A 57,671-nucleotide genomic window follows, 5' to 3' on the forward strand; every position below is an offset into this window, starting at 1 on the left:
ATGGTCCTTGTGGGAGCGGGCTTGTCCCGCGAATGGGGCGACGCGGTGAATGGCACCGGCTTCGCCGGTGTTCGCGGGACAAGCCCGCTCCCACTGAGCCAAGCTGATCAATGAGTTATGTTTTGTTCTATGAGAGCGGGCCTGCCGGTGAAGAGGCCGGTTCAGACGACCTCAACGATATAGAACACCTGCGCCCCCAGCCCCAGCTCATCATCGACCTTCTTGCCGACCAGCTGCTGCCCCAGTGGCGAGCGCGGCGTGATCACCGTCACCAGCCCATCGCCTTGGCCAATCTTCAGCCCCGCCGCCTCTGGGCCGAGGAACAGCCGCCGCCGCTCGCCCTGTTCATCTTCAAGGATCACCAGGTTGCTCACCTGCACACCCCGAGCGGGGTCGTAATCGCGTAACAGCAGTTGCTGATAGGTCAGTAGCGCCTGGCGGATCTCAGCCGTGCGCCGGGCCTGGCCGGTCGCCAGGTAGGAGGCTTCCAGGCCGAGGGTGTCGTACTTGTTCTCGGCGATGTTCTCTTCGGCGGTGGCCGCTTCGTACGCCGTCTGGGCCGCACGGCGTAGCACCTCCATATCGGCTTCGAGGGCAGTGACGATACCCTCGAGCAGGGTGACCTTGTCGATCATCGGTAGCAGAACTCCAGCACGTTGGCCTGACTCTTGTCGGTCGGCGCGGTACGGTTCTGCTGCAACCAGAACTGGCACTTGGGACTGTTCAGGTTGCGCGGGTTGCCTTGGGCGGCTTCGGCGGCTTGTTGCAGTTCCTGCTTGTGCAAGATGTCCTTGTAGCGTTCGAACATCTCGGCCTGGGCGTCGGCCGGTGCGGCGCTCGGCGTTACCGGACGGGCCAGGGAGGGCGCCACTACGGCAGCGACCGGCTGCGCCTGCTCGGGCCAGAAACGCAGGGCCAGCCATGCGCTCACGGCCACTGCCACGGCACCCAGCCACAGGCCAAGGGCCACGCAGAGGATCAGTTGCACGGGCTTGAGGGTAATCTTCAGTTCACGCGGGCGCGGCATGGCAGCCTCCTGGCAAGGCGGGTCGAGCGCTATTGTGGCATGGCCTCGGCTGGTTTTTTCAGAGGCAGTGCTTTAACCCAGGATAAATTATCCGCAGAATTCGCGGTTTACCTGAGGGGCAAGGGCGGGGCACTTGACATCCTCCCCGCACTAAAGTCCGGTATCTCGCGGAGAAAACCGATGAAAACCAGCTGGGACATCTTCTGCACGGTCGTCGATAACTATGGCGACATTGGCGTCACCTGGCGCCTGGCCCGGCAACTGGTGGCCGAGCATGACCTGGCGGTGCGCCTGTGGGTGGACGACCTGGGCGCCTTCGTGCCGCTGTGTCCAGGAGCCGATGCGAGCGCCGCGCAGCAGTGGCAGCAGGGCGTCGAAGTGCGCGCCTGGCCGGCCCCGTGGCAGCCAGCCGAGCCTGCCGACGTGGTCATCGGAGCGTTTGGTTGCCAATTGCCCGAGGCCTACATCGAGGCCCTGGCCCAGCGCCGCACGCCTGCGCTGTGGCTCAACCTCGAATACCTCAGTGCCGAGGACTGGGTCGAAGGCTGCCATGGTTTGCCATCGCCGCAGCCGGGCGGCCTGCGCAAGGTGTTCTTCTTCCCCGGTTTCACCGACAGGACTGGTGGGCTGCTGCGCGAAGGCACCTTGCTGACGCGCCGGGCCGCATTCGAAACCGAGCCGGGCCCGCGCGCCGCCTTTCTGGCCGGGCTCGGCGTGCAGCCCGAGGCCGGGGCGCGGCTGATCTCGCTGTTCGCTTACGAGAACGCGCAATTGGGCGGCTGGCTCGATGCCCTTGCCGAAGATGTCTGCCCCAGTCACCTGCTGGTGCCCCAGGGGCGTATCCTTGGTGACCTGTGTGCCTGGCTCGGCGAGGATTCACTGGCAGTGGGGGCATGCCGCGTGCGCGGTTCGTTGACCGTGCAGATCCTGCCCTTCGTCAGCCAGGACGACTACGACCGGCTGCTTTGGAGTTGCGACTTCAATGCCGTGCGCGGCGAGGATTCGTTCGTCCGCGCGCAGTGGGCAGGACGTCCGCTGCTGTGGCACATCTACGTCCAGGAAGAGAATGCCCACTGGGAAAAACTCGAAGCGTTCCTCAAGCTTTATCGCCAGGGGTTGTCGGAAACTGCCGGCGAGGCGTTGGTCGCGCTGTGGCGGGCCTGGAACATGCATCGCGACATGAACCCGGCCTGGCGCGCTGTGCTGACGCACTGGGACGAACTGCAGGCGCATGCCCGCCAATGGTGCGCCAATCAGGCCGCTCAGCCGGACCTTGCCATGAAGCTGGTACAGTTTTACCGAAATTGGCTATGATACGCGGCCTCGATTTTTATAAATCCATCCAGATTCGGATACTTCGTAATGAAAACTGGTAAAGAACTGAAACCCGGTACCGTACTGCGTATCGACAACGACCCGTGGCTGGTACAGAAAGCTGAGTTCACCAAGTCGGGCCGTAACAGCGCGATCATGAAGACCAAGCTGAAGAACCTGCTGACCGGCTACAAGACCGAAACCGTCTACGGTGCGGACGACAAGCTGGACGACGTGATCCTGGATCGCAAAGAAGCGACCCTGTCGTTCATCAACGGTGACGAATACACCTTCATGGACACCACCGACTACACCATGTACGAGCTGAACGCCGAAGACATCGAGGCCGTTCTGCCGTACATCGAAGAAGGCATGGAAGACGTCTGCGAAGCCGTGTTCTTCGAAGGCCGTCTGGTATCGGTAGAACTGCCGACCACCATCAGCCGCCAGGTCGTCTACACCGAGAACGCTGCTCGCGGCGACACCTCGGGCAAGGTGATGAAGCCTGCCAAGCTGAAGAACGGTACCGAGATCTCGGTTGCCGACTTCATCCAGATCGACGAGTGGATCGACATCGACACTCGCGACAACAGCTTCAAAGGCCGTTCCAAGAAGTAATTCTTCTTGCGACGAGCACGAAAAACCCGGCCTTGGCCGGGTTTTTTTGTGCCTGCGGTTTACACCGTCACGTGCAGTCGCACATCGACATTGCCGCGGGTGGCGTTGGAGTAAGGGCAAACCTGGTGCGCCTTTTCCACAAGTCCTTCGGCATCGGCCTGGGCCAGGCCCGGCAGGTTGATGTGCAGATCGATGTCCAGTCCGAAACCACCAGGAATCTGGCCGATACCCACCTTGGCGGTGATCGAGGCATCGGCGGGCAGGGCTTTTTTCTCCTGGCCGGCGACGAACTTCAGGGCGCCGATGAAGCAGGCCGAGTAACCGGCGGCGAACAGCTGCTCGGGGTTGGTGCCTTCACCGCCCGCGCCGCCCAGTTCCTTGGGGGTGCTGAGCTTGACTTCGAGCTTGCCGTCGCTGGCGCGGGATTTGCCGTCGCGCCCGCCAGTGGAGGTGGCTTCGGCGATGTACAGCGGAGTGACCTTTTGCATCTTGAGCCTCGTGAGTGTGCTGTGCGCCCGGGGTATCCGGACCGCTTCGGGTGAGTACGGGATTTAAATTAGCGCGCAATTAGTTAGTGCGCAAGATAAATATTCGACCGTTTGTCCGACGGCCATTTCACAGCGTAGTCGTCAGAGCTTTTTTTGCAGGTTGTCGCGCAGTTCGAGCAATTCTGCCTGCAGCTGGCGCAGGCGTTCGACGGATTTGCCGCTGGCTTCGAGGATGCACTGCGGTACGCGCTTGGCCTGCTCGCGCAGTGCCTGGCCCTTGTCGGTCAGTTGCACGAGCACCACGCGTTCATCTTCGCGGCTGCGCGTGCGCTTGAGCAGGCCTTCGCTTTCCAGGCGCTTGAGCAGCGGGGTCAGCGAGCCTGGATCGGTGAGCAGGCGCTGGCTGATCTCACCGACGGTGAGACCGTCCTGCTCCCACAGCACCAGCATCGCCAGGTATTGCGGGTAGGTCAGGCCCAAGGCCTGCAACAGCGGTTTGTAGACCTTGGTCATGAGCAACGAGGTCGAGTGCAGGGCGAAACAGACCTGGTTGTTCAGCAGCAGCTCGTCACAGGGGGCTTGTATGTCGGCGTTCATGCAGGTCCTTGAGTTCGATCAGATGAGAATCTAGCACGCTGAAGGTTGGCGCGCTCACTACCAACGTAATTCGCTGCGCAGCGCCAAGTCCCACGGCGGGACCGGGCTGAACCGGCTCTTGAGAAATTCGAGCAGCAAACGGCTGCGAGAGTTCGTTTCATGTTCCAGGCGCAGTGCATAGATGCCACTGTTCTCCGCTTCAGGCAGGCCGTTCTGGCAAAACAACGGCACCAACTCGCCGCGCAGCAAGTATTCGCTGACCAGCCAGGTGGGTAGGTGGGCGATGCCTAGGCCCCTGATCGCTCCGAACAGCAGGGTTTCGGCATTGTTGGCGGTCATGCGCATGCGCGTCGGCTTGTACAGCCGGGCTTGTCCGGCGACGTTGAAGCGCCAGGCGAACGGCGGCGCCAGGCCGGCCCAGTCGAGGCCGTCGTGGTCCGCCAGTTCGCTGGGGCAGCTCGGCATGCCGCGGCTGGCCAGGTAGGCGGGGCTGGCGCAGGCGATGCGTACCATGTAGGCCAATGGCGTGGCCACCAGGCGGGTATCGGCCAGGGGGCCGGCACGTAGCACCAGATCGACTTCGCCCAAGTGGCTGCCACGCAGGTCGACGAAGCTGTCGATCAGGCGAAGTTGCACGTCGAGACCCGGATAGGCTACCAGGAAGTCGGCGATCGCCGGAGCCAGGTGGCGGCGACCGAACGGGGCCGGCGCGTCGACCCGGATCAGGCCTTCCGGGGCGTTGCTCAGCGACACCGCCTCGGCACGGGCCAGGCGCAGCTCTTCGAGGATACGCCGAGCCCGTTCGGCGAATGCGTTGCCGGCCGGGGTAGCGCGCACGGCGTGGGTGCTGCGAGTGAACAGGCGACTGCCTACGGCCTGCTCCAGGCTGTCGATGCGCCGGGCCACGGCGGACGGCGTCAGTGGATGGCGGCGGGCCGCGGCGGAGAAGCTGCCGGTTTCCAGTACGTCGAGAAACAGACTCAACTGATCGGTGAGGGTATCGGGGTTCATGGGCTACCGTGCTTGTGCATGAAACGCAAAGCCATTGTGCGCTGCTGTGCGTTTCCCCGCCAGTTGGCAGTCGTTAGCATTGCTCGGATTGAAAGTACAGGCGGATGAGGCCCTGATGATCGAGTGGTTGATGTATATCGTGCTGGGCGCCGCCCTGGGGACCATGGGTGGCTTGTTCGGCATTGGCGGCGGGCTGATCGCCATCCCGGCGCTGGGTGTGTTGTTCGGCCTGGACCAGCAGGTCGCCCAAGGGACTGCGCTGGTGATGGTGGTGCCCAATGTGCTGCTGGCGTTGTGGCGCTATCACCAGCGCAATCGCATCGAATTGCGCCACGCCTTGCCGCTGTCGCTGTGCAGCCTGGTGTTCGCCTGGCTGGGGTCGCTCTTCGCAGTGGGGCTCGATGCCCACTCGATGCGGCTGGGGTTCGTCGGCTTCCTGGTAGCGCTGGCAGCATGGAACGTGGCGAGGATGTTCCTCAAGGTCGCCCCGGCCAGCAACGAGCTGCGCTATGCCTGGCCCTGGCTGGGGGTCTTGGGTAGCTTCGCCGGCGCCATGGGGGGCTTGTTCGGCGTGGGCGGGGCCGTGGTGGCCACGCCGATCCTGACCAGCGTATTCGGCACCACCCAGGTGGTGGCTCAAGGCTTGTCGTTGGCACTGGCCGCGCCGAGCACTTCGGTGACCCTGGTCACCTACGGCCTGCACCACAGTGTCGACTGGAGCATCGGGATCCCCTTGGCGGTCGGTGGTTTGCTGAGCATCAGCTGGGGGGTGAAGCTGGCTCATGCACTGCCGGAAAAGGTCTTGCGCGGGATGTTCTGCGTCTTCCTGGTGGTGTGCGCGGTGATGTTGGCTTACGAGCTTTGAGCGCACTGGCACGATCGCAGCCAAGCCGGCGCCGAGCGCCTTGGGTTCACTGGAATCCTTCGACGATGTAGTCGGCCATGCAATCAATGATCGGTGACTGGCTTTGCGAATTGCGCAGGAGCATCACATTGGCCATCGGTAGCTCCGGCAGCCCCTCGTTTTCCCCCAGGATGCGCACGTTGCCGCCAATCAGGCTCTGCAACTGCGCGGTCACCGCAAGCCCTGCCGTGACCACGGCGAAAATTGCCGCCAGGCTGGGGCTGGTGTAGGCAACGCGGTAATCGATACCTTGGGTTTCCAGCGCATTGCAGGTCCAGGCTCGGCAGAAGCAATCGGTGTTGAACAGCGCCAAGGGCATGGGCCGCTGCTCGTGGGGGCAGAAGCCTTCGGCGGCGGCCCAAACCAGTCGCTCCTGGCGCAACAACTGGCCGACCTCGTTGCCGGGTTCGCGGGTGACGATAGTCAGGTCCAGATCCTGGCGCAGCATCAATTGCTTCGACGAGTCGCAGTGCACCTCGACCTGCACCAGCGGGTAGGACTGGGCGAAGCTGGAAAGAATGGTCGGCAGGAAGCGCATGGCATAGTCGTCAGGCGTGCCGATGCGCACCAGTCCGACCATGTGCGGCATGCGCAGGGTATTGAACACCTCGCCGTGCAGCTTGAGGATGCGCCGGGCATAGCCCAACAACACTTGCCCTTCGGCGGTCAGGCGCACCTGGCGGCCGTCACGCAGGAACAGCTGGCGCTGCAGGATGTCCTCCTCCAGGCGCTTCATCTGCATACTCACCGCCGACTGGGTGCGGTTGACCACTTCCCCGGCGCGGGTGAAGCCGCCTTGCTCGGCGATGGCGACGAAGGTGCGCAGCACATCCGCGTCGAGGCTCTGGTACTGAGACATTGCATCAATCTCCGAGATGGATCGCATCAGAAACATTCGTTGGATTGATCTTAAGCCCAGGATGAAACTGAAGCCATCGAACACGGAGGGCTTCACGATGAAAGGTCATGTCAGCAGCATCCAACAACCTGCCTTCTCTTTTTCCCATCTGTGGCACAGGCTGCTTCAGCGCGTGACACGTTGGCAGCAGCTGTATCGCCAGCGGCGCGAACTGGCCAGCCTCGGCGATGAGACCTTGAAGGATCTGGGATTGAGTCGGGCGGACATCATGCAGGAAGCCGAGCGGCCGTTCTGGGATGATCCGCTGCGTAAATGAAGAGTTCGTCGATAGATTGTGGGTGTCTAGAAGATCGAGCGCCGCCCGCGCGGCGCTCGATATATGCGCCCCCACAACCCTCCAGCGCACACCCTCAAAACACCCGTCCCCCTAATCCCCCAAACCTCAGCGCCGAACTTGTTTCAAGGTCTCGGCAATCAGAAACGCCAGTTCCAGCGACTGATCGGCGTTCATGCGCGGGTCGCAGTGGGTGTGATAGCGATCGGACAAGGCATCTTCGGTGATCGGTCGCGCACCACCAATGCATTCGGTGACGTTCTGCCCGGTCATCTCGATGTGAATGCCACCGGCATGGCTGCCCTCGGCCTGGTGCACCTGGAAGAACTGCTTCACCTCGTCGAGGATCTGCGCGAAATCGCGAGTCTTGTAGCCGCTGCTGGCCTTGATGGTGTTGCCGTGCATCGGGTCGGAGCTCCACAGCACCTTGCGCCCCTCGCGCTCGACGGTGCGAATCAACCCGGGTAGATGGTCGCCGACCTTGCCGGCGCCCATGCGCACGATCAGGTTCAGGCGGCCAGGATCGTTGAGCGGGTTGAGGATGTCGATCAGGCGGATCAGCTCCTCGGGGTTCATGCTCGGGCCGACCTTGACGCCGATCGGGTTGTGCACGCCGCGCAGAAACTCGACATGGGCGCCGTCGAGCTGGCGGGTGCGGTCGCCGATCCACAGCATGTGCGCCGAGCAGTCGTAGTAGTCCCCGGTCAGGCTGTCACTGCGCACGAACGCTTCTTCATAGTTGAGCAGCAAGGCTTCGTGGGCGGTGAAGAAACTGGTTTCACGCAGTTGCGGGGCGCTGTCCAGGCCACAGGCGCGCATGAAGGCCAGGGTCTCGTCGATGCGGTTGGCCAATTGATGGTATTTGTCGGCCAGCGCCGAGTTGGCGATGAAGTCCAGGTTCCACTTGTGCACCTGGTGCAGGTCGGCAAAGCCACCCTGGGCGAAGGCGCGCAGCAGGTTGAGACTGGCAGTGGCCTGGTGGTAGGCCTGCAGCAGGCGATCCGGGTCGGGTACGCGGCTCTTGGCGTCGAAACCGATGCCGTTGACGATGTCGCCACGGTAGGCGGGCAGGGTGATGTCACCGATGGTCTCGTCGTTCGCCGAGCGCGGCTTGGCGAACTGGCCGGCCATGCGTCCGACCTTCACCACCGGGCAGCCGGCGGCGAAGGTCATGACGATGGCCATCTGCAACAGCACCTTGAAGGTGTCACGGATCTTTGCCGCAGAGAACTCGGCGAAGCTTTCCGCACAGTCGCCGCCCTGCAGCAGGAAGGCGCGGCCTTCGGTGACCTCGGCGAACTGTCGGCGCAACTCTCGCGCCTCGCCGGCGAACACCAGCGGCGGGTAACTGGCCAGGGTCTGCTCGACCCGCGCCAGGTGGGCGGCGTCGGGGTAGGTCGGTTGCTGCTGGATCGGCAGGGCGCGCCAGCTGTCGGGGCTCCACGGGTGGTTCATCACGGGCTCGATCAGGTAGAGGATAGGCTGACTGCCATGGTAACAGCCGGCGCTGTGCTTGTTGCATCCGGGGCGTTGACGGACAATGCGCGTTTTGCGCGGGCAGGTGGCGGGTCACATGGCGACGGAGCGGGAAGAGCGGCTGTTGGCGCGGGTCGAGGATGCCTTCGGCGTCATCAGCGTCTACGAGGTGGAGGACTATCGCTTTCTCGAATTCGGCGATGCCATCGAGCAGAGCTGTGTGTTCACCGCCGATCCCAGCTGGCTGGAGTACGACTACACCCGGGCGATGCTGGTCGGCGCGCTGTGCCACGAGCAGCCGGAGAGCGCCCTGTTCCTGGGGCTGGGCGCCGGTACCCTGACCCAGGCGTGCATGAAGTTCCTGCCCCTGGAGGACATCGAGGCCATCGAACTGCGCCCGGACGTGCCGCGCCTGGCCATGGAGTTTCTGGGTCTGGACGACGATCCGCGCCTGTACGTGCGTACCGGCGATGCCTTGGAGTTGCTGCCCACGGCGGAGAAGACCGACCTGTTGTTCGTCGACCTCTACACCGACCACGGCCCAGGCGTCGGGCATCTGGCCTGGGGCTTCCTGGAAAACTGTCAGAAGCAGCTCAACGCCGGTGGCTGGCTGGTGATCAACCAGTGGGCCGGCGACGATGGACGGCCGCTCGGGGCGGCGCTGCTGCGCGGCTTGTACCATCGGCATTACTGGGAGCTGCCGGTGAAGGAGGGCAATGTGATCCTGCTGGTGCCCGCGGATCTGGAGCAGCAGTTGGACCTGGACGGCCTGCGGGCACGGGCCGCGGCCTTGGCGCCGCGGTTGGGGTACAGCCTTGAAGGCCTGATTCGGGAGATTCGGCCGGCTAGCTGACAGACCGCATCGTCCCTTTCGCGGGCAAGCCCGCTCCCACAGGGACGGCGTCGCTTCTGAAACGAGCGATGATCCTGTGGGAGCGGGCTTGCCCGCGAAGGGGACGACGCAGTATTTCAAAAATGAATCGTTTCAGCGACCTAGAGCGGAAGCTGCGATCATGGCCGGTAACCGCAAAAAATTTCCTCACTGTCTCCGCCCAATTCAGGTATAGTACGCGCCGGTCTTTTAGCGGACCTCAAAATCAGGTGGTGCAAATCCTCCGAGTCCAGCTTCGGCTGCGCGTCCGCTAGGCGGACCTTCCCAAGTTTTTCTTTTTCAATCGTTTTCGCAAATCCCCGCCGCCAAAGCTGCCTGGGTGACCTTCTGGTCTTTCAAGGCATGTGCAGCTTTGGAGCATGGGTCTTTGCGGATGCACCTAGAGGCAGACCCATGACCCAGGAAACCGGCGGCTTCGCCGCTCTCGATCTTAATCCGAACATTGTTGCCGCCGTTCTGGCTACCGGCTACGAAGAGCCGTCGGCCATTCAGCAACAATCGATCCCGATCATCCTCGCCGGTCACGACATGATCGGCCAGGCGCAGACTGGCACCGGCAAGACCGCTGCCTTCGCCCTGCCGATCCTCAACAAGATCGATGTGAGCAAGCGCGAACCGCAAGCCCTGATCCTGGCGCCAACCCGTGAGTTGGCGCTGCAAGTAGCCACCGCTTTCGAAACCTACGCCAAGCAGATGCCGGGCGTGAACGTGGTGGCCGTATACGGTGGTGCCCCGATGGGCCCACAGCTGCGTGCCATCCGTAACGGCGCGCAAATCGTCGTGGCTACCCCGGGCCGTCTCTGCGACCACCTGCGTCGCGACGAGAAAGTCCTGTCCACCGTGCAGTACCTGGTACTGGACGAAGCCGACGAAATGCTCAAGCTGGGCTTCATGGACGACCTCGAAGTGATCTTCGATGCCATCCCGGCCAGCCGCCAGACCGTGCTGTTCTCCGCCACCCTGCCGTCGTCGATCCGCTCGATCGCCGAGCGTCACCTGCGCGAGCCCAAGCACGTCAAGATCCAGAGCAAGACCCAGACCGTCACCGCGATCGACCAGGCCCACCTGATGGTCCACGCCGACCAGAAGATCCCGGCTGTGCTGCGTCTGCTGGAAGTCGAGGAATTTGACGCGCTGATCGCCTTCGTGCGAACCAAGCAAGCCACCCTGGACCTGGCTGCCGCGCTGGAAGCCAAAGGTTACAAGGCTGCCGCGCTGAACGGTGACATCGCCCAGAACCAGCGTGAGCGCGTCATCGACTCGCTCAAGGATGGTCGCCTGGACATCGTCGTCGCCACCGACGTCGCTGCCCGTGGTCTGGACGTACCGCGCATCACCCACGTGTTCAACGTCGACATGCCGTACGACCCAGAGTCCTACGTGCACCGTATTGGCCGTACCGGTCGTGCCGGTCGTGAAGGCCGTGCGCTGCTGTTGGTCACCCCGCGTGAGCGCCGCATGCTGCAGGTGATCGAGCGTGTCACCGGGCAGAAGGTCGCTGAGGCGCGCCTGCCGAATGCCCAGGCCGTGCTGGATGCCCGTATCAAGAAGTTGACCTCGAGCCTGGCGCCGCTGGTCGCTGAAGCCGAAGCCACCCACGGCGAGCTGTTCGACCGTCTGACTGCCGACCTCGGTTGCAGTGCCCGTGCCCTGGCTTCGGCCCTGCTGCGCAAAGCCACCAATGGCCAGGCCCTGGACCTGCCGTCGGTCGAGCGCGAGCAGCCGCTGGTGCCGACCTTCACGCCGCGCGAGCGCAGCGGTGATCGTGGCGATCGCAGCGAGCGTGGTGACCGTGAGCGTCGTGCGCCGATGCCGCTGGCCGAAGGCCGCGTGCGTTGCCGTACTGCCCTCGGTGCCCGTGATGGCATCGCCGCCAAGAACCTGCTGGGCGCGATCCTCAACGAGGGTGGCCTGGCACGTGATGCCATCGGCCGCATCCAGGTGCGCGACAGCTTCAGCCTGATCGAGCTGCCGGAAGATGGCCTGGAGCGTCTGTTGTCCAAGCTCAAGGACACCCGCGTGGCAGGCAAGCAGTTGAAGCTGCGTCGCTACCGCGAGGATTGATCCTGGCGCAATGAAAAAATCCCCGGCCTAGGTCGGGGATTTTTTTGCCTTTTTGGGGCTGCTTCGCAGCCCATCGCGGCACAAGGCCGCTCCTACAGGTACTGCGCTGCGACTGAAGGAGCGGCCTTGCGCTTCGGCAATCGTCAGTCGAACCGATAGATATCCATTCCCAGCGCGCCCAGGGTGAAGCCCTGGTGCACCACCCCGAACCTGTCCCCAGCCCCGAGGGCGAAGAACAGTGGCAGCAAATGCTCGTCGCTGGGGTGGTTGCGCCGTGCAAACGGCGCCTGCTGGCGATAATCGAGCAGCGCTGCCTGGTCGTTTTCCGTCAGGCGTTCTACCACCCAGTCACGAAACGCCAGCGCCCAAGGCTCGATCACATCCGGCCCGGCATGCCAGTCCAGTTCGCCCAGGTTGTGGGTGATGCTGCCCGAACCGATCAGCAGGATGCCTTGGTCGCGCAAGCCTGCCAGGGCCTGCCCGACCTTGACCTGCAGGGCCGGCCCCAGGCGGCTTGGCAGCGATACCTGGATCACCGGAATGTCGGCCTGTGGATACATCAACGACAACGGCACCCAGGCGCCATGGTCGAAGGGCCTTTGCGCATCCAGGCGCGCCGGCAGGCCGGCCTCCTTGAGTCGGTCACTCACCTGGGCAGCCAACTGTGGCTCGCCTGGTGCCGGGTACTGCACCGCATATAGCGCTGCGGGGAAGCCGTAGAAGTCATGCCAGGTCTCTGGCTGGGCGGCAGCGGTCACCAGCAGCTCCTGGCTCTCCCAGTGCGCCGAGACCACCACGATCGCCTTCGGCCTCGGCAGGGCATTGGCCAGACCGGCCAGCGCCGGCCCGCTGGCCCCGGGTTGCAAGGCGAGCATGGGCGAGCCATGGGAAATGAACAGGCTGGGAAGCATGATGGCGGTCCTGAGGTTTAAGATGTGATTATCTTCGGTCAGCTACCGATCGAAATCCAAATCAAGATTTACCCTTAATCCATCGAAAAATCGGGAGTGATCATGGAGCCAGCGTTCTGGCAGAAACGGTGGGCCGATAACCAGATCGGTTTTCACCGCGAAGACGTCAACCCCTTTCTAGAGGCCCACTGGCGCACCCTTGCGCTGGCCTCCGGCGCGCGGATTCTGGTGCCGTTGTGTGGCAAAAGCGTGGACATGGCCTGGTTGGCGGGGCAGGGCTACCGGGTGCTGGGCGTGGAGCTTTCGCGCCGTGCGGTCGAAGACTTCTTCGGCGAGCAGGGGTTGCAGGCCGAAGTCACCGTGCAGGGCGCATTCGAAGTCTGGCGTAGCGGTGACGTGGAAGTCTGGTGCGGCGATTTCTTCGACTTGCGGGCGCAGGATGCTGGCGACTGTTTCGGGCTTTATGACCGGGCGGCGTTGATCGCCCTGCCAGCAGAGATGCGCGAACGCTACATGGCGCATCTGTCGGCGTTGCTGCCGGCGGGGTGCCAAGGGCTGTTGTTGACCATGGATTACGACCAGCAGCTGCTCGATGGGCCGCCGTTTGCGGTGGCCGATGGCGAGGTGAGGCGAGGGTACGCAGGGGGTAATGTTCAGGTGCTGGATGAGCGGGAAGTGATCGGGGAAAGCCCGAAATTCCTCCAGGCTGGGGTGCCCAGTGTGGTGGAGCGGGTGTATCGGGTCGGTTTCTGAGCTTGTCTGTGCTGGCCCTTTCGCTGGCAGACAAACAACAAGGGCGACCGAAGTCGCCCTTGTTTGCATCACACGGCCCATCAACCGCGGCGGCGCAGGGCCTCGATGCGGTCTTCCAGTGGCGGGTGGCTCATCAGCAGGCCGGCCAGGCCATGCTTGAGGCCGCCATTGATGCCGAACGCCTTGAGGGTGTCGGGCATGTGCACGGGCAGTCCCTGTTCCACGCGCAGGCGCTGCAGGGCGCCGATCATCGCAGCGGTGCCGGCCAGGGTGGCGCCGGCTTCGTCAGCGCGGTACTCGCGGCGGCGCGAGAACCACATGACGATCATGCTGGCCAGGATGCCGAGCACCAGTTCGGCGATGATGGTCGCCACGTAGTAGGCGATACCCTGGCCTTCTTCGTTCTTGAAGATCACCTTGTCGACGAAGTTGCCGATGATGCGGGCGAAGAACATCACGAAGGTGTTCACCACGCCCTGCACCAGCGCCAGGGTGACCATGTCGCCGTTGGCCACGTGGCCGATCTCGTGGGCCAGTACCGCGCGCACTTCATCGGGCGAGAAGCGCTCTAGCAGGCCCTGGGACACTGCTACCAAGGCGTCGTTGCGGTTCCAGCCGGTGGCGAAGGCGTTGGCCTCGTAGGCCGGGAAGATACCGACTTCCGGCATGCGGATGCCGGCTTCGCGGGACAGCTCCTCGACGGTTTGCAGCAGCCACTGCTCGTGGCGGGTGCGCGGTTGGCTGATGATCTGGGTGCCGGTGGTCATCTTCGCCATCCACTTGGAGATGAACAGCGAGACGAGCGAACCGGCGAAGCCGAACACGGCGCAGAAGACCAGCAGGCGGCCGAGATCAAGGTCGATCCCATTGGCGGCCATGAACCCATTGAAGCCGAACAGGCTCAGGGTAATGCTTGCAACCAGCACCACCGCGAGGTTGGTGGCTACAAACAACAGAATGCGCATCATGGTTGTCACGTTCTCCTGACGGAAGGGTTTGTTGCGTACTGCGGGGTATATAAGGGGCCGGTGGCGCAGATTCAATGCGCCGACTATTTCAAACTGTGTACGGCGGAGTATGGCAGAGGATAGGGCGCAGGCTGTGGGATAGAGCGTTGCAGGATGTAAGAAAAGGTGCGTGTCTTGAGATATGCGCTGGCAGTGAGATCGAGCGCCGCCCGCGCGGCGCTCGATCTCCCCACTCCCGCAAAAACCCAGTTGAACCCTACTGCGAATAGCTCCGCAGGAAATTACCGATCCGCCCAATGGCCGCTTCCAGGTCATCCACCCGCGGCAAGGTCACCACGCGGAAGTGGTCCGGCCATGGCCAGTTGAACGCGGTGCCCTGGACGATCAGCAGTTTTTCCGACAACAGCAGGTCGAGGGCGAACTTCTCGTCGTTGAGGATCGGGCACACCTTCGGGTCGATCCGCGGGAAGGCATACAGCGCGCCCATCGGCTTCACGCAACTGACGCCGGGGATGTCGTTGAGCAGCTCGTAGGTGCGGTTGCGCTGCTCCAGCAAACGACCTGGCGGCAGCACCAGGTCGTTGATGCTCTGGTAGCCGCCCAGTGCGGTCTGGATGGCATGCTGGGCCGGCACGTTGGCGCACAGGCGCATGTTGGCCAGCATGTCGATACCTTCGATGTAGCTCTGGGCGTGGTGCTTGGGCCCGGAGATGATCAGCCAGCCGGAGCGGAAGCCCGCTACCCGGTACGACTTGGACAGGCCGTTGAAGGTCAGGCACAGCAGGTCCGGGGCCAGCGAGGCGGTGCTGATGTGCACGGCTTCGTCGTAGAGGATCTTGTCGTAGATCTCGTCGGAGAACACCACCAGGTTGTGCTGGCGCGCCAGTTCCAGCATGCCCAGCAGCAGCTCCTTGGAGTACACCGCGCCGGTCGGGTTGTTCGGGTTGATGATCACCAGGGCCTTGGTGTTCGGGGTGATCTTGGCCTTGATGTCTTCGAGGTCGGGAAACCAGTCGGCCTGTTCGTCGCACAGGTAGTGCACCGGTTTGCCGCCGGCCAGGCTCACGGCGGCGGTCCACAGGGGGTAGTCCGGCGCCGGAATCAGCACTTCGTCACCGTTGTTGAGCAGCGCCTGCATCGACATGACGATCAGTTCGGACACGCCGTTGCCGAGGTAGATGTCCTCGATGGTGACGCCGGCGATTTCCTTCTGCTGGCAGTAATGCATCACGGCCTTGCGCGCGCTGAACAGGCCCTTGGAATCGCTGTAGCCCTGGGCGGTGGGCAGGTTGCGGATCACATCCTGGAGGATTTCGTCCGGCGCTTCGAAGCCAAACGGCGCCGGGTTGCCGATGTTCAGCTTGAGGATGCGATGGCCTTCCTCTTCCAGGCGTTTGGCGTGCTTGAGCACCGGGCCGCGAATGTCGTAGCAGACATTGGCGAGCTTGTTCGATTTGCTGAACTGCATGATGTGATCCCGATTGAGAATACGCGGTGCGCCGTCGTCGAAAGGTTTGAAAGGGCGAGGCGCGGGTGCCAGACTTGGAGCCTTGCACACGAAGCCACCTAATATACGTGCCGCCCGCGCCAGGGAAAAGACGGCGCGAGGTGAAATTCAGCCTGCCGAGGTACCCACATGCAAAAGATCGAAAAAACCCTGGAAGAATGGCGTGCGATGCTCGACCCGGCGCAGTACCAGGTCTGCCGCCTGAAGGGCACCGAGCGGCCGTTTACCGGCAAGTACAACAGCGAAAAGCGTGTCGGTACCTACAGCTGTATCTGCTGTGGCCTGGCGCTGTTCGACAGCGCGACCAAGTTCGATTCCGGCTGCGGCTGGCCGAGCTTCTACGCGCCGATCGAGGAGAGCGCGATGATCGAGATCCGCGACACCTCCCACGGCATGATCCGCACCGAGGTCACCTGCGCCCAGTGCGACGCCCACCTGGGCCATGTGTTCCCCGACGGACCACCACCGACCGGCCTGCGCTATTGCATCAACTCGGTCTGCCTGGACTTCACCCCGCGAGAAGAGGGCTGATCATGGCGATGTCGCTGCAGGACATCGCCTGCGTGACCTTGGGCGGCGAGCACAAAAAGCTCGGCGACTTCCCCGGCAAGGCGTTGCTGGTGGTCAACACCGCCAGCCAGTGTGGCTTCACTCCGCAGTACAAGGGCCTGGAGCAGCTGTGGCAGCAGTACCGCGAACGGGGCTTGGTGGTGTTGGGCTTTCCCTGCAACCAGTTCGGCAAGCAGGAGCCGGGCGAGGCGCGGGACATCGCGCAGTTCTGCGAGCGCAACTTCGGCGTGAGCTTTCCGCTGTTCCGCAAGGTCGAGGTCAATGGCCCCGCAGCCCACCCGCTGTTCGTCGAGCTCAAGCAACGGGCGCCGGGCCTGTTCGGCACGCAGAAGATCAAGTGGAACTTCACCAAGTTCCTGATCGACCCGGCCAGCGGGCAGATCAAGCGTTATGCGCCGAGCACCAAGCCTCAGGCCTTGGAGGCGGACATCGAACGCCTGCTCAGCCGTTGAGCGGCACCCAGTGGTCGATCAGCGCCAGGAGCTCTTCGCGGCGAAACGGCTTGGCCAGGTAGTCATCCATGCCCGCGGCGCGACAGCGTTCGCGCTCCTCGGGCATGGCGTTGGCGGTCAACGCGACGATCGGCAGGTCCGGCCAGCGTCCGCTGCGGCGGATCTGCCGGCTGGCTTCGTAGCCATCCATCACCGGCATGTTGCAGTCCATGAGCACCATGTCGAATTCGTCTCGCTCCAGCAGTTCCAGCGCTTCGGCACCCTGGGTGGCTAGTTGGACCTGGCAGCCGAGCTTGGCCAGCATGCCTTTGGCTACCAGCTGGTTGACCGGGTTGTCCTCCACCAGCAGCACCCGCGCGCGCCCAAGTTGCGCGGCAAGGCTGGGGCTGGCCAGCGGGTGCTCGGGTTCATGGCCCTGCAGGGTGCGGCGCAGGGTCTGATACAGGGCGTTGCGGGCCAGTGGCCGAGCCAACTGATGAAGGGGCGCCAGTGGCGTCGATTGTTCGGCTGGCAGGAAGTTGCCATAGGCGGTCACCAGCAGGATGGGCACACTGAACGCTGGGCGCAGGGCGAACAGGTGCTCCAGGTCGTCGGTGATCAACAGATCGATGGCCTGGTCAGGCACCTGCGCTGGGCTGTCGAGGCGCTGGTAGGCCAGGCCCCAGCGCGGCAGCAGGTCCTGCAGCAGTTCGCTCAGGCCGCTGCCGGAGCCGGTCAGAGCCATCACCCGGCCCTGCAAGGGGGCGGCGGCGATGGCTTCGGTATGCGGCAGCAACGGTAGCTCAGCGCAGAAGCGGCTACCGAAGCCTGCTTCCGACTGGATGTGCAGCCGGCCTTGCATCGCCTGGCACAGGTTGCGGGTCAGGGCCAGACCCAGGCCGGTGCCGCCGAACTGACGGGTGATGCCGGCGCCGGCCTGGGTGAAGGGCTGGAATATCCGCGCCTGGGCATCTTCGGGGATACCGATGCCGGTGTCCCACACCTCCAGGCGCACACCGCCGACGATCGGCGCCAGGCGCACGTCGACGCGGCCGAAACGGGTGAACTTGAGGGCATTGGACAGCAGGTTGCTGACGATCTGGCGCACCCGCGTAGGATCACCGAGCACGCTGCTGGGAAACTGCTCGGCCACCAAGCAGGTCAACTCGACGCCTTGGGCAGCGTTCTGCGACAGCAGGTTGGCGGTGTCCTCGACCATGGCGCCCATATCGAAGGGAATGCGCTCGAGCTCCAGTTGCCCGGCATCGAACTTGGACAAGTCGAGAATATCGTTGAGCAGTTCCACCAGCACCTTGCCCGAATCGTGGGCGATCGACAGCTGCTGGCGTTGTTCGCCGGCTAGCGGACTGTCCAAGGCCAAGGCGATCATGCCGAGCATGCCATTGAGCGGGGTACGGATCTCATGGCTCATGTTGGCCAAGAATGCGGCCCGGGCCTGGGCCATGTCGAGGGCGCGCTGGCGTGCGTCGTCGAGCTCCTGGTTGGACTGGCTCAGGCGGCTGTTGCTGGCCTTGAGCTCGTTGGTGCGCGCCGAGACGATGTCTTCGAGTTCGTTGAGGTATTGGGTCAGGCGGTTTTCCGCGGTGCGTCGCTGCTGGATCTCGGTGGCCATGCTGACGAACTGCCGGTTGGCGACCTGCACCAGCACGCCGATCTCGTCGTGTTCGTGGCCGGGCGGGCATTCCACGCGGTGCTGCCGGGGCTGGCGCGGGTCGCCGCTGCTGAGGTCGGCGATCACCTTGACCAGCGGCTTGGTCAGCATGATGTAGAACAGCGCCAGGAGGATGCCGGTGAGCACCAGGCTGCGGGCGAAGCCGTTGAGCAGGGTGATCCCGGCGCGGTCGAGGAAACGGCTGCCGAAGGCGTAGGTATCGACATCCAGGTACAGCGTGCCCAGGTAGTCGTTGGGCATGTGGGCGAAGTAAAGGCGCTCGCTGAGCTGGCGCTGTTGGCCGAACAGGAAATCGCTCAGGGGGCGGTAGCGGGCTTCCAGGCGCGGACGCTCGACATCGGCCAGCACCGTTTCGTTGTTGTCGATCAGCCGGGCGCGAATGATCGCCGGCGATTGCAGCAACCCGCGGGTCAGCTCCAGGGCCAGTTCCGAATCGATGTTGTAGGCGATGCGTGAGGCCGGGGTCTGGCTGATTTGCAGCAAAGCCTGCACTTCGCGGTTGATGGACGCGTCTTCGCTGGCATAATCAATGCCGATCTGGATGAGACTGAGCAATGTTCCCAGGATGAAGCCGACCAGGACTGTCAACCGGGCTTGCTTGTATGACAGGCGATTGGTGAACTTGATATCCATGAGTCCCGAGCCGGTTTCAACTCCCTTGCGCTGCGCAAGCATAGCCGATCAGCCCCGGCTGCTGGCGGGTCTGTCTGTTCATTTCAGTTGGTCGCCGAGCGGGGGCGCAACGCGGCCCCAAAAAACTGAAATTTGTAGGAGTCCTCATGGACGCTCGCTTGAATGCTTTCCTGGAACGCGCCGAATCCGTACTGGCGCGTCTCGAACCCCTGTTGCCGGCGGTCCGCCCGGACATCGACTGGACCACCACCCTGGCCGCGCGCTGGCAGCGCGATGGCCGCACGGGCTACCTGCTGCCGCTGGAAGTGAGCCTGGACATCCGCCTGAGCGACCTGATCGGCGTCGACAAGCAGCGTGAACAATTGGGCCGCAACACCCACCAGTTCATCAACGGCATGCCTGCCAACCACGCCCTCCTGTGGGGCTCGCGCGGCACCGGCAAGTCGTCGCTGGTGCGCGCCTTGCTGGCCGAGCACGCAGGTGCCGGGCTGCGCCTGATCGAAATCGAGCGCGACCACCTGGCCGACCTGCCGCGTGTGGTCGAACAACTGCAAAAACTGCCGCAACGCTTCATCCTGTTCTGCGACGACCTCTCGTTCGAAGCCGGGGAGGGCGACTACCGGGTGCTCAAGAGCGTGCTCGATGGCTCGCTGGAGCAGGCCCCGGACAACGTGCTGCTGTACGCCACCTCCAACCGCCGCCATCTGGTGCCGGAGAAAGAGAGCGACAACGAGAACTGGAAGCGCGTCGACGGCGAGCTGCACCCCAGCGAAGCGGTGGAAGACAAGATCGCCTTGTCCGACCGCTTCGGCCTGTGGCTGTCGTTCTACCCGTTCACCCAGGAGCACTTTCTGAACGTGGTCGAGCACTGGATCGGCCAGCTGGCACGCCCTGCGGGCCTGAGCTGGAGCCGCAGCGAAGAACTCGACATCCTCGCCGTGCGCTGGGCTACCGGCCGCGGTAACCGAAATGGCCGTTGTGCCTATCAGTTCGCCCGCTATTGGGTCGGGCTGCAATTGTTGGAGCAAAAGTAAATGATCGACCTCAATGCCAGTGGCGCCGGCCTCGATGGCTACAGCCTACTGGCCGCGCAAGTGCAGGCACTGTTCGCCGACGAGCGTGATTTCATCGCCAATGCCGCGCAGTTCTCGGCTTTTCTGTATAGCCAGGTCGATGACCTGAACTGGGCGGGGTTCTACCTCAATCGCAACGAAGAGCTGGTGCTCGGCCCATTCCAGGGGCAAGTAGCTTGCGTGCGCATCCCGTTCGGCAAGGGTGTTTGTGGCGCAGCTGCCGCCAGTCGGCAGACCCAACGGGTCGAGGATGTGCATGCGTTCCCGGGGCATATCGCTTGCGACAGCGCCTCGAACAGCGAATTGGTGATTCCGCTGGTGAAGGAGGGTAGGTTGATTGGTGTGCTCGATCTGGACAGCCCGAAGCTTGCGCGCTTCAGTGAGGCCGATCAGGTGGGGTTGGAGCGGTTGGCGGCGATCTTCTTGGAGCTGACTGACTGCTGATTGTTGGGTGATCTTACCGGCCTCTTCGCGGGCAAGCCCGCTCCCACAGGGACAGCGCAGATCCTGACTGTTGTGTTTATCCGGAGGGAGGGGGCAAGCCCCACAGGTACAGCGCAGATCCTGACTGTTGTGTTTATCCGGAGGGAGGGGGCAAGCCCCACAGGGACAGCGCAGATCCTGACTGATGCGTTTGCCCTGTGGGAGCGGGCTTGCCCGCGAAAGGGCCGGTAGCCTCAGCCCAAAACCCGGGATCAGTCGTAGATCACCCGCTTCTTCCAGGTCTCGTCCTCATCGGTCTTGAGCCCATCGGTCAATTCGTTCTGCTCATCCGCCGCCGGTTCCATCTTGTCCAGCACCTGGGCATTGGCCCGCGCCAGCAATTTCTCCAGATACCGCAGCTGCTCTTCGTACTGCTTGGGCTCAGGCTGCTTGCGCAGGTACTGCACGCCACGCTCGAACGCCAGCCGCGCCTGCCCAGGTTGCTCCTGCTGCAAGGCCTGCTGGCCAAGGTTGTTGAAGAACTCGATATGCAGCAGCACCAGGATATGGCGGATCTCCTTGACCCAATACTTGGCCTCCTGGGTATTGAGAAAGCCTTCCTGGTTGGCCCGCACGATCTGCTGGTGCAGGGCTTCGAGCAAGAAGCGCACGTCCTTGGCCTTGGCCTCGGTCTGGATCGGGCTGGGCGGGTTGTTGACCGGGATCTGTTCGCCCTTGGCGATCAGTCCCTCGATCTCAGCGATGCGCGCCTTGAGGTCGCCGCTGTTCTTGTCCAGCGCCAACTGACGTTGGTTGAGGTTCAGTTCCAGGCGGGTCAGCAGCAGCTTCAATGCCGGGGTCATGAACTGGCCGGGGAAGGTCTCGGTGATTTCGCCACAACGGCGCAGGCGGTCGGCCAGCTCGACCTTTAGGCGTGCGCGTTCCAGCTTGCCGTTTTCGACCACGTTGTTGAGGTAGCCGATCACGATCAGCAATGCGATACCCGCCACGATGAGCAGTGTGATCAGAAGTGGTGTCACCGTTTACGCCTCGTCAAAAGGTTCTGCATATAGAGTGTAGGAGCCCGTGTGCTCGCCAGAAGCCCGTGCAGGCAAATCTGTGCTTGTATCGGCAAACGGCCCGATAACTGGATAGTGGCACATTAATGCCGAGGTGCCGTCAGAAAATCAACGCCAATCCTCGGACGTCGCTCGCAAGCCGCCCTCGCAGTGCCCGAAGTCATTGATTTAAATAAATTTCTACAAAAGGGTTGACGACCCGGTAAGGCATCCCTAGAATGCGCGCCACTTGCAGCGTAAAGCACTTAGCCAAACGCTTCAGGGAGTGAAAGCAAGCAGCGATGCTTGTAGCGTGTCCCCTTCGTCTAGTGGCCTAGGACACCGCCCTTTCACGGCGGTAACAGGGGTTCGAGTCCCCTAGGGGACGCCAATGCGGGAATAGCTCAGTTGGTAGAGCACGACCTTGCCAAGGTCGGGGTCGCGAGTTCGAGTCTCGTTTCCCGCTCCAGTTTATCCGGCAACGCCTAGCGGCGGGGCAGGAAAAGAAAATCCAGTCTGAATCGTGAGGTTCATGTGCTGGTGCACTGAAAAGTGTCGTGTGTCCCCTTCGTCTAGTGGCCTAGGACACCGCCCTTTCACGGCGGTAACAGGGGTTCGAGTCCCCTAGGGGACGCCATTTGCGGGAATAGCTCAGTTGGTAGAGCACGACCTTGCCAAGGTCGGGGTCGCGAGTTCGAGTCTCGTTTCCCGCTCCAGTTTCCAAAACTATGGCGTTCATGACGGTGTAGTGGTTTTAAAAGTTTCAAAGCGGGAATAGCTCAGTTGGTAGAGCACGACCTTGCCAAGGTCGGGGTCGCGAGTTCGAGTCTCGTTTCCCGCTCCAAATCGAAAACGCCATCTCTTATGAGGTGGCGTTTTTTTTTGCCCGCCTGAAATGGGGCACTCGACGCCACGATTCTTTCATCGCAGCGTGCGTGCTCGGCTCAGTGTGTATTGGCAGGGCCCTGTTGTGCACTCAGGAGTTGTTTTTCCAGGTTCCAATCGAACGGTTCACCATTCTGCTCGGCCTCGTAGCGGCGCTCTTCCAGCTGCTGGTATAGCTCGAGTTCCTCATCGGGCATGAAGTGCAGGCAGTCGCCTGCGAAGAACCACAGCAGGTCGCGGGGCACCAGGTGGGCGATCTGCGGATAGCGCTGGATCACCTGGCAGATCAGGTCTTGACCCAGGTACTGGCTTTCCAGTGGGTCCTGCGGCAGCAAGGTCAACAGTTCGTCGAAGCGCTCAAGGAACAGGGCGTGGCTTTCCTCCGGTACCTGCTCGGCTTCGCCCAGCGCCACCAGGATGGTGCGCAGGTGGTTGAGCAGTTGCAGGTGGTAATCCAGGTGTGGGGTAGCCATGTAGCGATCCTCGGGCGGCAAAACGGGCCGCGCAGTATACGCCTCCTGAGTTGGGGAGGGGAGCTTGTTCACTGATAGCTTATCGTGAAGTTCAATGCCCCGGTGGCCAGCCCCGGTGATACATTGGGGGCCGTTTGTATGTAGCGCGCCTTGAAGTCCATGCGTGTCAGGCCAAGGTCCAGTTTTTTGATCTCTACGTCCTGCTCCAGTGGAAGCACACGGCTATCCTGATGCCGTATCTGTATGCCCACGCCCGTTGCCGTAGCGCCCGTGGAGAGGGAAAAAATACCGTTTGCCGGGTCTACGCTGGTAGAACCCTTGGTGCCTTCCAGGTAAATATGGGCATGGGCAGTGCTGCCGGTGCTGTCGTCCTCGCAGTCGCTCAAGGTGATGCTGAAGGGCACGTCCGCAGTGGTTGAGCCGGGGCCCTTGAAGTCCGCCACGGTGTAATCGCCGAGCATGACCGGATCGGCGCTGACCGCATCCGCCCTGAGCGTACATTGCGCCTGATGTACGTTGGCCTCCAAGCTGAAATCCAGGGCTTTGCCCAAATCGGTGAATATTCCGTGGTATAGCTCGCCGCTGATCCTGTGCATGCCTGGGGGGATGGCACCTGTCTTGACCAATTTGAGGTTCATTATGCCTCTATCGACAGGAGTCCCGATCGCCTCTGCACGCAAGATTGTCCCTTTATAGGGAAGAGAAGTATCTCCGTCATCTGGGGCGAATGTATTGGTTACACTATTATCGTAGGGCCAGCCCATTGTGATGATGGCGCCGATGCCAGGAACATTGGTTTTCAAGATGTTGTCCTTGGCCGTTCGCCCCATGGATGGAACCATGATGCCGGGGACGAATGCGGTCGAGGGTATCAGCTGGGCAACGGTGGGGGGGGTGCTATTGTAAAAGCACACAGCTTTGCCGCCGCTGCGGTTGACGCCTTCGGTCCTGTCCCGCTCGGCGATGATGCTCCCAACCGCTGCATCGCGTGGTACCCAAACGCTGCCGAGGTCCAGGACTAGGCTGATGGAAGTCGACGCAGAGCTCCACTCGCAGCGTGCTTGCACATCGCTGGCATAAAGCGACCAGCAGAGTTGACAGGCCGCCAGGGTAAGCACGTGAGTAAGCTTGTGGTGTTTTCCATTCATAGAGAGTGTTCCTGAGAAGTCGCGCTCGGTTGATCGCTCGCACTGTTGTTTGGTGGCAGACAGGCCAGGGTTTGCAAGCGATAGCCGTTTTGGCTTGGCATCGTTTGAGGCTGCACCTCTATATAGCAAGCCTGCTCGGTTTGACCTCCCCAATGCACACCCAGTCTTTGTGGTGCGTCCGTTTCAGTGGCGACCAGTGCCTGCCCGGCCTGGCCCACTACGGCCAATCGTTCTCCGGCCGCGTTGGTCACTTGGGCGCCGAAGGGCAGCGCACGCCCATTAGCCTGGTGAAGAGTCAACACCATTCGAGTCACCCGGTGGGCTTCGAACGCAGCCTTGATTACCGCTCCCCGTCGAGGGACGACTTGTTGGCTGCCATTGTCGATCAACACCTCGGGAGGCACATCATCGGTTTGCAATACCAGCGAGTTGAGCCGGTAGGGTCGCAGGTAAGGTACGATCAGGTAGCCGTTCGAATCGGTTTGGCTGCCGGGTGAGTTTTGCACGGTTACCCCGGCGACCTCGGGTACATGTACAAGGGCACTGGTTTCGCCCAGATACGGCCCCAGCGCGATGCCGCCGCTGTGCAGCATGACGGCGCCGCTGGCATTGACCGACAGGTTGCGATAATCGCCGCCTTCGGTATAACCCGCGCCGTAGCTACCTCGCTCGCCTTGGTAGGCCAGCGAGAACGCCCCGGTCTGGCCTTGGCTCTGGTCGTTGCTCAGCGATGCCTGGTAACTGAGGCGGCGATTGGTCGTGCCGCCGTTGAGGGTGGCGCGTTGGTTGTAACGGCCTTCGGACTCCATGAGGTCGAAGCGTACGTTATGGCGAGAGCCGAAATCCAAAGGCAAGCTGAGGCTGAGCCCTATCTGGCGGCTATCGTGGCCGCGCTCGGTCAGGGCTTGAGAGGCGAATACGTTGATCCCCAGATCACCCAGGCGAGTGTTGTACTGAATCTGGTATTGGCGACGAAGGGTATTGCTGTTCCAGTAGTCTTCCTGGGATAGCCCCACGCTGAGCGAACCGTCGCCGATGCCCTGGTATATGGAAGCTTCCAGGCGACTACGGCGATTGCCATGCCAGGAAGTCGAGGAGAAACGCTCATGGATCGCTTCGTTGAAGTCGCGGTAACCCTCGGTGGAATAGCGATAACCCGCGAATCGCAGGTTGGTACCGGTGGCGAAGCTTTTACCATAGCGTAACGCCACACTCCGTCCCCGTACCTGGCTGTCAGTTGCGCCGCGATCGGTGCTGGCGTGGGTGACATCCAGAGACAAGGCGCCAATGTCCGCGAAATCCCGGGCCACGCCGAGGGCGCTGGCCTTGTAGTAATCACTACCCAGCAAGCCGCCATACAGTGTTGTGCCCCAGGCGCCGCCGCGGGCCAGGGTTGCCTCCCAGAAACCCGGTCTGTCCAGTTGTTCGGCACCGTTGTAATGACCGAAAGTGAGGCTGTAGCGCATCACCCCGTTGCGTAGCAGATTGCTCAATGTGGAATACGGTTGGGTGAAGCGACGCACTTGTCCGTCGGCTTCGGTGACGACGATTTCGAGTTCACCATGGCTGGAGCCAACGCCCAGCTCGTCAATGGCATACGGCCCGGGCGCGACGTAGGTCGAATAGATGGGGTAGCCATTGTGTAGCACTTCGATCTTGGCACGTGTTTGTGCGACGCCACGGATCACGGGGGCATAGTGCTGTTCGATGTCCGACAGCATGTCCATGTCGGAGGCAGCGTTCACGCCGGTAAAAGGGAATGCTCGGAACACGTCGCCGCGTGTCGATGTTTCGCCCAAGGTAATATTGGCTCGCAGGCCTGGCAGATCGTGTTGGGCGTAGGTATCGCTGCGAGTCCAGCGATGGTTCCCATACTGGTCGTCGCGCAGGGCTTGATTGCTGCGTAACCGCCAGCCCGCCACGTTGAGTCCGGTGTTCAGGTAGATGTCCTGGCTGCTGCGGCGGCCACCGTTGCGGCTCTCGTATTGCTGAGCCGAAGCCTGATAGCTGACAAATGCTGCGTTGATACCTTCGTCCCAGCGAGCTTGCAGCGTGGCCTGAGAGCGGTCGTGGCGCAGTGCGATTTGGGGGATCGATAGCGACAACTCCAGACGGGAGGGGTCGAAATCGGCCCGCGCATCCGGCACCAAATCCGGCAGGTCCAAGCAGCGGTCGTCGTCGGGCAATGGGCTGGCGAGCGCTTCCTCGCGCAGGTTGGCGGCACGCAACAGATTTGCATTCACGCACGCTTGAAGGCTACCGCCTGGAGGCTGAAACACATCGAGTTCATGGGTGCCGAAGGGTTCGAAATTCACGCTGACAGCGACGCGATAGCGACCCGCGACCAAAGACCGCTCGGCTGCTAGAGATTGCAGCGCAACGGTACCGGCATCAGCCGATTGGCCAGGTGGTTGACGCATGAATTCGGCCTGAAAGCGCGGGGCCGATGTGGTGGCGAAGGAAGGGGACGTGAGTGCCAGTGTCAGGCAGCCGCCAAGCAGGGGCGGCCAAGCGAAGCACGGCCGCGGCTGCAGCAGCCAGCGCCGGTCAAGCTGGTTCATTGGAGTGTCCCATAACGTGTCACCGGGCACGGCCAAGGCACATGATCGGTGACGCTTGCGTTTAAGTTGGGCTGAGCGGCACTGTAGCCGTCAGGTCTGCGTTGCAAGCGCTAGGTTAGGGGCGGTATCAAAGAGAGAATGTAGGACGTGTCTGCAAAGCGGCGATGAAAATATTGAAACGTGAGAGGCTCGCGGATAGGAAAAAGCTCCCACTGCAAGTGCAGTGGGAGTGGCGCTGAGAAGGTAGTTAAGTCCCGCTCCTGGGTATGTTTGATACTACTTCGTTACCACCAGTATACGGATTTTTTCTCCATTGATACTTGTCGGCGGCGGTGCCGGACGTTGCTAAACGTGTCTGCGGCGGTGTGGATGGGGGTGGTGTTGGCACCGTCTCATATATATGATGCGAAACATCGTCATATATATCCGAACCTGGAAGCGAGCCCGAAGCCTGACTTGCAGGCGGAGTAATTGACCCTCGAGTTGGGGTATTCGCGGGAACGATTGAACTTGAGTTAGAAGCTACTTGCTGCACATCTCCCGCTGCGTCCGCAGAGCCACTGGCCAAGGACCTAATGGATGATTGGCGTGATACCTGAGGCGGCGTAAGTATCCGTGCCCGGGGGATGAATCGATGCTCAGGAGTCAGCGCCCACACCAGATCTCCATTAAGTGATCCAGCTCTTGACCCTGGCTGGGCCATCCTGGCTCCGGCGGATTTTCTCAGGGCAGCGCCTGCCCCCAGCGAGACCACACCGAACACTAATGAGACAAAAGCTCCCACATATTCCAAAGTCGAGTTCTTGGTTAACTTACCGCCCACTTCCATGGCCAAACCGGTTACCTGTCCCATCAGGCTGACTAGTGCAACTGCTCCCTTCACTGTCATAGGTAGTGCCCAGGGCGCCCCCACTGCAGCAACAACCACCATTACAGAATTAAGCGCTAACATTGCCCATGAGAACCAATTCGAGGATGATCTTTTTTCCGAATTCCCGGTGTACACGATGGAGCGATCTAGATTTGGGGCCTGTGCTCGGTGGCCGCTTGGGTCGCGCCAGTTCACCGGATTACCAAGAACGTAAACGTATGGGTTGATGCCTGACGCTTCGGGTGAGAGCGAATCAGGGCTGTGGAAACGCATCAGGCCTGGGTTGTAGGCCCGGTAGCCGTTGCCCAACATATACCAACCGGATGTCTGTTCCCGGACTTCGCCGTTGAATGCCAGTAGGCTGCTCAAGTCATTGTCGTCCGCTCGTTCACCGTAAGCGCTGTAGGCCGCATGGTGGGTGCCGGCGTCGTTCACTTCGGTGACGATGCTGCCGGCATGGTCGGTCAGTAACAAGGACTGCCCTCCTGGCTGGCAAACGCCCACGGCGCATTCATTGGTATACAGATATTGGGTGACGAGACCATCCTGCACCGTACAGTCCAGGCGCTGGTCCTGATAGCGTCGCTGGACCAGGCTGCCGCCATACGCGCTTGCCTGCAGGCGGTCATGGCCGTCATAGAGGTATTCGACCAGCGGTTGGCTTGAATGGTCGAGTACCTGATGGAGGCGACCGGCGACGTCGTAGCGAAGTTGGCGTCCTTGTTCGTCGTTGAGCATGTTGCCCTGCTCATCGTAGGCGAACGTCTGTTCCGCTGGGTAATCCTCGGTTAGGGTATGAGTGACCTTGGAGAGCTGGAAGCTGCCATCCTCGGCATAGGTGAACCGGGCGCTGTCGCTCTTGCCATCGGCAAAGTCGGTGATGCAACGGGTGATGTTGTCAACGTCGTCGAAGCGGAAGATCTGGCTGGTGATGGGCCGCCCCTTTGCGTTGCATGGCCGTGCCTGCAGGTCGCCTGTGCAATCGTACGACTCCAGGCGTCCGAGTTCGTCATAACCAAAGATTTCTTCGCGTACCAGGGAGCCGGCTCGCCAGAGCTTTCGCGAGAGCAGCACGTCGTCATCGCGCCATACGTGCAGCAACTCCTGATCGTTCTCGCCATTCACAGCCAAGGTACGTCGGACTTCTCTTCCCAGGTTGTCGTATTCCTGTTCGCAACAAACCGAGCGGTCGGGGTTGTCGGCATCCTCAGTGGTGGTGCTACACAGCAGGCCTTGGCTGTTGTATGCGAGGGTAGCGCTCAAAGGACCTTGGGCGATCCCGTTGACACGGCCTTGGTTGTCGTAGCTATGAATGCGGGCGGAAGCATCGCTGGGCGTGCGCGATAGTGGCCGGCCCCGCCAGGAGTAACTGTTTTGGATGCTGTAGCCATGCCCCTGGGATGCTGCCCAGGACTCGCAGTCCACAAAGCCTTGGTCGGTGTAGGTATAACTCATGTTGCCGGCATGGTTGGTAGCGCTCGAAAGGTTGGCAGTGTGGCGATCGTAATCGAAGCTTGCCTGCTCATTGGCCGCTGTCTGCGCATCTTCTTCAACTTCGACGGAACTGTCGATCGTCGTAGGTTTTAAAGTGAGCTGTGGCTTGTAGGAATAGGTGAACACTCGCCTGCGCTTGCCAGGGCGGTGTTCCTCAGTGTTGATGACGGTACGGGTCTGGACTAGCTCCGTCGTGCCTTTGTACACCAGCGTTTCCTTGCGCGGCCCTACGGTGACGCTGGTCAGACGCTCCAAGCCGTCGAAGGTGCGGGCACAGATAGTGGAAATTTCGCCATTCGAGCGTGCGCGTAACTGCAGATCAGTCGTCAATTCAGCAGTGCTGTGGGCCGCGAAGGTGCGCAAAAGGGCACTGCCATCGGGCCGTACCTGCTCACACATGCGGTCCCAGACGTCATAGGTAAACTGCGAAGTTCGAGTGATGGGTACATTGTCAGGGCCTCTGAAGGTGGAGGTGTTGCTCACACACCGGCCAAGGCCATCGTACTGGTAATCAATGCGGCCAATATCTGTTTCGTCGCTTGCACTGTTGCGGCGGTAGGTGAAGGCTGGCTTGTCGAAAGCGTTGTACTGGGTGATGTTGAGCTGCCGCTGGATACCGCGCTGGTCAGGGGCTTCGATCCAACTGGTGACTATGATGCCACCCTCACCGAATGGTGAACGGTGGTTGAACTCCTCGACGCCATCAGGACGGATGGTTTTACAGCGTGAGCCCCAGTCGTCATAGTCGTAGCGCGAGGCCATGCTCAATGTACGTTCTTCTGCCCATTTGTTCCCAGAAGGATCCGGCAGGTAATCGTAGTCGATTTCCCCAACCAGCAGCCCTATCGAGTCATATTCTTGCGTGGAGGTGATACGAATGGTTCGTTCGTTGGTCTCTGCGGCGTCTCGTTCCAGCTCCTGACGGATAGGTCGTTGATACCCGTCGTAGATCGTGCGGGCCGTCACCCCCTTGGCATCGGTAACCTGCTCATACGATCGGGGGTGGTTGTCCTCTCTGAATTCGCCATAGGCAAATGTGCGCGAAGTCATGTATTGGGGATCGTCAGGAGCGACCGTTTCCGTCACCAGTCGACCCAGAACATCGTAGCTGTAACGAGTGACGACGCCATTGACGTCTTCACTTTCCACGAGTTGCCCATTCAGTATGGAAAAAATGGAAGTGTTGCTCCGTTCCAGCGTCCCCCCGCTCGCGGCCACCGTTTTCTTGATGCTCAGTAGTGGGGGTTGCTCGTGTTCGTCAGGTACGCGCTTGTAGTGCCAGCTTGTCCTGGTGGTGTGGCCTTGAAGAGTATAGAGCTCTCGGTCGTTGCGCCCGTGTAACAGGGGGTTGCTGGGTTGGTTCAGGTAAGCGTGTTCGATTGACTGGAGAAGAATCTCTTGCTCTTCATCTTCTTCGTCCTCGATTTGGAACGTGTCCTCCGTGAAGGCTGCCAACCAGGTGTCCGCATCCGCTGAGGTGGATGCCAGACTCAAGAGCGGGAGTGCTTTATAGGTGAATTGGGTCCGTACAATCTGAGCAGGACTGCCGGTGATCGAGTCGGATTTGGCGGGGTAAATGGTGACGCTTTTCAGATTGCGCACGAAGCCCTCTGGGTCGGCCGGGCAACCTTCGCTTTGCGTGCTCGGGTAATATTCGCTGACAGTACGTACACCGGACGCCTGTGTTTCCTCCACCACGTTGCCGAAGGCATCATATTCAGTGCTGACCGATTGTTCGCGCCGTTGGCGGTTCTGCGTCCAACTAGTGGTGATTTTCTTGGGCAACTGGAAGTAGGCCGGTTGATCCTCGAACCGCAGGTTTGCTCGCTCATGGTACTCGGTGGTTACGGTTTCGACGCAATCGCCCTGGGTGGTGATGCACTGGGTAGTTAGATGAAAGCGGTTGAAGATGGTCTTGACCGTGCGCAGTACCTTGCCATCGCGATAATGGCTGGCAGTGGAGTAGTAGCTGAACTCCCTTCCGGTGAACTTGTAAAGGTGGTCTTGGTGGTAGTTGTCATCCCATACCACGCCATCGGCACCGTAACCCAGAAAATTGTTCGTGCTGTAGTCGTAGGTGGTCCTCATGTGCGACTTTTCGTCAAGCGGGTCCGGTTGAATGACGTGCTCACGGACGTACGGCAGGTGTCGCGCGATGCCGGGGAACGCGTGGCCGGTTTCTTTGTAAACCACCCGCTCGACGCCTCCCGTCGGGTTTTCCATTCTCTCGAGTAATCGAAATGATCCGAGTGTTTTGTAGTTGAGCGTCCATCTGGGTTCATCCTTGGACGGTAGAACGATCCAGCGAAGTTCCTCGCCTTCAAACTTCAGCGTATACCGTGCTACGCTGCTCGTTCCTGGCTGCAACTCAATCCATACTTCCTGATTGCCCCGATAATCGATATTGAGCAGCATGCGTTTGCTATCGTCGTGAATCGATTTCAGGCGTGGCTGCCCGTTCACCCGGTCGTAGACTAGGTTAATGCCGTGGCCAGAGGGCATTTGTATGCGTGTGGGCAACGCCGTGTCGGGATCACCCAGCTGTGGCTCAAGCACCTCCACCAGGCCGGCTGCGTGCGCCACTCTATAGCGTTTGCTACCGCCTTCGCTGATGTTCTTGAAATGGAAACTGTCTAGTTTACGCTCGGGTGCCAGACCCGGCTGCCCAGGACCATTGTCGGCAATGTATTGGCTTTCTCCCGTGTGCAGGTCAAGCATGCCATCGCGAATCGAGAAGGTACTTAGGTTCAATTGCCAGCCTAGGCCAAAGCCGACATTTTCACTTTTCAGCGGGTTGAATGATAACTGGACGGGAAAGTCTGGCCCGATATTATCATTAGCATTGAGCTGCGGAAGCGTAAGGCCCAATGTATAAAGTCCTGTGCGTGGGTCGACGCTGCCTTGGGTAAAGCTACGAAAGTTGAAAGCGTTAGATTGAATAGCCATTAGCGAGTTCCTCTGGATAGCCCGGGTAGGGTGTAGTTCAGGCCGATACCTTGACTTTCACATATCCCAACTTACCCTCGTTTAATCTTCCACCCTTGTCGATTATCAAACAACCCAATCCCTCAGTAATGAATGAATTGATTGAATAGCTATTGATAATGTAATCGATATCTTCCTTTCCGAGAAACGATAACTGATGGGTCGTTTTTATGTTCATCCACCAAAGCGGCCAATTGCCGGATTTTCTACTGGACTCCAATCTGATAGTGGCGGCGGATGGTAAGTTACTGAACTGAATCTGTTTGGGGTTGGATAGCTTGCCGGCACCGCTGGTCAGGTCAAGCGTAACAACGGTATCACTCCCCGCAGGCGGTACCGATAGGTTTCTGAATTCTCCCTCAGCATCAATGACTTGAATTTCGCCACCTTGGGTGATTGGTAGTGCAGACATGATCATGTCCTCGTACGCTTTAGTTTGTTATTCCGACCAAGCACTCTATCGACTGGACTCGGTCTCCTATTGCACTAGCGTACGGCTAACCGTCAACGCGGACACCTAGCATTTCTGTCAGTTGTGGCACGCCGAGCAGAAGAATATAACTTGATCAACCACTGTGAGCGGGCAACGCACGATACCTGTAGACGAAGCGCATGGCGCAATTGCTTATGCTGCAGCATCGACAGGTCGGTCCGATCGAAATAGTTATTTATACACTTAGTGAAGCGTGGCGCTTAGGAGCCCCTGTCATGAATGATACGAATAGGGTGATGCTGGAACGCCCGATTATTCCGGACTTGACCCCCTTCGACGAAATTGATTTGGAGGCATTAGGGGATGATGGACTGGTGACGTTCATCAAGTATTCCGCGATGAAAGCGGGTGATATGATTTCGCCTCGATGGGTAGGCGCCGGGCCAGGGGGAGAGGCATTCGACTTTGTAGGAAGCGGTTATACGATAGGCCCAGGTGATCTGGATCAGGGCGCGCAGATCATCATCAGTAACTCATTGGTGTGCAACGCGGCCGGAGGTTGGGCTTTTTATTCTTATAATCACGACGGTATTGAGTCTCAGCGACAATTTTGTTATATCGGTACACGTCCCAGAACTTCGGAAGTTCTGTCTGTGCCGATCACCCAGCAGGCGCACGATTTGGTGATCAAGCCTGATGAGATCGGCATTGAAAATGTATCGTTCATCATACCGCGCTATCAGGCGATGCAAGTCGGTGATCAGATTGACTTCACCCTGATAGGGTACGACGAGCACGATGTCGAGGAGGATGTCGAGCGGCAAAGGTTGACAGTCACCAAGGATCATTTCGGCACCACGCCGCTGATCTTTCAGGTCAGACGCAACTGGTTCAGGTTCATAGATCCAGGTTCTGCACACGCCTCATATACCTTGGGATTCGTCGATGGGCAGAAGCTTGAATCGCCAACCCAGATCTTCGTCGTCGACTCCGCGCACCTATCTCCCGCAGAGTTGCAGCCGCCATCCATCGAAGGGCATGAAGCCGGCAAGCCACTGGACCCGGCGAGGTTTCGCGATGGCTTGCGCGTCCATATCGAACCCTATCCAGGCCTGACGGTCGGCGACCGACTGGTGCTCGTTTGGCAAAGCCCCGTCGAAAATATCATCCAGCCGGTTCGGGTGGATCCTAGCACTCAGGCCACAAACAGCATCCTCTTTCACTTGCCGGCGACAATCGTGGAGGCCAACCAGGGGCTTCAAGTTGGCTTGTCGTACCTTTATGCCCGTGAAGGCGTCAGTTTACGCTCTGAGGTTCTGCAGTTAGAGGTGGCCAGGTCTCGCATGCTGACGGCCCCTTGGGTGAACGATGCCGTTCCGGAGAGCGATAGCGATAGCGGCGTTCTGTCGGCCCTGCTCGCGCTCGGTGGTGTCCATGTCGATGTACCGGACGTAGCGGGACTCGACGAGTCTATCGAACTTCATTGGTGGGGGCGTTCCGAGTTTGGCCGCTACATCGCCGATAGCCCGCTGCCGAGCAACTCGTTGAGGTTTTTTATTCCGGCTCGATACGTCCCTGCAAATATGGGGCGCGGGGCGGTAGACCAATCCCGCCGTTTCGAAGTTTTTTACCGTTTGATCACAAAGGATGGGTATCTGGATTCGCGACCTTTTAACTTACGGATTACCCCGCCGCCCAAGAACGGGTATCCCCAACCTCTTTGTGACCAGGAAGAACCCGGTGTTGTTGGCGGTTTGCCACTTCACAAAGTGCCGGCCGATGGAGCCGATATCTCTCTGGCACCTTGGCGGTTCGCTGCCGAAGGTCAATTGCTGACGCTCACCCTCCAGTCTGCGGAGGGCGACATGACCGAGGATTTCATCGACAGCGTATCAGTTACGGAAGAACAGGCGACTACTGGATTCAAGGCCAAACTTCCCAAGGCGCTGTTGGAAAAATTGACGATAGATTTGCAATTCACATTGAGTGCACGTCTGAGTTTCGATGGAGGGGAACGTTACACCGAATTCCCAGAGAAAAGCATAACGTTGCGGCGCTGACTTAATAATTACGTCAGTAGGCAGGGGCATCGACTTGCCCCTTGGCATGAGGATATAACGATGGCAAAGCCCACACTGGAAAAATATCTTAACTACATGGGCGAGACGCCCCGCACGTTCGGATGGGGCGCGTTGTTGGTTTACGATCGTTTCAGGACCAATAGGTTGCTGGCCCACGAACATATCGAGCGCTTCGATAAAGGGAGTTGGCTGGCACCGATTACGACTTCCATAAAAACCGAAGAGGGCACCTGGACCCAGCTTAATAATCTGATGTTTGACAAGCCACGTTTGTCGTTCGTGAATTCGAACATTGGCGGCTCCAAAGCACGCTTGAGCATGAACGCTATCTCTGGTGAGATCTTGCAACTGCACCAAGCCACTGGCAGCCCGAACCAAGAATTAACGCATGTATCTACGCTGGATCCGTTGACCGGTCCTACCGTGCGCATGGATATTGACCTCAATAATAGTGGGAATGGGCAAGTCGGCGAAACGGGGCGAGTGACATTGGATTTGTCGAGGGGGTCGGCGTATACATTCGAAGTATCCAACTTCAATGACCTGAACGATAAAGTCGGCGCGGCGATGAAACTCAAGTTCGATGAGCGACCGCCGGAAGAGCGGGTGTGGGAGTTGAATACACTCCAGCGGGTGGACGGTCAGTTGAACCCGACATCGTTCGCGGTACGCACCCACTCCTTGGCCAGAGCAGGCAATGCGCTGGCATCCAGCGACCCAGATGAGCAGGAGGAGGGGGCTGTGCTGGTTGGCATTGCATTTGACGGTGAAGCGGCAGGAAGCTTTCCTACTCAGGATGAAGACCTGCCTTATCTGTTGCCGGAGGCCGTCGAGGGGGAGGAATACTCAGTCAATTTCATTATCGGCAACAAAGTATGGATGACTGACTTGGTGGGAACCTTGGCTGAGAGGTTCGAATATATCTCAGGTCTGCGCGATCAGCCTGATGGAAGCAGCTTCATCAACAAAGTGGGCACCATTTCGTTCCCGGTTCCGGCGGATAAGAAAAGAGAGCGCCATGAATTCAGGTGGGGAGCGGTCGAAGAACTCGAGTGGCCTGCATTCACTCTCGAGGGTACCTACCAGATCACAATGCAAGACAATGCATTGGTGGTCGAATGGGATGCGGTGGGTGAGTCGGTTACCTGGGTGCTGGGCTACATCACTGATCGTTGGCACACCGGGCGTAAAAAGGGCCATTACCGAGTAACGAACCGTGTCAGGCTGGTCCCTGAACTCGGCAGCCCAGGCGACACAGCTGGCACCGTCAAATTGGTTCTCGATGAAGGCTTTGGCCCCACTGCGGGGTTCATCAAGGACGAAGATGACCTTGAGAGTGGCTACACCGCCGACGCGGCAGAGTTTCTCTGCGATCCGGTGGTCACCGAGATTCAGCGCGTAGTAGCTGCCAAGCAAAGTGAATTGCTCAACGCAATCGGTTTGACGATCGACGTGATGCGATTCCACGGGATTCTATTCCGTGGTCAGGAAATTGCTGCTCCCCGTACAGTCTACGTTCCCGGGGACATGTCGCTATTGGGAACCCTGGCCCCCAACCTTACGGCATTCGCCATCGAGCCCCTTGAAACTACGGTCTCCGCTGGTCAAACGCTGAAATTCAGCGCATCACCTGACCAGGTGGGCCTGCATTGGGACGTTCAGCCGCTGCCGGGAGATTCGGGGGCCGTGGGTACCATAACCACCAGCGGTGGCGTCTACACCGCACCAGCGGTGGATGAGATAGAAGGAGGTCTGAAACGCGTCATCGTCTCGGCTACCAGCGACGGTAATACTAGTCGAGCCCTCGTAACGGTCGTGTCCAGTGCCATCTCCGTTTTCCCCCGGTTGATGACGGCTCAGTATTCAGACGAAGGCACACCGAATCGGTACGTACTGGTAGGCGGAAGCATCGAAGGCGCCCTGACCTGGACTATGGCGAGTGGGTCAAAAGGTGAACTGCGGGAGGCGCAGGACGGAGAGCCTGGCTTGGTAGTTCCAGAGGATAAGAACGTACGTATTTATGAAGCGCCCACTCGCCAGCCAGAGGCGGGTAGAACGATTGGCGCATTGATGCATGTGGACCGGGCTCAGGTGTCTCATGCCGGGGAAACTGGGTTCATGGACATCGTCATTCCGTGGCGATCACAAAACGGTTGGTTGCAAGCTGAAGCTCTTGACGGCGGTGCTGTGGAGGTGTCGCTTTGGTATGAGGGGTGGAAGGTTCAGGCAGACAAAGTGGAGCCGGCGGATTGCATCTGGGGAGTGCTGGTCGGCAGCGGAAAGTTTGATGAAGCCAAAGGCATCTATTCCCCAGGAGACGATGAAGGTCCCTATGTCATCATCGCCGCCCTCGAGAAAGGTTCATCGTCGCAGCCAACGTGGGCCTACAGCGTGCTGCCAATGCCTTATTTCGCCCCTGCGGTGTGCAAGGAGGTCTGATCATGGTTACCAATATCATTGAACAGCGGATCGCTGAGTCGACCGAGGACGATATGATCAATGGCTGGGGCGGTGTCCTCATGCTGCGCCGCGGACCCGCTAACGCTTTGTTGCGCGCCCGCTACGTCCAGGCATTTCAGGATGACGACATACTCTGGCCGATCACTGGTACAGGCTACGTTGATGCAGGCCGCACCGAACAATTCGTGTTTGAGGATTTGATGCTCGGACCTCCCCAGTTATCGTTCGAAGAAGCAAGCGGTCGTACCGGCACGGTCACGGTTGCCATGGAACTGATCGCGGGCCGCTGCGTTTCGACCGTGTTGCAACCTGGCTCACCAAAGCGGCTCCGTCGCAGCCATACACTGCAGCTGGGCATGGGGCACACGCTGCGGATGCGAGCTCAATTGGTTGTAGTGAGCGGCACTGACGGACTGCCTGAGCTCGCCATTGATTGGGGCACCGCTACCGCCATGCGGTGTAGCTTGGGAGTGAGCGATGCGGCTGCTGGCAAGATGGGGGATTTCATCTTCGAGCAAGTCCGCACGCAGCGGCTTTTTTCGCAGGTGTTTTCCTTCATTACCTTGGATAATCGCCTTGTCTACAACGCCATTTCGGTGCTAGGTGCGGGGGCTTTCACCCTGGCCGCGCCTGAGGATCCCGGCCAGGCCAGCTCCGACGAGGGCGATGGTGCCCTGTTACTCGCGCTGCATTTAAAGGGCACTGGCCGGCCTGGTTTGGCGGGCAATGGCTGGCCTTGGCCATTTGCAGCCTCCGAGGACGCCGATACAGAGCCTGACACCGCACTGCTGCTCGGACGTCGACGCGATCCCTTGGATCTGGAGTCAGTGGAGGGCGAGTCGACGCTGGCCCGTGCTATGGCGGAGCAAGTGATCATGGCGGGAAACTATCGATTCGAATGGAGAGAAGAGAGCAAACCCCACCATAGAGTGTTGCTCGGTACCATTGCGGCTAGCCCGCGGCAGACCGTGCTCAATCCTGCGCTCGCTCGTATCGGAGTAGGGCAGACTATGCAGCTCGATGCCGAAGGCCAACGGCTGATCGGCTGGCAGGCGCGCAATATAGTGCATCCCCGTGCGTCGGGGCAAATGAGCAATGGGACGTACAGTGCGACTCCCTTGGAGCGTCTGGCGACCGACCAGCAGATCGTTGCGGTGACGGCAAGGTCTGACCAGGACGAAGAGCAAAGCGTCCGCGCTGCCCTGTTGGTAGAAACAGCTGAGCCCCTGGCAATTTCTCCGCGGGTAGTCATTTGGTCGCCGGAGCTCGACCCAGTTCCTTTGGTTGCCTCGGGTGATACGGATCTCAAATGGACACTGGAAGGCGAAGCGTACGGAACGTTACTAGAAGATCAGGAGGACAGCCGTCATGCCGTATTTACTCCCAATGAGCCTTCCGGCGACCAGAATTTACTGCTGCAACGTATCAAGGTCAGCGATGGAGAGTCGGCAGGCCATGCGACAGTAGTGATCCTGGGCTCTCCAGCTGTGTTGGATGTAGAGCCCTACCATGTTCCGAATATACCTGCCTCGGGTAGCGAGCGCTTTTCCCTGCTCGATGGAGATGCCGAAAAATGGCTGCTTTTCGGCCCAGGTGAGATTGACGAGGACACAGGGGTTTATACCGCACCCGACACGTATTCAGGAGAAGTCAGTGTCGTGGTCGGTGTTTCGGGGCGGCATGCAGGACTGGCGGTTGTGCAGCACCAGCAGGCCGCGCCCCAGCGTAGCGCGGTTTCTGAGGAACGATGGAAAGAACTTGTCAGCTTTACAGTCAAACTCAATAACGCTGCCCGCAACGTCGCATTTTGCAATGGGGCGCAACAAATCGGCATCGATATCGAAATCGCCACACAGAGCTTCCCCGATAGCAATGGGGAGGACGTGTTCGATCCAATCAGTGACTTGGAGCTTTCTACGCTCAAGTTGATAGACCGGAGCGGCGTGGAGCTTCCCTACATCGTCGATGAAATCATGCCTACCCCGGCTGCTGCCAAATGGGCTGTGAGCCGAAGGCGTAATCGATTCGACTATTACCCAAGCGCCGTCGCAGACGAGGCAGTACCGCATGCGGATGGAAACGGTAAGCGTAACCTGACGCTTTATGTCCAGACCCTTGAAGCAGAAGTTCTGAACATTCGTGCCAAATTTCAGGATCATTACAATGGCTGGCGAACGTCGAGCGACCTGGACGAGGAGGCTGGCGAAGTGCAGGTCGAGGGAAAGGAACTGCCTTTACCTGACCTTGCAAACTATTTCTGGGGGGAGCAAGGTTCTGGAAAGCGGGTGGAGGAGAAGAACGGTTCGAATGTGGGTGAGGACCGGTTTAATTACTGGCATTACACGACGGACTATTATGTATTGAGGAGTGCCTATTTCCAGTTTGTACACGTCATTTTCAATACGTGCTCGATGATAAAATGGGAAAGTGAGCAAGAGGACGAAACATTTTGCAGCTATACAGGGTACGCTTTCACCCCAAGGCGCAATAGTGATATGCCAGCTGCGCCTAAAGGCGTGGAGTACGAAGGTGCGCTGCAAATGCTTACGATCGAAGAGAAGGTCAATTTCGGAGAGTTGGATTATGGCTTCAAGGGGCAGGAGGCGGTCGCCACTGGTCAGTTGCTGGTGACATTGGATCGCGTATCGACCATGAATTATTGGCAGGATAGTGGCAGCGTCGAGAATCACCGGGCGATCTTGGATCAAGCCATGGAATTCACATTGATTGATAACTTTGGCACGAAACACCCTCTCAGAGTGACTTTTGGCGGGGGGGAGGACGGCCGTAATATCTTGCACCTGGGTCTTCAGTGAAGTTGCCTGGCGACGACCTCACAGGGCAAAACTCGGCGTTGCGGCCAGACGCCACTGCATTGGAGTAGTAAGCGGTGTTTGCAGTCGGCATATATCCATGCGATTGATCGACAGGGGCCTACGTGACGTCTGCTAATTAAACCGCACGGATGTGCAAGCGAGCCGCAATGGCTCGCTTGCCAGCTGGCCGCTGGCTGAAGCTCGCAATCAGATGAACCTGATAAAAATGCCAGTTGTGACGTTGTGCTGAGGCTCGTTTAATGAGTTCAACGGGCACTGTCCTGTCTTCCTAACGCTTCCACATAAGGGGTAAAGCGATGAACGATTCAACGAATGCTCGATTGCTATCACGTCAAGTCCGACAGGACTACTTGGGCGCGAAAGCTGCGCAGCGAAAGTTTGCAGATCTTCGCCCTTTGATACTTGATCCCGACATGCTGGCAGATGATTCGGATGGAACACTTAAGAGCGAGTATCTGCTGGATCCTACGAAGGGCGTCACGCTCAACGTTCCGCACTGGCTGTTCTCCGATTTAGACAGACTGAAGATCGAGCTCTCGTATGATGGTCTCGATTGGCTATCAGTTTATGACGAAGAGGTAAATTATTTTGATAATCCTGACAAATATCCAAATCCCTATCCCGTGAAATTGGATCTGTCCAATCCGTTACTAAATGGGGATGGTCCGCATATTTTTCGAACCTGGATCCGGAGCGATGAAGGAGACGTCTCTACGTCGCCTCCATGCCCCCTCATTTTCGACAGGCAGGCGCCATACGGCACCGCTTACCCCAAACCGTTCCCATCCATTCCGGCGGTAACGGATGACAGACTCAGTAGTGAAGGTGACAAGGTAATTTTGGATTTACCAGCCTATGCGGATGGAGCGTTGGGTGATCATGTCGCCGTTTACTGGCTGAAAGAGGTACCGGACGATATACAAAAGCTCGTACCAGTGCGCATTGCGCCTACTACAGGGGGCAAGCAGAGCCTGGAGGTCGCAGGCGATGAGGTGCGTAAGGTGGGCGATGGTGGAGTTTATGCGGTTTACGTACTGAGGGACAAGGCCGGAAACGTAAGCCGGATTTCCCAGCACTTGCCTGTGGCTGTGGCACTCGGTGACCTTCCCGATACCTTCGCACCGCCGACGGTGCCTTTGGCAACGGCAATGGACAGTTTCCTAATCGACCAGGCGGATGCCTCACTGGGGGTGGAGGTATGGGTGCCGGTTCCCGAGCACGCCAAAGCCGAAGACTTCGTGCAAGTGATATGGGGAGGCATACCATTGGATGCGGAAGTAGTGGGGTCCTCGCCAGGGGATAATGTACAAGTCAGGGTGCCCAATGCCGTACTGCTGCAGCACTATGGCGAAAGTACTGGAGCGATTTCTACCGAGGTCAGTTATACGATTTTACGGGGTACCCATCCCCTAGGCGGGGAAAAAACCACAATTAACGTCAACCTCGAGATAATTGACCCTGCTGGCCCGGATCCAGAGTGGCCCAATCCCATCAATAAAAAGCTCCATCCAGTGACGGTGAAAGGCCGTGGCGGTAGCAGCAATGACAACGAGCTGAACGGTGATGATGCCGGAAAGGCAGCGGATCTAAAGGTAATACTCTACGACTTCGTAGAGGAAAATGATCAGCTTGATTTTTATTGGAATAATAGTAAAGCGGCTTCGTACGTTGTCCCGGCTGCTAAAGGCTCCGGAGACGAGGTGATTGTTGAAGTGTCATGGGATGTCATCAGGGCAGGCGGAAACGGAGATGCCATACCCGTTTACTATCAAGTTACGCGGCCTGGTGTGCATAATCCTTCGGATTCGCGCGTTACCGATGTCGATGTCGATGCCATCACCATTACCCCCATTGCCGCAACCTATTTGCATCTCAACAGTAACGGGCGGGTCAGTTGCGCCACTATTGCTGCCAGTCTTCCACATGTCGACGGTCCGGCAGTTGAAGTTCAAGTTCCTGATCTGACCGAGTACGCCGAATATGGCGAGTTCACTGAAGTGAAGATGAAGTGGTGGGTAATGCTGGGGCGCGATGACGCACAGGGGACCGATCCATTCGACAAGGTAACACTCGAAGTGACTCTACCCATCGATGCGGATCATCCATTGACAGGATTTATCTGGCGCGTACCGTTTGCGACGAATGTCGAGCCGGGCATCATCCCCGACCCACATGATTCTAACTTCTCTCAATCCCGTGCACGAGTAACGTATACCTTGCTTGCAGACAAACAGTTGCTGTCTGAGGAGGCTCAGGTCCGGCTGGCGTTCCTTCCTCCTTCTGGTGAATGCGACCCTAATAATCCCTGAAACTTTTGGAGTAGCAGATACAAGCGAGCGCCCGTAAGGTTCAGGTTTTCCTGCTGTTGTCGTAGGTATTTTCCTACATTATTTTACTGTGATTCCTGTAGGTTGGGCGGCATTTACCGACGCTGTTAACGGTGTCTCCAGTTCCGGCTCTACATGAGAACCTAGTGATGAAAAAACATTGGCTGCTAACCAGGTCGACAGCAAGTTTGGCCATTATTATGCCTGTCGCTGTATTCAATGCCTCGGGCGTTGTGGCACTGGAACTTGTCAATGAGGACAAAACCATTGATTTCACCGTACCTGTCAAAGAGTATCAGGTGACGCGCGGTGCTACGTTGACTGCCAGGGGGGCCAGTACCGGGCAGATCAATTTGCGGGAGGGCGCGCGCCTGGAAGCGGATGCCACCACTATCGTTGCAACCGACGATGCCGTGCTGGCAGAAGGGGGGACCACTGCGAGCATCGTCGGGAGCTATGTCAGCAGCGATAGGCTCGGCGTTGTCGCTGCGCGTACTGGCGACAGTGGCTCTGTGATCGAGGTTTCGTCCAGTACCGTTATCGGTGCAGAAGGAGCAGCCTTGATAGCCACTGATTCCGAGCTGCATCTGACCGGATCCGTGCTGTTGAGTACAGGCGCCGGCAGTGCCGGGGTGCGCATGTTCAATGGTTCACTGCAAACCCAGGGTAGCCAGATAACCGGGGCGCAGGAAGGTATCCTGGTCAATGCCGACGGCCGCGCCGGGCAGGCGCAAATCGACTTGGACGCGACGCATGTTGTTGGCCAGGATGGTGCAGCAATCGTTGTTGCCGGTGGGCGACTGGGGGCAGCCTCGGCACGGATCGATGTCCGCAATGGCACGAGCCTTGACGCCAGTAATGGCAATCTGCTGGAAGTGCGCAACGATTCCCAGGCCGAGTTCAGCGTCGACAACGCTCAGCTCAACGGCAATGTCTGGGTCGAGGAGGGCTCGTCAGCGTCGGTGGCATTGGCCAACCAGGCCACGCTGACGGGGCAACTCGAAAACGTTGCGCAGCTTTCGGTCGAAAGCGGGGCGCGATGGGTGATGGTAGACGATGCCACTGTTGGCGATTTACGACTGGACGGCGGTACGGTGCAGTTCGGCGCTGCCGATGCCTACCACCGTCTGTCCCTGAACACCCTGTCTGGCAACGGTACATTCATGATGGATGCCGATTTTTCGCAGGAGTTGACCGACTTTCTGGATGTCAGTGGTGACGCTAGCGGGAATCATGGGTTGCTGGTTGGCAGCAGCGGAGATGAGCCGGACCGAGAGAACTCACTTCGAGTGGTTCATACCGGGGGAGGGGATGCTTCATTCTCGTTGGTCAACGGGCCGGTGGATCTCGGGGCATTTTCCTACGAATTGGTCAAGCGTGGAGATGACTGGTACCTCGATGGGTCGAGCAAGATCATCAGTCCTGGCACTCGCACGGTGCTGGCGATGTTCAATACCGCGCCCACCGTCTGGTATGGCGAACTGACTTCTTTGCGCAGCCGTATGGGTGAGTTGCGGCTGGACGATGGCAAGGCAGGCGCCTGGATGCGCAGCTATGGCAACAAGTATGACGTGGCAGCCAGCTCGGGTGTCGCCTATCGGCAAACCCAGCATGGTTTTTCCATCGGTGCCGATGCCCCGCTTCCAGTGGGCGACGGGCATTGGCTGCTGGGGGTGCTCGCAGGGCACAGTCGCTCGGATCTGGACCTGTCGGCAGGCAGCCAAGGCGAGATCGATAGCTATTACCTCGGCTTGTACACCACCTGGATCGATCCGCAGAGCGGCTACTACTTCGATGGCGTCGTGAAGTTCAACCGCTTCAATAATGAATCCAAAGTTGCACTCAGCGATGGTAAGCGGGCCAAGGGTAGTTATGACAACAACGGTGTCGGCGCGTCTGTCGAAGTTGGTCGTCATCTTGAGCTCGCGGACGGTTATTTCATCGAGCCCTTCACCCAGTGGTCCGCCGCCTACATTGATGGCAAAGACTATCGTCTGGACAACGATCTGCAGGCCAGCGGCGAGGCGGTGCGCTCGGTGCTTGGTAAAGCAGGTGCAACGGCCGGGCGAAACTTTGAATTCAGTGAGGGTCGTGTGGTGCAGCCATATGTGCGTGCGGCCTATACGCATGAGTTCATCAATAACAACGATGTAAAGGTCAACAATCACCGTTTCAGTAACGATCTTTCCGGGTCGCGTCTGGAGTTGGGCGCCGGCGTAGCGGTTTCGCTGATGGAGCGGTTACAGCTGCATGCCGATGTGGAGCACAGTCGCGGTGAGCAGATAGATCAGCCTTGGGGCGTGAATGTAGGTTTGCGCTATAGCTGGTGATCCGGACCGGGGAGGCGTCGCCTTCCCTTTCCTGAGGAGTGACGATGATGAACAGTGGAGATGATAAGGACACCGCGCTTCTGGCGGTCGCCCAGGTGCCTGATCTATTACCCGACATTCCCGGCGGGGAGAACAACCTGCTACCGAGGGCTGCGCTTGAAAATCCTTTGACGGTCATCGTTCCCAAGTGGCCAGTTTCCCACCCGACGCCGGAGGAGCCAGAAACACTTGAACTGAAGTGGAATGATGCGATCATTGAAAGCTTGGTGTGGGAGGACGAACCCCCGGCTGAAATAGAAATGCATGTTCGGCAGGCATGTTTAACAGAAGGCGAACATCGGTTGCACTACGAAGTCCTGAATTTCGAAGGTGACAGGAGCATATCCGAGGTGCTTCCACTGATCATTGATACAACTCCGCCAGTATTGGGCTCGGGCCATGGCAAACTCACCCTTGTCGAGGATGCCGAAGAAGTCGAGAGGGATGGGCTTACAGAACGCTATCTGGAAAATCATGGTGATCGTTTGCGAACCGAAGTGCCTCTGTATGGCTCACCGAGACCTGGTGATACGTTGATTGCTTACTGGGATACCGAGCCATATGCCGAGGAAAAGGCGTTCGAGCGCCAATTGGCAGCAGAGGAAATTGGCGGCCCTTATTTCATTGATTATCCGAGTGAGTTGATCATCCAGCGTGGTGATGGTCGTCGTTATCTTTACTATGCAATCCAGGACCGTGCAGGAAATATCAGCAATACGTCAACTCCGTTAATACTGGAAGTGAGTGCTGCCACGACCAGGATGTTGCCGCCTGTCGAAGTTTCTCAAGCCTCCGGATCCGCACCTAGCTTCACGCTCGATCTCGACAAGTTTATTCCGCCTTTAGTAATAACGATACCGGAAGAGGCGGTGGTCTATCCTGGCGAGACAGTCACCCTCTTCTGGGGCGAGTCGGATGACTATGGCTACTTCTGCAGCAGCCAATCCGATCCTGGATCGAATCGGTGCTTTGAGGTTCCACTTCGTAATGTCGTGGGCATGAGTGGTCGTACATCGCCAATCAGCTACGAGATTGATGATGGGGGGCGCGTCCACTCCTCGGCGCCGAGCGAAGTGCTAGTGAGGCCCATACGTTCTGGGTTGCCAGTTGTACAGGTACAGGGTGCATCCTCTGGTGGATTGAGCCTTTCCACCGCACCGGCGAGGATTCCGGTGAAATTAGGTAAGTGGCGCCATATTGCACTTGGTCAGTTAGTCAATATCTGGGTGACAGGGGTAGTTCCTGGGGGGCGCGATGCCGAGCCGTTTACCGTGCTGTCGGCGCATGCAGTCATCGAGCAAGAACTCCGGGAGGGCATTGGTGAACGTAATGATGTGATTCTGGAAAAGACTTACCTGTCGACCCTGTGGCTTGATCAGCAATTCACGCTCAATGTCAGTGTGAGTTTCGATGATGGCGAAGAATGGTTGCCGTTTCCTTCCCTCTCTCTCGTATTGAGCGCCTGAGATCTGGCCGTCATTGCGCCAGGGGAACACTTCGTTCAGGTGTGGTACCACCGAAGTCACTGATGGTCGTGAAAGTCACTCTTGGATTCGGCCCTATTTTGACATCATTTATCGCATAGGCTTGGGTGCTAAATGGCCCTACCATTTCCTTCGTATCAATGAGCGTGGAGTCTTCGCCGGAGTCTATTTTCAGTTTGCTGAAGGTAAAGTAGTAGGGTGAAGGGTTATTTACCTGCAAGTGGGATTGGCCATCGATCGAAGCCATTGTCCATTCAAGGGTATTGAGGCTCTCCTGGGTATTGCCGGGCAGGCCGGCGGGCCGGTAGAACAGTTTGATGCGTGTGCGCAGGGCGATGGTCAGCGTGTTTTTTTTCTCGTCTGCAGCTTGTGGAATCTCTTGCACATTGAAGAAAAACAGCGATTCCCGGTCATCGGGGAGGTCGTTCGGAAGGCGATTGATTTGCACCGTCTGTTCGCCGCCGGGGTCAAGGCGAAACAGCGCTGGCGAGGCGATCAGGGGGACTGCGGTAGTGGAGTCGTCCTCAATGGTATTGACCCAGGCCTGAGCGGCAAAGATCTGCTCGCTTGGATTGGCAACGACCACCGTGCTGCTTTGCTTGTCACTGGATTGTACAATCCGGGTAGAGCTGATGGTCAATGCTCCTTGTGCGTGAGCTCCATAGCAAACGGCCAAGGCCAACAAGATCATGTTCCGGAGTTTGATGTTCAGCATGGTGATTTGTCTCGCAGGTTGGTAGACAAATAGGCACGCTGAAGCGCGCCTATTTGGAGTTACTTAACGAATGTCTACAGTGAAATTGACACTGGTTGCAATTTGACCTTCCGTCACGGTGGCATCAATCGTTTGTAGGTAAGTGGTGAAGTTCATGTCCGTGGTGAGTCTGTCGCTCAGATCGTAGCCAACCGATTCCGTGTCGGGAGCCAGGACGCTATTGCTTTTGTCGAGAATGGCAAGTGCCATGCCCTCGCTGTAGCCGACCCCACTTTGCAGTTGATACAGGTCAGAAGGACCTGCTCCATAGTTGGCAGAAAATTTCACGAATGCTTTTTGGCCTGGGGTTACCGGGCACTTGGAAGGATCGTGCCTTAGCCCAAATCGTTGTATCGGTGTTTTTTGACCGACGGTTGTGAAATCTTTATCTTTAAAGTCCCCAAGATAGATCAAACTCTTCGATGGGCCGCCGGGAGTTACGACATCGATTGGGCAGGTGCCACCGGCAGTGACAGTTCCTTCAAAGTTTATAATGCCAGTGTTGGCCATGGCCGAACCGCTGGCCAAGCTCAATGCAAAGAGTGCGAAGATAGGTTTCATGAGCGATCCAATTACGGTTTATGAGGTGGCTGAATATGTTCGTGCTTAAGCCTAGCGGGGCTCTTTGCTGAACACGGCGGTAAATTATTCGGAAGGCGCTATTTCCAGCTATCGGCTTTTTCCTAGGTACGGTCGGGAAAATCCATTTTCCTGAGTATTCCGGTTTTCAGTGGCAGCACGTGGCCTGCTCCAGCATTTCGCCTCGTCGTTCGAAGGTACCTATGATTTTTACCAGTTGTGACCTATTGGTTGGCTTGACATAATTTTTCCAGAGTGTCTTTTCTTTGGAGTCGACAATGAAGTCCATCAATCTGTTGGACAGAGAGGCAGCAGCATTGGTGTGGCTGTACCTTGATTTGGAATATGTCAACGAGCTCTGGCGTGAAGCCTATACGCAAAAAGCGCAGCAAATAGCGGATACAATTTATCTAGACAGACTCACTGATTCTCACAGCAGGCAAGTCAGGTCGGTAGCATTCGGATACCCGCAGCTTGACTTTGGCGCGGAGGTTACTCGGGTCAGTTTTCTGATGTTGCGAGACCTGAAAGCCCACTTTACAAGAGAGATTGGGGCGGCTGGAGGTTATATAAGTGAAGTCAGCCAGACAACACCTCTTGATCCGCCAAAACTCACGATTACGTTTCGTACGCTCAGCAGCAGGTTGCATTATAGAACTGTTGCGCGAGGAGAGGTGTCCTTGGAATGGGCAGGCGGCGCTGATTACGCTTATACCGGAATTGACGCTGACATGTCGTTGTTTAAACGGTACTTCGAGTCAGTCGAGCGAAAATTCTTGTATCGAGTATTTCCACCCCTCAATCCGCTCATGCATGATGTGTATGTTTTTTTTGGCGCTAAAGGGTTCTGGTTGTGGAATTCCCTCCGCGCTAACGCTCGGGGTTCTGCCCCCAACCAACGATTCGGTGTAAAGACCCGGATATCTGAGAATGAGGATAAATTGATCCTTTATTCCATTGCCTATCCAGAAATAATTTCTGGCGGCACCCCTTTTGATGTTCACTGGGTACCTCAGCTTGTTGATCCGCAGAAAACGTTGTCTTTTCAGGGCGGTATCTATTGGCCGGATGTATTTACTTATTTTGGGGTTTACCGCAATGAGCCTTCTTCTTCTGTGCAGCGTAGCCAGCCACCGGACCTGCACCTTTCGCCTTGGGTCAGGACGGTGGGTGCGGGAGGGCAGCGGTCAGAAATCGCAATCGAGACAGCGCAAAGCGAGGTCAGTTGGTCGTTGGGCGGGAGCGGCCTTGGGACATTGGTGCATGAGGGCGGTAAGCATTTCTATGTTCCGCCACCAACCTTATGTGATATGGAGTTAATTGTCTTGAATAAAACCCGACATGCAGCGATCGAGTGGGTGGGGGACAGACAGCCAGCAACCGTTGATACGGTGAGCGCATCGGTAACTGGTTGTACCGCTTCCACTTCTTTCGTTTCAATGTATGCCCCGCAAACACACTACTTCAAAGCCATCTTGGCGAACAATAAAGTCAAACTGTCGCTCTGGTACCTGGCTTGGGATACGAATCGGGAGGTTGAAGTGGATACTGCGAATATTGAATGGCACGTAGTGGCGGGTAACGGAACAGTGTCTGCTACGGGTGTATTCAGTCCCGCTATCAATAATCCTTCGCCATACTCAGCGGTCTGGGCACGTGATCTAGACAATGGAGGCAGATTGCTGTATTGGGCTTTGACAATCATTCCAGTACCCCTTTATAGCCCAGAGAAAGTAGTTGAGCTGTTCGATGAGTGAAAGGGCGAACGGTGCAGGAGTCGTGTCGCCCTTCAGCTGATCGAGTGTGGGCTAGCGAATTTTGTTCCGGTCGCGTATGAGGCTTTGCTTATCGAAAGCATCAACTTCGATGACGAGCCGGCGAACTTTTTCCGCTTCTCGGAGTGCCTGCCCTTCCTCTGGCAGCACCGTACCCGCCTCGATTGCCATATCGACCAAGTTTTGGCCGGAAGTTAGGCTTATGTCGCCCCGTTTGATCGCCTCTCGTACCTTGTGGCGTAGAGGCGCTGTAGCGTCCAGCAAATCGTTCGCCCGTTGCAGCGCCGCCACCGGGTCGCCTTCGGCCTGAGGCCTGAAGCAGCCGGCCAACAACTCTTCCAGCGCAGGGTCGCCCTTGTGACGGCCGATCAGCGCCGCGACCTCGGCATCCAGTTCGTCACTTGGCCCGGTATGGCGACGGCCAAAGGGGAACACCAGCACGCGCAGGGCGCAGCCGACGAAGCGGTTGGGGAAGTTGTCGAGCAAGCGATCCAGTGCTTTTTCCGCCTGACCCAGGCTTTCTTCCATCGCCCAACGGAGCAAGGGCCGCATGTGTTCGGGCGATCCCAGGTCGTGATAACGCTTGAGCGCGGCGCTGGACAGGTAAAGGTAGCTGAGCACATCCCCCAGGCGAGCACTGAGTCGCTCACGGCGCTTGAGGGCACCGCCGAGCAGCATCATCGACAGGTCCGCCAACAGGGCGAAGGCCGCTGCCTGGCGGTTGAGGGCGCGGAAGTAGCCTTGGCTCAGGGCATCGCCGGGCACCTTCTCCAGCAAGCCCAGGCCGAGGTTGTAGACCAAGGTGCTGGACGCGTTACCGGCGGCGAACATGATGTGCTTCATCAGCAGGTCATCGAACTCGCGCAGCGCCTGGTCGTGGTCCTGGCGCCCGGCCAGAGCCATCTCCTTGAGCACGAACGGGTGGCAGCGGATGGCGCCTTGGCCGAAGATCATCAGGTTGCGCGAAAGGATATTGGCGCCTTCGACCGTGATGAAGATCGGCGCCCCTTGCCAGTTGCGCCCCAGGTAGTTGTTCGGGCCCATGATGATGCCCTTGCCACCGTGCACGTCCATGGCGTGCTGGATGCACTCACGGCCGCGTTCGGTGAGGTGGTACTTGAGGATCGCCGATAGCACCGAGGGCTTTTCGCCCAGGTCCACGGCCTTGGCGGTCAGCAGGCGGGCGCTGTCCATCAGCCAGGCATTGCCGCCGATGCGCGCCAACGATTCCTGGATGCCTTCGAACGCCGCCAGTGGCACGTTGAACTGCTCGCGGATGTTGGCGTACTGGCCGGTGACCAGGCTGGTGTACTTGGCAGCGCCCGTGCCGACGGCAGGCAGCGAGATGGAGCGGCCTACCGACAGGCAGTTCATCAACATCATCCAACCCTTGCCGAGCATGTCCTGGCCGCCGATCAGGTAGTCCAGCGGCACGAACACGTCCTTGCCGCTGTTGGGGCCGTTCATGAAGGCGGCGCCCAGGGGCAGGTGGCGCTTGCCGATGTCGACGCCGGGGGTGTCGGTGGGGATCAGCGCCAGGCTGATGCCCAGTTCTTCCTGTTCGCTCAGCAGGTGGTCAGGGTCGTAGGCCTTGAAAGCCAGGCCCAGCAGCGTGGCCACCGGGCCCAGGGTGATATAGCGTTTTTCCCAGTTCAGGCGCAGGCCGATGACTTCCTCGCCGTTCCATTGGCCTTTGCAGATGACCCCGGTATCTGGCATGGCACCAGCATCGGAGCCCGCCAGCGGGCCGGTCAGGGCGAAGCAGGGGATGTCCTCGCCGCTGGCCAGGCGCGGCAGGTAGTGGTTGCGCTGTTCGTCGGTGCCGTAGTGCAGCAGCAGTTCGGCAGGACCGAGGGAGTTGGGCACCATCACCGTGGAGGCGAGGTCGCCGCTGCGGGTGGCGAGTTTCATCGCGACCTGGGAGTGAGCATAGGCACTGAAGCCCTTGCCGCCATATTCCTTGGGAATGATCAGGGCGAAGAAACCGTTGGATTTGATATGCGCCCACGCCTCTGGCGGCAGGTCGAGGTCTTGGCCGATCTGCCAGTCGCTGACCATGGCACACAGTTCCTCGGTGGGGCCGTCGATGAAGGCTTGTTCTTCATCGGTGAGTTTCGGCGCCGGGTAGTCGAGCAGCACGCGCCAGTCGGGGCGACCGCTGAACAGCTCGCCGTCCCACCACACGGTGCCGGCATCGATGGCTTCGCGCTCGGTCTGCGACATTGGCGGCAGGGTGCGCTGGAACCATTTGAACACCGGGGCGGTGAATACCTTCTGCCGCCATTGCGGCAGGGCCACCAGGGCGATTTTCAGGGCCAGCACCAACCACAGCAACGTCAGCAACCAGCCGGGGGCGCTGCTGAAGATGCCCATCAGCAGCACGTAGGCCGCAAGAATGCCGAGTATCTGCAAGGGCGCCAGGCGCCGGTGCGTGAGGTACGCCGCACCGATCACCAGCACCACCAACCACAACAGCAACATATTCGTTCCTCCTTGGAGCCAGGGGCATTAGCCGTTTAACAAAGCTTAGACGCAGTGCTGTAAACGGCAGGGTCTGAACAGTGACAGGGTGTGGCGGTGGGAGTTTCAGTCCATTGTTTGTCTGGACCGGCCTCTTCGCGGGCAAGCCCGCTCCCACAGGTACGGCGCCGTACTTGTAGGAGCGGGCTTGTCCCGCGAAGAGGCCGGTACAGACACCAAAGGTCTGGAGTAGACTCACGCTTCCTCACCTATAAGGACGTTGCCATGCTGAAGATCTGGGGCCGTAAGAATTCGAGCAATGTGCGCAAGGCACTGTGGATCGCCCACGAACTGGGTCTGGATTTCGAGTCGATCGACGCCGGTGGCGCCTTCGGCGTGGTCGACGAACCGCACTACCGGGCCCGCAACCCCAATGGGCTGGTGCCGATGCTCGAGGATGGCGATCTGACCCTGTGGGAGTCCAATACGATCGTCCGCTATCTGTGCGCCGAGTATGGCGCGGAGCAGGGCTGGTACATCGAGGACCCGCGCCAGCGCGCCCTGGCCGACAAGTGGATGGACTGGACCTCGTCCTTCGCCACGCCGTTCCGTCCGCTATTCTGGGGCCTGCTGCGCACCCCCGAAGACCAGCGCGACTGGGTGGCGATCAACGCTGCGCAGAAACAGTGCGCCCAGCTGTTGGCCATCGCCGACGAAACCCTGGCCAAGCAGCCGTTCCTTTCAGGTGACCAGATCGGCATGGGCGACATCCCATTGGGCAGCTTCATCTATGCCTGGTTCGAGATGCCCATCGAGCGTCCGGCGATGCATCACCTGGAGGCCTGGTACGAGCGGCTCAAGTCGCGTCCGGCCTATCAGGCCGCGGTGATGACCGCGTTGACCTGATCGAACACCTTGGCTATTTCGATAGTCACTATCAATAGACGTGACTGTACTTGTGCGGCCAGGGCTTGCACCATGGCCGTACTCACTGCGCCAGTGACCTGATCTGGCGTGTCCTGCACCTTTATCCTCGGTAAGTGACCCGCTATGAGTTCCGCACTGTCCATTCGACAGCTGACCAAGACCTACGGCAACGGCTTCCAAGCCCTCAAGGGCATCGACCTGGACGTCGCCGAAGGTGACTTCTTCGCCTTGCTCGGCCCCAACGGCGCCGGCAAGTCCACCACCATCGGCATCCTCTCGACCCTGGTCAACAAGACCAGCGGCACGGTCAACGTGTTCGGCCATGACCTCGACCGCGAGCCGGCGGCGCTCAAGCGCTGCCTGGGCGTGGTGCCGCAGGAATTCAACTTCAACCAGTTCGAGAAGTGCTTCGACATCGTCGTGACCCAGGCCGGCTACTATGGCATCCCGCCGAAAGTCGCCAAGGCCCGTGCCGAGCAGTACCTGACCCAGCTCGGCCTGTGGGACAAGCGCGACGTGCCGTCGCGCTCGTTGTCCGGTGGCATGAAGCGGCGCCTGATGATCGCCCGCGCACTGATCCACGAGCCGCGCCTGCTGATCCTCGACGAGCCGACCGCTGGGGTCGACATCGAGCTGCGCCGTTCGATGTGGAGCTTCCTGACCGAGCTCAACCAGAAAGGCATCACCATCATTCTCACCACCCACTACCTCGAGGAAGCCGAGCAGCTGTGCCGCAACATCGGCATCATCGACCACGGCACCATCGTCGAGAACACCAGCATGCGCCAGTTGCTGGGCAAGTTGCACGTCGAGACCTTCGTCCTCGACCTCAAGCGCGACCTGCCTGCCGCACCTGTGCTGCAGGGCTACCCGTGCCGGTTGATCAACCCGCACAGCCTGGAAGTGCAGGTGGACAAGGAAATCGGCATCACCGCGCTGTTCGGCCAACTGGCACTGCAGAACATCGAGGTGCAGAGCCTGCGCAACAAGACCAACCGACTCGAGGAGCTGTTCGTGTCCCTGGTGGAAAAAAACCTGTCGAAGGTGGCGGTATGAGTGTGGAGCTGCGCACCAACTGGGTCGCCCTGAACACCATCGTCTACCGCGAAGTGCGGCGCTTCCTGCGCATCTGGCCGCAGACCTTGCTGCCCCCGGCGATCACCATGGTCCTGTACTTCGTCATCTTCGGTAACCTGATCGGTCGGCAGATCGGCGACATGGGTGGCTTCACCTACATGGAGTACATCGTGCCTGGGCTGATCATGATGTCGGTGATCACCAACTCCTACGGCAATGTGGTGTCGAGCTTCTTCGGCAGCAAGTTCCAGCGTTCGATCGAAGAGCTGATGGTTTCGCCGGTGTCGCCGCACACCATTCTCGTCGGCTATGTGCTGGGCGGCGTGCTGCGGGGTCTGGCGGTGGGCGTGATCGTGACGATCCTGTCGTTGTTCTTCACCCATCTGCAGGTGCATCACCTGGGCGTCACGGTCATCGTGGTGCTGCTGACGGCGACCATCTTTTCGCTGCTTGGCTTCGTCAACGCGGTCTTCGCGCGTAATTTCGACGATATCTCGATCATCCCGACCTTCGTCCTGACGCCGCTGACCTACCTGGGTGGGGTGTTCTACTCGATCAACCTGTTGCCGCCGTTCTGGCAGGCGGTGTCGTTGGCCAACCCGGTGCTGCACATGGTCAACTCGTTCCGCTACGGCATCCTAGGGGTGTCGGATATCAGCATCGGCACGGCGATCACCTTCATGCTGGTGGCCACCGCGGTGCTCTATCTGCTGTGCGTCCGCCTGTTGGTCAGCGGTCGCGGCATGCGCGCCTGAGACCTTGCACCGGCATTGGCGCCGACGCCACTGCCGGCCCACCCACCAACGCCAGTAGAGCATGGTGCTGAAGTAGCCGAGGATGCCCAGCACCACGCCGCAGACCACCGAACCGAGCAGGAACGGTTGCCACAGGGTCGACAGCTGGTCGCTGATCCATTGGAAGGTCAGCTCGTCGGGCAAGGTGCGAGGCGGCACCTGCATCAGCCAGGCACCGGTCATGTAGGTGGCGAAGAACACCGGCGGCATGGTCAGCGGATTGGTCAGCCACACCAGGCTCACGGCGATCGGCAGGTTGCCGCGAACCGGGATGGCCAGGGCGGCAGCCAGCAGCATCTGCGCCGGCATCGGGATCAGCGCGGCGAACAGGCCTACGCCCATGGCCCGGGCCACCGAATGGCGGTTCAGGTGCCACAGGTTCGGATCATGCAGCAGCCGCCCGAAGAAGCGCAGGGATTTGTGTTCCCGAATGCTGGTCGGATCCGGCATGTAGCGTTTGAAAAGTCGGCGCGGCATGTAGGCTCCCGGAGCGTGGATCCTGGCAGTATGCCTGTGTTGGGCCTCGCCCTCGTTTAGAGTTTGTGACAATTGTTGAAAGAGCCCAACCTCGATCTGCGCTTAGCATGATCGGGTGATTTCGCTTCTGGAGCTCTACCTCTATGCGCACAGGGATGTTTGCGCTTGCGCTCGGGCTGCTTGGCCTGGGTCTGCTTCCGGAATTGCCATCGGTCGGATGGCTTTGCCTGATGCTGCTGAGCGGTATCGGCTGCGCCTTCACCAGGCTGTGGCCGTTGGGCTGTTTCCTGCTCGGGCTGTGCTGGGCCTGCTGGTCGGCGCAACAGGCGTTGGACGATCGTCTGGCGCCGCAGCTCGATGGTCGCACGTTGTGGCTGGAGGGCAGGGTGGTTGGCTTGCCCAGTCGTACCGCGCAGGGCGTGCGGTTCGAACTGGAGCAACCACAGTCGCGCCGTGCCCGATTGCCAGGGCGTATCCAGGTGAGCTGGTTCGATGGGCCCGCCGTGCAGACCGGGGAACGTTGGCGGCTGGCGGTGACCTTGCAGCGTCCGACGGGGTTGTCCAACCCCCACGGTCCGGATCGCCAGGCGCAATTGCTGGCGCGGCGGATCGGCGCTACCGGTACGGTCAAGGCCGGGGAGTTGGTCGACGCCGCAACGCCGGGATGGCGGCACGCCTTGCGCGAGCGGCTGCTGGCGCTCGACGCCCATGGCCGGGAAGCGGTACTGGCGGCGCTGGTGCTGGGCGATGGTTCGGGCTTGGCGCGTCAGGATTGGCAAGTACTGCAAGCCACCGGCACAGTGCATCTGCTGGTGATTTCCGGACAGCATATCGGCCTGGTCGCCGGCCTGGTGTATGCCTTGGTCGCCGGGCTGGCGCGTTACGGCGTGTGGCCGCAGCGCTGGCCGTGGTTGCCTTGGGCCTGTAGCTTGGCGATGGCGGCGGCGCTGGTGTATGGCTGGCTGGCCGGTGCGGGCGTCCCGGTGCAGCGCGCTTGCCTGATGCTGGCCGTGGTGCTGGTCTGGCGCCTGCGCTTTCGTCACCTGGGCGCTTTCTTCCCGTGGCTGCTTGCTCTGACCCTGGTCCTGATGGTCGAGCCTTTGGCGGCCTTGCTGCCGGGCTTCTGGTTGTCGTTCGCCGCCGTTGCGGTGCTGATCTACAGCTTCGGCGCGCGCCTGGGCGGCTGGCGGCCCTGGCAGGCCTGGACGCGGGCGCAATGGGTGATCGCCATCGGCCTGTTGCCGGTATTGCTGGCGACCGGACTGCCGGTCAGTCTCAGTGCGCCGCTGGCCAACCTGGTGGCCGTGCCGTGGATCAGTCTGGCGGTATTGCCTTTGGCATTGCTGGGGACCGCACTGTTGCCGATCGGTGGTGTTGGCGAGTCGTTGTTGTGGGTGGCCGGCGGCTTGCTGGAAGTATTGCTGCGTGGGCTCTCCCACCTGGCGGCGTGGCAACCGGCCTGGGTGCCACCGGCACCGCCGTTCTGGGCCTGGGTCGTGGTGTGCCTGGGCGCGTTGGTGCTGCTGCTGCCCCGTGGCGTGCCGCTGCGTGGCTTGGGTGCGGTCATGCTGTTGGCGCTTTGGGTCCCCAGGGACGAGGTGCCTCCAGGGCATGTGGAAGTCTGGCAGCTCGATGTCGGTCAGGGGCTGGCGGTACTGTTGCGTACTCGAAGCCATAGCTTGCTGTACGACGCCGGTCCGGCGTTCGGCGACCACGACCTGGGCGAGCGGGTGGTGTTGCCGACCTTGCGCAAGCTGGGCGTTCGGCAGCTGGATGTGATGCTGATCAGCCATGCCCATGCCGATCACGCCGGCGGGGCGCCGGCCATTCACCGTGACTTGCCGGTCGCCCGGGTGTTGGCCGGCGAAGCCGAGGCGCTGCCGGACGCGATGCAGGCCCAGGCATGCGATAACGACGACAGCTGGGAGTGGGACGGGGTGCGTTTTTCGGTATGGCGTTGGGCACAGGGGCAAAGCAGCAACGACCGCTCCTGCGTGCTGCTGGTCGAGGCCCGGGGCGAGCGCTTGCTGTTGGCCGGCGACATGGAGGCGGGGGCCGAGCGCGCCTGGCTGGCGGCGACCGACCAGCCGGCAGTCGACTGGTTGCAATCGCCCCATCACGGCAGTCGCAGCTCGTCGACCGAAGCGTTCATCCGTGCCACGGCGCCTCGTGGCGTGCTGATTTCGCGAGGGCGCAACAATAGCTTCGGGCATCCCCATGGGCAGGTCCTCGAGCGCTATCGGCGCCATGGGTTGGCGGTGCACGATACGGCGGTGGATGGGGCGTTGCGGCTGATGCTGGGGCGCAGGGGCGAGGTTGAGGGTGTGCGTGAGCAGCGGCGGTGGTGGCGGGTTATTTCCCTGACCTCCGGCAGATGAGCCCTCCGCCAGCGTATGGTAGAGTGGCGACCATTTTTCAGAGGGGCGTTACCGTGTGGGAATTGGTCAAGTCCGGTGGTTGGATGATGCTGCCGATCATTCTGAGCTCCATCGTCGCCATGGCTATCGTCGTCGAGCGTCTGTGGACCCTGCGCGCCAGTCGCGTCACGCCGCCGCACCTGTTGGGCCAGGTGTGGATGTGGATCAAGGACAAGCAACTCACCAGTGACAAGCTCAAGGCCCTGCGCGCCGACTCGCCGCTGGGGGAGATTCTCGCGGCGGGCCTCGCCAATTCGCGCCATGGCCGCGACATTATGAAAGAATGCATCGAGGAAGCCGCCTCGCGCGTGATCCATGAGCTCGAACGCTACATCAGTACCCTCGGCACCATCGCCGCCATGGCCCCCTTGCTGGGCTTGCTGGGTACGGTGCTGGGCA

42 protein-coding genes, 5 tRNA genes and 2 pseudogenes (1 of these 49 running past the window's edge) are annotated in these 57,671 nt (G+C 59.7%); 28 read left to right on the top strand and 21 right to left on the bottom strand.

The features are described 5' to 3' along the window. Positions 1–161 precede the first annotated feature (161 nt). Entirely contained in the window at positions 162–632 is a 471-nt protein-coding gene (locus tag E2H86_RS23715; RefSeq protein ID WP_397466359.1) for a GreA/GreB family elongation factor, read from the bottom strand. Then, positions 632–1,027: a hypothetical protein gene (locus E2H86_RS23720; protein ID WP_133331951.1), complete on the bottom strand. Its 396-nt coding sequence runs from the start codon at positions 1,025–1,027 to the stop codon at positions 632–634. Before E2H86_RS23720 ends, E2H86_RS23715 begins: the two co-directional genes overlap by 1 nt. 180 nt (positions 1,028–1,207) lie before the next feature. On the opposite strand from E2H86_RS23720, the gene earP reads away from it, so the two are divergent. Both earP and efp read left to right on the top strand, forming a co-directional pair. Further along, positions 1,208–2,341, top strand: coding sequence for an elongation factor P maturation arginine rhamnosyltransferase EarP (earP, locus tag E2H86_RS23725; RefSeq protein WP_133331952.1), 1,134 nt, complete (start codon positions 1,208–1,210; stop codon positions 2,339–2,341). Positions 2,342–2,389: 48 nt separating this feature from the next. Beyond that, the gene (gene efp / locus E2H86_RS23730; protein WP_013971530.1) at positions 2,390–2,959 is read left to right on the top strand and encodes an elongation factor P; all 570 of its coding nucleotides are present in this window, start codon (positions 2,390–2,392) and stop codon (positions 2,957–2,959) included. Between the two features lie 59 nt (positions 2,960–3,018). Here efp and E2H86_RS23735 read toward each other — a convergent pair whose 3' ends face one another. The 3 genes from E2H86_RS23735 to E2H86_RS23745 all read right to left on the bottom strand — a co-directional run bounded on the left by E2H86_RS23735 (position 3,019) and on the right by E2H86_RS23745 (position 5,055). After that, on the bottom strand, positions 3,019–3,447 hold the full coding sequence (locus tag E2H86_RS23735) for an organic hydroperoxide resistance protein (protein WP_133331953.1): 429 nt from the start codon (positions 3,445–3,447) through the stop codon (positions 3,019–3,021). A gap of 141 nt (positions 3,448–3,588) precedes the next feature. Beyond that, positions 3,589–4,044, bottom strand: a complete 456-nt coding sequence (locus E2H86_RS23740; RefSeq protein ID WP_133331954.1) for a MarR family winged helix-turn-helix transcriptional regulator — start codon at positions 4,042–4,044, stop codon at positions 3,589–3,591. Between the two features lie 57 nt (positions 4,045–4,101). Next, positions 4,102–5,055 (bottom strand): LysR family transcriptional regulator, encoded by a 954-nt coding sequence (locus tag E2H86_RS23745; protein ID WP_133331955.1) that lies wholly within the window; start codon positions 5,053–5,055, stop codon positions 4,102–4,104. Positions 5,056–5,170: 115 nt separating this feature from the next. Between E2H86_RS23745 and E2H86_RS23750 the strand changes: the two genes are divergently transcribed. After that, positions 5,171–5,920: a sulfite exporter TauE/SafE family protein gene (locus tag E2H86_RS23750; protein ID WP_133331956.1), complete on the top strand. Its 750-nt coding sequence runs from the start codon at positions 5,171–5,173 to the stop codon at positions 5,918–5,920. 46 nt (positions 5,921–5,966) lie between these two features. Here E2H86_RS23750 and E2H86_RS23755 read toward each other — a convergent pair whose 3' ends face one another. Continuing rightward, positions 5,967–6,818 carry a LysR substrate-binding domain-containing protein gene (locus E2H86_RS23755; protein WP_133331957.1) on the bottom strand — a complete coding sequence of 284 codons (852 nt, stop codon included), beginning with the start codon at positions 6,816–6,818 and terminating at the stop codon, positions 5,967–5,969. 97 nt (positions 6,819–6,915) lie between these two features. On the opposite strand from E2H86_RS23755, the gene E2H86_RS23760 reads away from it, so the two are divergent. Then, the gene (locus tag E2H86_RS23760; RefSeq protein ID WP_133331958.1) at positions 6,916–7,134 is read left to right on the top strand and encodes a DUF1127 domain-containing protein; all 219 of its coding nucleotides are present in this window, start codon (positions 6,916–6,918) and stop codon (positions 7,132–7,134) included. Positions 7,135–7,260: 126 nt separating this feature from the next. Here E2H86_RS23760 and E2H86_RS23765 read toward each other — a convergent pair whose 3' ends face one another. Next, positions 7,261–8,607: a class II 3-deoxy-7-phosphoheptulonate synthase gene (locus E2H86_RS23765; protein WP_133331959.1), complete on the bottom strand. Its 1,347-nt coding sequence runs from the start codon at positions 8,605–8,607 to the stop codon at positions 7,261–7,263. Positions 8,608–8,725: 118 nt separating this feature from the next. Here E2H86_RS23765 and E2H86_RS23770 point away from each other — a divergent pair, with 118 nt between their 5' ends. Next, complete coding sequence (locus E2H86_RS23770) at positions 8,726–9,481, top strand: spermidine synthase (RefSeq protein ID WP_133331960.1); 756 nt, start codon at positions 8,726–8,728, stop codon at positions 9,479–9,481. A 398-nt stretch (positions 9,482–9,879) separates the two neighbouring features. Next, a pseudogene (locus tag E2H86_RS23780) lies at positions 9,880–11,584 on the top strand (DEAD/DEAH box helicase). Positions 11,585–11,727: 143 nt separating this feature from the next. On the opposite strand, the gene E2H86_RS23785 reads toward E2H86_RS23780, so the two are convergent. Further along, positions 11,728–12,495: a DODA-type extradiol aromatic ring-opening family dioxygenase gene (locus E2H86_RS23785; RefSeq protein ID WP_133331963.1), complete on the bottom strand. Its 768-nt coding sequence runs from the start codon at positions 12,493–12,495 to the stop codon at positions 11,728–11,730. Positions 12,496–12,597: 102 nt separating this feature from the next. Here E2H86_RS23785 and E2H86_RS23790 point away from each other — a divergent pair, with 102 nt between their 5' ends. After that, positions 12,598–13,248, top strand: coding sequence for a thiopurine S-methyltransferase (locus E2H86_RS23790; RefSeq protein ID WP_133331964.1), 651 nt, complete (start codon positions 12,598–12,600; stop codon positions 13,246–13,248). An 80-nt stretch (positions 13,249–13,328) separates the two neighbouring features. On the opposite strand, the gene htpX is transcribed toward E2H86_RS23790, so the two are convergent. Both htpX and E2H86_RS23800 read right to left on the bottom strand, forming a co-directional pair. Continuing rightward, positions 13,329–14,216 carry a protease HtpX gene (gene htpX, locus E2H86_RS23795; RefSeq protein WP_133331965.1) on the bottom strand — a complete coding sequence of 296 codons (888 nt, stop codon included), beginning with the start codon at positions 14,214–14,216 and terminating at the stop codon, positions 13,329–13,331. A 256-nt stretch (positions 14,217–14,472) separates the two neighbouring features. Beyond that, on the bottom strand, positions 14,473–15,684 hold the full coding sequence (locus E2H86_RS23800; RefSeq protein WP_133331966.1) for a pyridoxal phosphate-dependent aminotransferase: 1,212 nt from the start codon (positions 15,682–15,684) through the stop codon (positions 14,473–14,475). 168 nt (positions 15,685–15,852) lie between these two features. Here E2H86_RS23800 and msrB point away from each other — a divergent pair, with 168 nt between their 5' ends. Both msrB and E2H86_RS23810 read left to right on the top strand, forming a co-directional pair. Next, entirely contained in the window at positions 15,853–16,254 is a 402-nt protein-coding gene (gene msrB / locus E2H86_RS23805) for a peptide-methionine (R)-S-oxide reductase MsrB (protein WP_133331967.1), read from the top strand. A gap of 2 nt (positions 16,255–16,256) precedes the next feature. After that, positions 16,257–16,745, top strand: a complete 489-nt coding sequence (locus E2H86_RS23810; RefSeq protein ID WP_133331968.1) for a glutathione peroxidase — start codon at positions 16,257–16,259, stop codon at positions 16,743–16,745. Here E2H86_RS23810 and E2H86_RS23815 read toward each other — a convergent pair. Further along, positions 16,735–19,092 (bottom strand): hybrid sensor histidine kinase/response regulator, encoded by a 2,358-nt coding sequence (locus tag E2H86_RS23815; protein ID WP_133331969.1) that lies wholly within the window; start codon positions 19,090–19,092, stop codon positions 16,735–16,737. The genes E2H86_RS23810 and E2H86_RS23815 overlap by 11 nt on opposite strands. Positions 19,093–19,196: 104 nt before the next feature. Here E2H86_RS23815 and E2H86_RS23820 point away from each other — a divergent pair, with 104 nt between their 5' ends. Both E2H86_RS23820 and E2H86_RS23825 read left to right on the top strand, forming a co-directional pair. Next, positions 19,197–20,084 (top strand): ATP-binding protein, encoded by an 888-nt coding sequence (locus E2H86_RS23820; protein ID WP_133331970.1) that lies wholly within the window; start codon positions 19,197–19,199, stop codon positions 20,082–20,084. Beyond that, on the top strand, positions 20,085–20,567 hold the full coding sequence (locus E2H86_RS23825) for a GAF domain-containing protein (protein WP_133331971.1): 483 nt from the start codon (positions 20,085–20,087) through the stop codon (positions 20,565–20,567). Between the two features lie 251 nt (positions 20,568–20,818). Here E2H86_RS23825 and E2H86_RS23830 read toward each other — a convergent pair whose 3' ends face one another. Continuing rightward, positions 20,819–21,586 (bottom strand): hypothetical protein, encoded by a 768-nt coding sequence (locus tag E2H86_RS23830; RefSeq protein WP_133331972.1) that lies wholly within the window; start codon positions 21,584–21,586, stop codon positions 20,819–20,821. Positions 21,587–21,919: 333 nt separating this feature from the next. Between E2H86_RS23830 and E2H86_RS23835 the strand changes: the two genes are divergently transcribed. The 5 genes from E2H86_RS23835 to E2H86_RS23855 all read left to right on the top strand — a co-directional run bounded on the left by E2H86_RS23835 (position 21,920) and on the right by E2H86_RS23855 (position 22,448). Further along, positions 21,920–21,995 (top strand) — tRNA-Glu (locus E2H86_RS23835). Between the two features lie 2 nt (positions 21,996–21,997). Continuing rightward, positions 21,998–22,073 (top strand) — tRNA-Gly (locus tag E2H86_RS23840). Between the two features lie 92 nt (positions 22,074–22,165). Beyond that, a tRNA-Glu gene (locus E2H86_RS23845) sits at positions 22,166–22,241 on the top strand. Positions 22,242–22,244: 3 nt separating this feature from the next. Continuing rightward, positions 22,245–22,320: transfer RNA gene (locus E2H86_RS23850), tRNA-Gly, on the top strand. Between the two features lie 52 nt (positions 22,321–22,372). Beyond that, positions 22,373–22,448: transfer RNA gene (locus E2H86_RS23855), tRNA-Gly, on the top strand. Positions 22,449–22,548: 100 nt separating this feature from the next. Here the strand turns inward: E2H86_RS23855 and E2H86_RS23860 are convergent. The 5 genes from E2H86_RS23860 to E2H86_RS23880 all read right to left on the bottom strand — a co-directional run bounded on the left by E2H86_RS23860 (position 22,549) and on the right by E2H86_RS23880 (position 32,433). Then, the gene (locus tag E2H86_RS23860; protein WP_133331973.1) at positions 22,549–22,962 is read right to left on the bottom strand and encodes a PA2817 family protein; all 414 of its coding nucleotides are present in this window, start codon (positions 22,960–22,962) and stop codon (positions 22,549–22,551) included. A 68-nt stretch (positions 22,963–23,030) separates the two neighbouring features. Continuing rightward, positions 23,031–24,110 (bottom strand): fimbrial protein, encoded by a 1,080-nt coding sequence (locus E2H86_RS23865; protein ID WP_133331974.1) that lies wholly within the window; start codon positions 24,108–24,110, stop codon positions 23,031–23,033. Further along, entirely contained in the window at positions 24,107–26,671 is a 2,565-nt protein-coding gene (locus E2H86_RS23870) for a fimbria/pilus outer membrane usher protein (protein WP_133331975.1), read from the bottom strand. Before E2H86_RS23870 ends, E2H86_RS23865 begins: the two co-directional genes overlap by 4 nt. A 247-nt stretch (positions 26,672–26,918) precedes the next feature. Then, complete coding sequence (locus E2H86_RS23875) at positions 26,919–31,982, bottom strand: RHS repeat-associated core domain-containing protein (protein WP_133331976.1); 5,064 nt, start codon at positions 31,980–31,982, stop codon at positions 26,919–26,921. Between the two features lie 37 nt (positions 31,983–32,019). Beyond that, positions 32,020–32,433 carry a hypothetical protein gene (locus tag E2H86_RS23880; RefSeq protein ID WP_133331977.1) on the bottom strand — a complete coding sequence of 138 codons (414 nt, stop codon included), beginning with the start codon at positions 32,431–32,433 and terminating at the stop codon, positions 32,020–32,022. A 296-nt stretch (positions 32,434–32,729) separates the two neighbouring features. Between E2H86_RS23880 and E2H86_RS23885 the strand changes: the two genes are divergently transcribed. The 6 genes from E2H86_RS23885 (at position 32,730) to E2H86_RS23910 (ending at position 45,994) form a co-directional block, all read left to right on the top strand. Then, complete coding sequence (locus E2H86_RS23885) at positions 32,730–34,514, top strand: hypothetical protein (RefSeq protein ID WP_133331978.1); 1,785 nt, start codon at positions 32,730–32,732, stop codon at positions 34,512–34,514. 60 nt (positions 34,515–34,574) lie between these two features. Further along, entirely contained in the window at positions 34,575–36,974 is a 2,400-nt protein-coding gene (locus E2H86_RS23890; RefSeq protein ID WP_133331979.1) for a hypothetical protein, read from the top strand. 2 nt (positions 36,975–36,976) lie between these two features. Then, positions 36,977–39,811 carry a hypothetical protein gene (locus E2H86_RS23895; protein ID WP_133331980.1) on the top strand — a complete coding sequence of 945 codons (2,835 nt, stop codon included), beginning with the start codon at positions 36,977–36,979 and terminating at the stop codon, positions 39,809–39,811. A gap of 317 nt (positions 39,812–40,128) precedes the next feature. Beyond that, complete coding sequence (locus E2H86_RS23900) at positions 40,129–42,141, top strand: hypothetical protein (protein ID WP_133331981.1); 2,013 nt, start codon at positions 40,129–40,131, stop codon at positions 42,139–42,141. A 167-nt stretch (positions 42,142–42,308) separates the two neighbouring features. Beyond that, positions 42,309–44,489: an autotransporter outer membrane beta-barrel domain-containing protein gene (locus tag E2H86_RS23905; protein ID WP_133331982.1), complete on the top strand. Its 2,181-nt coding sequence runs from the start codon at positions 42,309–42,311 to the stop codon at positions 44,487–44,489. A 47-nt stretch (positions 44,490–44,536) separates the two neighbouring features. Next, positions 44,537–45,994: a hypothetical protein gene (locus tag E2H86_RS23910; RefSeq protein ID WP_133331983.1), complete on the top strand. Its 1,458-nt coding sequence runs from the start codon at positions 44,537–44,539 to the stop codon at positions 45,992–45,994. A 10-nt stretch (positions 45,995–46,004) separates the two neighbouring features. Here E2H86_RS23910 and E2H86_RS23915 read toward each other — a convergent pair whose 3' ends face one another. Continuing rightward, a complete protein-coding gene (locus E2H86_RS23915) occupies positions 46,005–46,727 on the bottom strand; it encodes a fimbrial biogenesis chaperone (protein WP_133331984.1) in 723 nt (240 codons plus the stop codon). A gap of 63 nt (positions 46,728–46,790) precedes the next feature. Then, complete coding sequence (locus E2H86_RS23920) at positions 46,791–47,327, bottom strand: fimbrial protein (protein WP_133331985.1); 537 nt, start codon at positions 47,325–47,327, stop codon at positions 46,791–46,793. A gap of 296 nt (positions 47,328–47,623) precedes the next feature. Between E2H86_RS23920 and E2H86_RS23925 the strand changes: the two genes are divergently transcribed. After that, complete coding sequence (locus E2H86_RS23925) at positions 47,624–49,102, top strand: hypothetical protein (RefSeq protein ID WP_133331986.1); 1,479 nt, start codon at positions 47,624–47,626, stop codon at positions 49,100–49,102. Positions 49,103–49,153: 51 nt separating this feature from the next. On the opposite strand, the gene E2H86_RS23930 is transcribed toward E2H86_RS23925, so the two are convergent. Beyond that, positions 49,154–51,601 carry an acyl-CoA dehydrogenase gene (locus tag E2H86_RS23930; RefSeq protein ID WP_133331987.1) on the bottom strand — a complete coding sequence of 816 codons (2,448 nt, stop codon included), beginning with the start codon at positions 51,599–51,601 and terminating at the stop codon, positions 49,154–49,156. A gap of 264 nt (positions 51,602–51,865) precedes the next feature. On the opposite strand from E2H86_RS23930, the gene E2H86_RS23935 reads away from it, so the two are divergent. The 3 genes from E2H86_RS23935 to E2H86_RS23945 all read left to right on the top strand — a co-directional run bounded on the left by E2H86_RS23935 (position 51,866) and on the right by E2H86_RS23945 (position 54,339). Continuing rightward, positions 51,866–52,486, top strand: a complete 621-nt coding sequence (locus tag E2H86_RS23935) for a glutathione S-transferase (protein WP_133331988.1) — start codon at positions 51,866–51,868, stop codon at positions 52,484–52,486. A gap of 144 nt (positions 52,487–52,630) precedes the next feature. Further along, positions 52,631–53,563 carry an ABC transporter ATP-binding protein gene (locus tag E2H86_RS23940; RefSeq protein WP_133331989.1) on the top strand — a complete coding sequence of 311 codons (933 nt, stop codon included), beginning with the start codon at positions 52,631–52,633 and terminating at the stop codon, positions 53,561–53,563. Then, entirely contained in the window at positions 53,560–54,339 is a 780-nt protein-coding gene (locus tag E2H86_RS23945) for an ABC transporter permease (RefSeq protein ID WP_133331990.1), read from the top strand. The genes E2H86_RS23940 and E2H86_RS23945 overlap by 4 nt, the downstream gene beginning before the upstream one ends. 9 nt (positions 54,340–54,348) lie before the next feature. Here E2H86_RS23945 and E2H86_RS23950 read toward each other — a convergent pair. Continuing rightward, positions 54,349–54,855 (bottom strand): annotated as a pseudogene (locus E2H86_RS23950) (DUF2062 domain-containing protein); the annotation flags it as partial. A 143-nt stretch (positions 54,856–54,998) separates the two neighbouring features. Here E2H86_RS23950 and E2H86_RS23955 point away from each other — a divergent pair. Both E2H86_RS23955 and E2H86_RS23960 read left to right on the top strand, forming a co-directional pair. Further along, positions 54,999–57,233, top strand: coding sequence for a DNA internalization-related competence protein ComEC/Rec2 (locus E2H86_RS23955; protein ID WP_133331992.1), 2,235 nt, complete (start codon positions 54,999–55,001; stop codon positions 57,231–57,233). Between the two features lie 53 nt (positions 57,234–57,286). Next, positions 57,287–57,671: the 5' portion of a MotA/TolQ/ExbB proton channel family protein gene (locus E2H86_RS23960; RefSeq protein WP_133331993.1), read on the top strand. Its footprint extends 251 nt past the window's final position; the window shows 385 of its 636 coding nt (coding positions 1–385); it begins with the start codon at positions 57,287–57,289; its stop codon lies beyond the right edge, outside the window.

Origin of the sequence: Pseudomonas putida, from assembly GCF_004357765.1 — a bacterium.
GTDB lineage: Bacteria > Pseudomonadota > Gammaproteobacteria > Pseudomonadales > Pseudomonadaceae > Aquipseudomonas > Aquipseudomonas putida_U.

Excerpts from the sequence above, each read along its gene's own strand:
- msrB (WP_133331967.1), top strand. The coding sequence starts at position 15,853 with ATGCAAAAGATCGAAAAAACCCTGGAAGAATGGCGTGCGATGCTCGAC.
- E2H86_RS23875 (WP_133331976.1), bottom strand. The coding sequence starts at position 31,982 with ATGGCTATTCAATCTAACGCTTTCAACTTTCGTAGCTTTACCCAAGGC.
- E2H86_RS23740 (WP_133331954.1), bottom strand. The coding sequence starts at position 4,044 with ATGAACGCCGACATACAAGCCCCCTGTGACGAGCTGCTGCTGAACAAC.
- E2H86_RS23810 (WP_133331968.1), top strand. The coding sequence starts at position 16,257 with ATGGCGATGTCGCTGCAGGACATCGCCTGCGTGACCTTGGGCGGCGAG.
- E2H86_RS23865 (WP_133331974.1), bottom strand. The coding sequence starts at position 24,110 with ATGAATGGAAAACACCACAAGCTTACTCACGTGCTTACCCTGGCGGCC.
- E2H86_RS23880 (WP_133331977.1), bottom strand. The coding sequence starts at position 32,433 with ATGTCTGCACTACCAATCACCCAAGGTGGCGAAATTCAAGTCATTGAT.
- E2H86_RS23800 (WP_133331966.1), bottom strand. The coding sequence starts at position 15,684 with ATGCAGTTCAGCAAATCGAACAAGCTCGCCAATGTCTGCTACGACATT.
- E2H86_RS23885 (WP_133331978.1), top strand. The coding sequence starts at position 32,730 with ATGAATGATACGAATAGGGTGATGCTGGAACGCCCGATTATTCCGGAC.
- E2H86_RS23940 (WP_133331989.1), top strand. The coding sequence starts at position 52,631 with ATGAGTTCCGCACTGTCCATTCGACAGCTGACCAAGACCTACGGCAAC.
- E2H86_RS23860 (WP_133331973.1), bottom strand. The coding sequence starts at position 22,962 with ATGGCTACCCCACACCTGGATTACCACCTGCAACTGCTCAACCACCTG.
- E2H86_RS23765 (WP_133331959.1), bottom strand. The coding sequence starts at position 8,607 with ATGAACCACCCGTGGAGCCCCGACAGCTGGCGCGCCCTGCCGATCCAG.
- E2H86_RS23930 (WP_133331987.1), bottom strand. The coding sequence starts at position 51,601 with ATGTTGCTGTTGTGGTTGGTGGTGCTGGTGATCGGTGCGGCGTACCTC.
- E2H86_RS23925 (WP_133331986.1), top strand. The coding sequence starts at position 47,624 with ATGAAGTCCATCAATCTGTTGGACAGAGAGGCAGCAGCATTGGTGTGG.
- E2H86_RS23955 (WP_133331992.1), top strand. The coding sequence starts at position 54,999 with ATGCGCACAGGGATGTTTGCGCTTGCGCTCGGGCTGCTTGGCCTGGGT.
- efp (WP_013971530.1), top strand. The coding sequence starts at position 2,390 with ATGAAAACTGGTAAAGAACTGAAACCCGGTACCGTACTGCGTATCGAC.
- E2H86_RS23820 (WP_133331970.1), top strand. The coding sequence starts at position 19,197 with ATGGACGCTCGCTTGAATGCTTTCCTGGAACGCGCCGAATCCGTACTG.
- E2H86_RS23790 (WP_133331964.1), top strand. The coding sequence starts at position 12,598 with ATGGAGCCAGCGTTCTGGCAGAAACGGTGGGCCGATAACCAGATCGGT.
- E2H86_RS23755 (WP_133331957.1), bottom strand. The coding sequence starts at position 6,818 with ATGTCTCAGTACCAGAGCCTCGACGCGGATGTGCTGCGCACCTTCGTC.
- E2H86_RS23890 (WP_133331979.1), top strand. The coding sequence starts at position 34,575 with ATGGCAAAGCCCACACTGGAAAAATATCTTAACTACATGGGCGAGACG.
- E2H86_RS23920 (WP_133331985.1), bottom strand. The coding sequence starts at position 47,327 with ATGAAACCTATCTTCGCACTCTTTGCATTGAGCTTGGCCAGCGGTTCG.
- E2H86_RS23815 (WP_133331969.1), bottom strand. The coding sequence starts at position 19,092 with ATGCTTGCGCAGCGCAAGGGAGTTGAAACCGGCTCGGGACTCATGGAT.
- E2H86_RS23945 (WP_133331990.1), top strand. The coding sequence starts at position 53,560 with ATGAGTGTGGAGCTGCGCACCAACTGGGTCGCCCTGAACACCATCGTC.
- E2H86_RS23895 (WP_133331980.1), top strand. The coding sequence starts at position 36,977 with ATGGTTACCAATATCATTGAACAGCGGATCGCTGAGTCGACCGAGGAC.
- E2H86_RS23825 (WP_133331971.1), top strand. The coding sequence starts at position 20,085 with ATGATCGACCTCAATGCCAGTGGCGCCGGCCTCGATGGCTACAGCCTA.
- E2H86_RS23750 (WP_133331956.1), top strand. The coding sequence starts at position 5,171 with ATGATCGAGTGGTTGATGTATATCGTGCTGGGCGCCGCCCTGGGGACC.
- E2H86_RS23935 (WP_133331988.1), top strand. The coding sequence starts at position 51,866 with ATGCTGAAGATCTGGGGCCGTAAGAATTCGAGCAATGTGCGCAAGGCA.
- E2H86_RS23915 (WP_133331984.1), bottom strand. The coding sequence starts at position 46,727 with ATGCTGAACATCAAACTCCGGAACATGATCTTGTTGGCCTTGGCCGTT.
- E2H86_RS23760 (WP_133331958.1), top strand. The coding sequence starts at position 6,916 with ATGAAAGGTCATGTCAGCAGCATCCAACAACCTGCCTTCTCTTTTTCC.
- E2H86_RS23870 (WP_133331975.1), bottom strand. The coding sequence starts at position 26,671 with ATGAACCAGCTTGACCGGCGCTGGCTGCTGCAGCCGCGGCCGTGCTTC.
- earP (WP_133331952.1), top strand. The coding sequence starts at position 1,208 with ATGAAAACCAGCTGGGACATCTTCTGCACGGTCGTCGATAACTATGGC.
- E2H86_RS23745 (WP_133331955.1), bottom strand. The coding sequence starts at position 5,055 with ATGAACCCCGATACCCTCACCGATCAGTTGAGTCTGTTTCTCGACGTA.
- E2H86_RS23900 (WP_133331981.1), top strand. The coding sequence starts at position 40,129 with ATGAACGATTCAACGAATGCTCGATTGCTATCACGTCAAGTCCGACAG.
- E2H86_RS23905 (WP_133331982.1), top strand. The coding sequence starts at position 42,309 with ATGAAAAAACATTGGCTGCTAACCAGGTCGACAGCAAGTTTGGCCATT.
- E2H86_RS23735 (WP_133331953.1), bottom strand. The coding sequence starts at position 3,447 with ATGCAAAAGGTCACTCCGCTGTACATCGCCGAAGCCACCTCCACTGGC.
- htpX (WP_133331965.1), bottom strand. The coding sequence starts at position 14,216 with ATGATGCGCATTCTGTTGTTTGTAGCCACCAACCTCGCGGTGGTGCTG.
- E2H86_RS23910 (WP_133331983.1), top strand. The coding sequence starts at position 44,537 with ATGAACAGTGGAGATGATAAGGACACCGCGCTTCTGGCGGTCGCCCAG.
- E2H86_RS23770 (WP_133331960.1), top strand. The coding sequence starts at position 8,726 with ATGGCGACGGAGCGGGAAGAGCGGCTGTTGGCGCGGGTCGAGGATGCC.
- E2H86_RS23720 (WP_133331951.1), bottom strand. The coding sequence starts at position 1,027 with ATGCCGCGCCCGCGTGAACTGAAGATTACCCTCAAGCCCGTGCAACTG.
- E2H86_RS23785 (WP_133331963.1), bottom strand. The coding sequence starts at position 12,495 with ATGCTTCCCAGCCTGTTCATTTCCCATGGCTCGCCCATGCTCGCCTTG.